Origin of the sequence: Nitrosomonas halophila, from assembly GCF_900107165.1 — a bacterium.
In the GTDB taxonomy this organism is placed as follows: Bacteria; Pseudomonadota; Gammaproteobacteria; order Burkholderiales; family Nitrosomonadaceae; genus Nitrosomonas; species Nitrosomonas halophila.
In genome coordinates this window covers 1-43,294 of the sequence record NZ_FNOY01000022.1, presented here as the reverse complement: position 1 = coordinate 43,294, position 43,294 = coordinate 1, and the positions used below count along the sequence as shown (strand labels likewise).

General features: G+C 51.9%; 34 protein-coding genes. 25 read left to right on the top strand and 9 right to left on the bottom strand.

Annotated features, from left to right (window positions below):
- From BLV85_RS07095 to BLV85_RS07065, 7 genes are all read left to right on the top strand, one after another.
- The coding region (locus BLV85_RS07095; RefSeq protein ID WP_176973882.1) for a transposase at positions 1 to 150 on the top strand (150 nt) is incomplete at its 5' end.
- Between the two features lie 442 nt (positions 151 to 592).
- Complete coding sequence (locus tag BLV85_RS07090) at positions 593 to 1,120, top strand: GspH/FimT family pseudopilin (RefSeq protein WP_245725120.1); 528 nt, start codon at positions 593 to 595, stop codon at positions 1,118 to 1,120.
- Positions 1,114 to 1,557, top strand: coding sequence for a type IV pilus modification protein PilV (pilV, locus tag BLV85_RS07085; RefSeq protein ID WP_090413695.1), 444 nt, complete (start codon positions 1,114 to 1,116; stop codon positions 1,555 to 1,557). The genes BLV85_RS07090 and pilV overlap by 7 nt, the downstream gene beginning before the upstream one ends.
- Before the next feature lie 7 nt (positions 1,558 to 1,564).
- Positions 1,565 to 2,605, top strand: coding sequence for a PilW family protein (locus BLV85_RS07080; RefSeq protein ID WP_090413693.1), 1,041 nt, complete (start codon positions 1,565 to 1,567; stop codon positions 2,603 to 2,605).
- A gap of 59 nt (positions 2,606 to 2,664) precedes the next feature.
- Positions 2,665 to 3,225, top strand: coding sequence for a pilus assembly PilX family protein (locus BLV85_RS07075; RefSeq protein WP_090413691.1), 561 nt, complete (start codon positions 2,665 to 2,667; stop codon positions 3,223 to 3,225).
- Positions 3,226 to 3,250: 25 nt separating this feature from the next.
- Positions 3,251 to 6,640 (top strand): pilus assembly protein, encoded by a 3,390-nt coding sequence (locus BLV85_RS07070; RefSeq protein WP_090413689.1) that lies wholly within the window; start codon positions 3,251 to 3,253, stop codon positions 6,638 to 6,640.
- Between the two features lie 303 nt (positions 6,641 to 6,943).
- Positions 6,944 to 7,393: a type IV pilin protein gene (locus tag BLV85_RS07065; RefSeq protein WP_090413687.1), complete on the top strand. Its 450-nt coding sequence runs from the start codon at positions 6,944 to 6,946 to the stop codon at positions 7,391 to 7,393.
- Between the two features lie 606 nt (positions 7,394 to 7,999).
- Here the strand turns inward: BLV85_RS07065 and ppx are convergent.
- The 3 genes from ppx to rpiA all read right to left on the bottom strand — a co-directional run bounded on the left by ppx (position 8,000) and on the right by rpiA (position 11,071).
- A complete protein-coding gene (ppx, locus tag BLV85_RS07060; protein WP_090413685.1) occupies positions 8,000 to 9,520 on the bottom strand; it encodes an exopolyphosphatase in 1,521 nt (506 codons plus the stop codon).
- 31 nt (positions 9,521 to 9,551) lie between these two features.
- Complete coding sequence (phoU, locus tag BLV85_RS07055) at positions 9,552 to 10,259, bottom strand: phosphate signaling complex protein PhoU (RefSeq protein WP_090413683.1); 708 nt, start codon at positions 10,257 to 10,259, stop codon at positions 9,552 to 9,554.
- A gap of 152 nt (positions 10,260 to 10,411) precedes the next feature.
- Entirely contained in the window at positions 10,412 to 11,071 is a 660-nt protein-coding gene (gene rpiA, locus BLV85_RS07050) for a ribose-5-phosphate isomerase RpiA (RefSeq protein WP_176973964.1), read from the bottom strand.
- Between the two features lie 614 nt (positions 11,072 to 11,685).
- On the opposite strand from rpiA, the gene mutL reads away from it, so the two are divergent.
- The 3 genes from mutL to BLV85_RS07035 all read left to right on the top strand — a co-directional run bounded on the left by mutL (position 11,686) and on the right by BLV85_RS07035 (position 17,036).
- The gene (gene mutL, locus BLV85_RS07045) at positions 11,686 to 13,479 is read left to right on the top strand and encodes a DNA mismatch repair endonuclease MutL (protein WP_090413678.1); all 1,794 of its coding nucleotides are present in this window, start codon (positions 11,686 to 11,688) and stop codon (positions 13,477 to 13,479) included.
- A gap of 225 nt (positions 13,480 to 13,704) precedes the next feature.
- Positions 13,705 to 14,151, top strand: a complete 447-nt coding sequence (locus BLV85_RS07040) for a universal stress protein (RefSeq protein ID WP_090413676.1) — start codon at positions 13,705 to 13,707, stop codon at positions 14,149 to 14,151.
- A 152-nt stretch (positions 14,152 to 14,303) separates the two neighbouring features.
- A complete protein-coding gene (locus BLV85_RS07035) occupies positions 14,304 to 17,036 on the top strand; it encodes a cation-transporting P-type ATPase (protein ID WP_090413711.1) in 2,733 nt (910 codons plus the stop codon).
- Positions 17,037 to 17,257: 221 nt separating this feature from the next.
- On the opposite strand, the gene BLV85_RS07030 is transcribed toward BLV85_RS07035, so the two are convergent.
- Positions 17,258 to 18,862, bottom strand: a complete 1,605-nt coding sequence (locus BLV85_RS07030; RefSeq protein ID WP_090413674.1) for a sodium:solute symporter — start codon at positions 18,860 to 18,862, stop codon at positions 17,258 to 17,260.
- A gap of 63 nt (positions 18,863 to 18,925) precedes the next feature.
- Here BLV85_RS07030 and BLV85_RS15795 point away from each other — a divergent pair, with 63 nt between their 5' ends.
- The 5 genes from BLV85_RS15795 (at position 18,926) to dksA (ending at position 23,272) form a co-directional block, all read left to right on the top strand.
- A complete protein-coding gene (locus tag BLV85_RS15795; RefSeq protein WP_281245728.1) occupies positions 18,926 to 19,057 on the top strand; it encodes a hypothetical protein in 132 nt (43 codons plus the stop codon).
- A 72-nt stretch (positions 19,058 to 19,129) separates the two neighbouring features.
- Positions 19,130 to 19,717, top strand: coding sequence for a nicotinamidase (locus tag BLV85_RS07020; protein WP_090413670.1), 588 nt, complete (start codon positions 19,130 to 19,132; stop codon positions 19,715 to 19,717).
- Positions 19,714 to 21,048 (top strand): nicotinate phosphoribosyltransferase, encoded by a 1,335-nt coding sequence (locus BLV85_RS07015; protein ID WP_090413667.1) that lies wholly within the window; start codon positions 19,714 to 19,716, stop codon positions 21,046 to 21,048. Before BLV85_RS07020 ends, BLV85_RS07015 begins: the two co-directional genes overlap by 4 nt.
- A gap of 187 nt (positions 21,049 to 21,235) precedes the next feature.
- Entirely contained in the window at positions 21,236 to 22,570 is a 1,335-nt protein-coding gene (gene rimO / locus BLV85_RS07010) for a 30S ribosomal protein S12 methylthiotransferase RimO (RefSeq protein WP_090413665.1), read from the top strand.
- Between the two features lie 273 nt (positions 22,571 to 22,843).
- Positions 22,844 to 23,272 (top strand): RNA polymerase-binding protein DksA, encoded by a 429-nt coding sequence (gene dksA, locus BLV85_RS07005; RefSeq protein WP_176973963.1) that lies wholly within the window; start codon positions 22,844 to 22,846, stop codon positions 23,270 to 23,272.
- A 490-nt stretch (positions 23,273 to 23,762) separates the two neighbouring features.
- Here the strand turns inward: dksA and BLV85_RS07000 are convergent, their stop codons facing one another.
- From BLV85_RS07000 to BLV85_RS15625, 3 genes are all read right to left on the bottom strand, one after another.
- Positions 23,763 to 26,039, bottom strand: coding sequence for a polysaccharide biosynthesis tyrosine autokinase (locus BLV85_RS07000; RefSeq protein WP_090413707.1), 2,277 nt, complete (start codon positions 26,037 to 26,039; stop codon positions 23,763 to 23,765).
- Positions 26,040 to 26,114: 75 nt separating this feature from the next.
- Positions 26,115 to 27,335, bottom strand: a complete 1,221-nt coding sequence (locus BLV85_RS06995; protein ID WP_090413663.1) for a polysaccharide export protein — start codon at positions 27,333 to 27,335, stop codon at positions 26,115 to 26,117.
- 91 nt (positions 27,336 to 27,426) lie between these two features.
- Positions 27,427 to 28,146 carry a low molecular weight protein-tyrosine-phosphatase gene (locus tag BLV85_RS15625; protein WP_245725119.1) on the bottom strand — a complete coding sequence of 240 codons (720 nt, stop codon included), beginning with the start codon at positions 28,144 to 28,146 and terminating at the stop codon, positions 27,427 to 27,429.
- A 280-nt stretch (positions 28,147 to 28,426) separates the two neighbouring features.
- On the opposite strand from BLV85_RS15625, the gene BLV85_RS06985 reads away from it, so the two are divergent.
- The 6 genes from BLV85_RS06985 (at position 28,427) to BLV85_RS06960 (ending at position 35,106) form a co-directional block, all read left to right on the top strand.
- Complete coding sequence (locus BLV85_RS06985; protein WP_090413661.1) at positions 28,427 to 29,842, top strand: lipopolysaccharide biosynthesis protein; 1,416 nt, start codon at positions 28,427 to 28,429, stop codon at positions 29,840 to 29,842.
- Positions 29,839 to 30,963 (top strand): glycosyltransferase, encoded by a 1,125-nt coding sequence (locus BLV85_RS06980; RefSeq protein WP_090413658.1) that lies wholly within the window; start codon positions 29,839 to 29,841, stop codon positions 30,961 to 30,963. Before BLV85_RS06985 ends, BLV85_RS06980 begins: the two co-directional genes overlap by 4 nt.
- 44 nt (positions 30,964 to 31,007) lie before the next feature.
- The gene (locus tag BLV85_RS06975) at positions 31,008 to 31,934 is read left to right on the top strand and encodes a hypothetical protein (RefSeq protein WP_090413656.1); all 927 of its coding nucleotides are present in this window, start codon (positions 31,008 to 31,010) and stop codon (positions 31,932 to 31,934) included.
- Between the two features lie 373 nt (positions 31,935 to 32,307).
- Positions 32,308 to 33,450, top strand: coding sequence for a glycosyltransferase family 4 protein (locus BLV85_RS06970; RefSeq protein WP_090413654.1), 1,143 nt, complete (start codon positions 32,308 to 32,310; stop codon positions 33,448 to 33,450).
- Between the two features lie 234 nt (positions 33,451 to 33,684).
- The gene (locus BLV85_RS06965; protein ID WP_090413652.1) at positions 33,685 to 33,942 is read left to right on the top strand and encodes a polysaccharide deacetylase family protein; all 258 of its coding nucleotides are present in this window, start codon (positions 33,685 to 33,687) and stop codon (positions 33,940 to 33,942) included.
- A gap of 30 nt (positions 33,943 to 33,972) precedes the next feature.
- Positions 33,973 to 35,106, top strand: a complete 1,134-nt coding sequence (locus BLV85_RS06960; RefSeq protein WP_090413650.1) for a glycosyltransferase family 4 protein — start codon at positions 33,973 to 33,975, stop codon at positions 35,104 to 35,106.
- 334 nt (positions 35,107 to 35,440) lie between these two features.
- On the opposite strand, the gene BLV85_RS06955 is transcribed toward BLV85_RS06960, so the two are convergent.
- Entirely contained in the window at positions 35,441 to 36,820 is a 1,380-nt protein-coding gene (locus BLV85_RS06955) for a surface carbohydrate biosynthesis protein (RefSeq protein WP_176973962.1), read from the bottom strand.
- A gap of 41 nt (positions 36,821 to 36,861) precedes the next feature.
- Positions 36,862 to 37,389, bottom strand: coding sequence for a protein tyrosine phosphatase family protein (locus tag BLV85_RS06950; protein ID WP_090413703.1), 528 nt, complete (start codon positions 37,387 to 37,389; stop codon positions 36,862 to 36,864).
- Between the two features lie 311 nt (positions 37,390 to 37,700).
- Between BLV85_RS06950 and ribD the strand changes: the two genes are divergently transcribed.
- The 4 genes from ribD to BLV85_RS06930 all read left to right on the top strand — a co-directional run bounded on the left by ribD (position 37,701) and on the right by BLV85_RS06930 (position 43,033).
- On the top strand, positions 37,701 to 38,792 hold the full coding sequence (gene ribD / locus BLV85_RS06945; RefSeq protein ID WP_342707061.1) for a bifunctional diaminohydroxyphosphoribosylaminopyrimidine deaminase/5-amino-6-(5-phosphoribosylamino)uracil reductase RibD: 1,092 nt from the start codon (positions 37,701 to 37,703) through the stop codon (positions 38,790 to 38,792).
- A gap of 240 nt (positions 38,793 to 39,032) precedes the next feature.
- Positions 39,033 to 40,247: a TIGR04063 family PEP-CTERM/XrtA system glycosyltransferase gene (locus BLV85_RS06940; RefSeq protein WP_090413646.1), complete on the top strand. Its 1,215-nt coding sequence runs from the start codon at positions 39,033 to 39,035 to the stop codon at positions 40,245 to 40,247.
- Positions 40,248 to 40,256: 9 nt separating this feature from the next.
- The gene (locus BLV85_RS06935; RefSeq protein ID WP_245725118.1) at positions 40,257 to 41,426 is read left to right on the top strand and encodes a glycosyltransferase family 4 protein; all 1,170 of its coding nucleotides are present in this window, start codon (positions 40,257 to 40,259) and stop codon (positions 41,424 to 41,426) included.
- Between the two features lie 221 nt (positions 41,427 to 41,647).
- A complete protein-coding gene (locus BLV85_RS06930) occupies positions 41,648 to 43,033 on the top strand; it encodes a phenylacetate--CoA ligase family protein (RefSeq protein ID WP_090413644.1) in 1,386 nt (461 codons plus the stop codon).
- Positions 43,034 to 43,294: the final 261 nt, after the last annotated feature.

Sequence of the window (43,294 nt, the reverse complement as noted above, 5' to 3'; positions counted from 1 at the left end):
GACTTAAAAAAACGCTACTGGGGGCGCCATTTTTGGGCGCGAGGATACTTTTGTGTAACATCAGGAGAACTGACAGAAGAAATGATTCAAAACTATTTGGAGCATCATTTTGAACCTAAAGGTGATGATAATTTCAGAACCGAAAGCTAAACGGGTCTTAAGACCCGTATCCTGACTTTAGTCATTGTCACTAACCCACCAGCTTTAGCTGGTGGTTGTTTAGTTGCAATTTCCAGTAGCTGGATACTGCTGTGTATCTGGCTTGAAAAATATCCAAAAAACAGAAAAGAATTCATGCGGAATTATTGGAAGAGAATCTTCCAAACCATGTCATCGACAGAAAATTCATTGACTTTAGTCAAAATTGAAGTCACTGAGGGTGGCCTGGTCTCCCCGAACAGCAAGCGTTCAGCCCTGGATTTATCGCGCTGCAAAAAGCTAAAGAATCCAAAAATATGAGTCGTTAGCGCAATATGCGTATTCGGAGGAGAGCGGTAGGAATATGGTCACTATCGAGATGGATTCGGCTGGTCGCATACAGCTAGCGTCCTATAGAAACAGTTTTTTCACGCACAGATAGGGCCTATTGAGCGTGAGAGCCAAATCGATTCCCAAAGGCTTCACCCTGCTGGAGCTAATGATTGTTCTCAGCCTGGCCGCTGTTCTGGTTTCCATCGCCATGCCGGGTTATCAAACCTTGATGGCGCGGACGCAATTGTCTGCGCGGGCCAATGAGTTACTGGCCTCACTTCATTACACCCGCTCCGAGGCGGTGAAGCGGGGTATGAGGGTCACCATCTGTAAAAGCGCGGATGGCGGCAGCTGTGTCGACACGGGCGACTGGCAGGCTGGGTGGCTGATTTTCAGCGATGGAGGCAAGGCCGGCACGATTGATGGCGGTGACCAGGTGCTGAGGGTCTTTACGGGACTGCATGGCATGACACTCAAGGCCGATAACCAGTTCAAAAACTGGATCTCATTCCTGCCAAACGGGCGTAGCCGCGGCAGTGGAAATTTGCCGAACGGCTCGTTCTATCTTTGTCATGCCGAGCAAGGGCGAAGAATCATCATCAATCATTCAGGCCGGCCAAGAGTGGATGTCGCGGCGTTCTCATGCTGAAAATAAAACAGCACACCCATCAGGCGTTGCAGGCAGGCTTCAGTTTGCTGGAAATCCTGGTGACAGTCATCATTCTGGGCATCGGTCTGCTTGGATTGGCTGGCCTGCAATCGATAGGGCTGACTTACAGCCAAAGCGCGAGTTTCCGTTCTATGGCTTCCATGCTGGCCTACAGCATGCTGGACAGTATGCGGGCCAATCGGGGCGAAGCCGGCCAGGGTAACTATAACTTTGCGATTGGCGCAGCCAAGCCTGCTGGCAGTACGATTCCCGAACAGGATTTGATCCAGTGGCTGAATGAGTTGGCATTAAGCCTGCCTGCCGGAACTGGTGCGATCGATGTGGACGCCAGCAATAAAGTGACCATCACCATTCAATGGGATGACAGCCGTGGTGCCTTGCCTGTCCAGCAACTGGTCGTGACAACCCGGTTATGAGAACGTCATGAACCGGCGTGCTGGTGCTCGAACATATATCCACAAGGAACGGGGGCTGACGTTGGTCGAAATGATGGTGGCACTGACGATCGGACTGGTGCTGCTGGAGGGGCTGGGTACGATGTTATTTTCCAGTCAGCGCACTTATCGCGTCAACGAGGCACTGGCAAGAATTCAGGAAAATGCGCGTTATGCATTTCAGATTCTATCCAGGGATATACGCATGGCAGGTTATCAAGGGTGTGGAGGAAGTGATGTAGGACTCAACAACACCTTGAATAATGCCACGGATTTTTTCTGGAACTTTGGTGTGCCGTTGGAAGGATTTGAAGCCATTGGGTCGAGCGCCTGGATGCCTGCATTGCCATCTCCAGCCGGCACGATACCAAGTCCCCTGGGCGGGCGGGATATTATTGTCGTGCGTGGCGTCGATGGGGATGAAAACCGAGTCCTGTCGCATCCGGAGAGCAGCCCGCCCGGTGCTGCCGATCTTGGGGTATCGGCAGGTAGTGGACTGGAACTCGGCGACATTGTACTGGTGGCTGATTGTGTTGCTGCCGCTGTTTTTCAGGTGACACATAGGCATATGTCAGCGGGGCAGGATATTCTGGCGCATGATACCGGAACGGGTACACCCGGTAACCGGACCCGGGCTTTGGGCAAGGTATACGTCGATGGTGAGGTGATGCGCATGCTGACGCGTACTTACTATATTCGAAACAACCCCAACAAAATTCCAGCCCTGTATTGGAAAAGGGGAACGATGGCCGCTGAGGAGCTGATAGAAGGGGTGGAGAATATGCAAATTCAATATGGGGAGGATCTGGATGGGAATCGGTCGGCAGATGTTTACCGGTCTGCTGATCAGGTTGTGGACTGGGGTGCTGTGGTCAGCGTGCGCATCAGCCTGCTGCTACAGTCAGTGGAAGACGGGATTGTCAGCCATCCTCAAACCTATCGCTTCAACGGTATGACGACCACAGCCACGGATCGACGGCTCAGGCGGACATTCTCAACCGTGATCGCGCTGCGTAACCGGACTTCCTGATTCATCAACAAGATGAACATGAAATCGACAATTTGTACTTTTGATAAAATATATGGGGTATGCGAATTGCGACTGATCGCGTTGGCAAGGTCGGATCAATGATTGTGGATAAAATGGCAACTTTTCCTTGCGCACAACGTGGCATCGTACTGCTGACAGGCCTTATTTTTCTGGTTGTCCTGACCTTGCTGGGAACGAGTGCCCTGCAGGGAACGCTGCTGGAAGAAAGAATGGCCGGTAATCTGCGCGATGAAACAATGGCCTTCCAGGCAGCGGAAGCCGCATTGCGTTCGGCAGAAGCATTCTTGCAACAAGCCGCACTGCCAGCTTTTGATGGGTCCGGTGGACTTTATCATCATGTATTTGCGCCGGTGCCTGATCCTGTTGGCTGGCCTGAATGGGAAACCCATGGCAGACTGGTTGAAGGCATTATCGATGATGTAGCTAGCCAACCCAGATATGTGATCGAGCAATTGGTAAGTGTGCCTGCCATGGGATCAGGTGGCAGTGCGCAGCAATCCGGTAATTCAGCGCATGCAAACCTGTTTCGCATCATTTCCCGAGGGGTGGGCGGGACCCGGTCGGCCGTGGTGTTATTACAGAGCACTTATCAACGATAGGCCGATGCTGCCAACCAGGAATAATATGCCAGCTACAGCCGGATACTTTCTGACCGGGGGATGGTTGCTATGGATGCCATTGCAGGCAGTGGCTGTGCTGCCTCTGGTCGACGTGCCGTTGTCCTTGATGCCAGCTATTGATCCGAACATCATTGTTACGTTAGACGATTCGGGTTCGATGCAGTCGGAAATTGTGCCTGAAGGGCTGATTGTGGAGGACGCACGTTTTGTTTATCCGAGAGCGGTTGGCGTTTATGGCGGAGATGACCATGCCAACCGGGTGGTCGATTTTGATCTGGACAATTGGCGCGCAGCCATGCTGCGTACCAGCAGTATCAACAAGATCTACTATGATCCTGCAGTGCGCTATCTTCCCTGGAGCCAGGCAGATGGTACGTTGATGCGTGATGCCGACAAGGCCTGTGCGGCGCATAATCCATTCAATACAGGTGCAGGCTGCCGGGATTTGCGTGCGGACAATACCCAGCATGCCGACTGGCTCGACAGTGGCAGCAGCTGGCAGGCAGAGAGCCGCACTTTCTTTCCTGCAGTCTATTTTCAGTACCACGGTGGGGCTATCAATTCTGCTGACAGTTATTCCCGGATTGAAATCAAACCCGCTCGACCGTATTACGATGGTGGACCGGGTAGAACTGATTGTGCCATGGCGCCTGTTTGCAGCTATGCGGAAGAAATTCAGAATTTCGCGAACTGGTATACCTATTACCGCTCGCGTATTTTGCTGGTACGGGCGGTAGTGGGGCGGATGTTCGCCGCTCAAGGCGGCAATATGCGAGTGGGGTTCGCTGCCATCAACCAGGGCGGCAGCAATGTGGACGGACTGACAACGGAAACGCTGGTCGCTGGTGTCAGGCAATTTTCCGGTGCGCATCGAGACGCTTTCTACGATATGCTCTACGAGCACACTATCTCGACACTGAATTCGCCTTTGCGTCAAGCGATGAGTAACGTCGGCCGGTATTTGATGCGTACCGATGACCAAGGTCCGTGGAGCGACACACCTGGCCAGAGTGGTGGTATCCAGGCGGCATGCCGGCAGAATTATCATATCCTGGTGACCGATGGTGGTTGGAATGGTGCGGCACCTGCCGGGATAGGCAATGCGGACAATACGGCTGGCCCGAGTCATATTCATCATCGCTCCCATGCTGCGCCAGCGACTTGCCGGTATGAACCCGCCTTGCCTTATGCGGACGATTACAGTGATACGCTCGCCGATATAGCGATGCATTACTGGAAAAATGATCTGCGGCCGGATCTCGAGAACAAGGTGCCGGTCAATGCCAGGAATCCGGCCTTCTGGCAGCATATGGTGAATTTCATGATTGGGGTGGATGCCCACGGGACGCGCACCGGCTTGCCGAGCGGGCCGGAGAGCTGGCCTGATCCAGTGCCCGATGACCATTATGCTGAGAAAATCGATGATCTTTGGCATGCCGCAGTCAACAGTCGAGGTAGGTTTTTTAGTGCTCTTGATCTCATCTCGTCTATTGACAGATTGCACGACGCTCTCATTCCAGGGGTTGCCGGTCTGGATTCGGGGACTGCGGTCACGACCAATTCCAGCCGCGTTGCCGGTGATGCGCAAGTCTATCAGGCCAAATTCAACAGTTCGGATTGGAGCGGTCGGCTTTATGCATTCACTCTGGCGCCTGACGCATCGCCCGGCGCCATGCGCTGGGAAGCCTCTGCGCAATTGCCAGGGCATGCCAGCCGTTCGATCTACACGCACAATGGCGCGCAGGGCCTGGCATTTACCGCTGCCAATTTTTCCCGGCTATCGGTTCAGCAGCAGCTGGCACTGAATACAAATATGGCAGGGGACAACGATGGACTGGGCGCATCACGCCTAAATTGGTTGCGCGGTGACCAAACTGCTGAAGTGAATCGGGGTGGCATGTTGCGTCAGCGTGACAATGGCGTGCTGGGTGCAATCGTCAATTCTGATTTATTGTATGTGCAGGCCCTGGATTTCGGTTATGGTGCTTTCCCTGCGGACATGCCCGGTCGGGCCGCTTATCCTGCTTACGTCCATATGAATACCAGTCGTACGCCGGTCATCTATGCCGGTGCCAACGATGGCATGCTGCACGCTTTCCATGCCGAAACCGGCAGAGAATTGTTCGCTTACGTTCCCGAATCGGTTTATGCAAATCTGAGCCGGCTCACTTCACCCGATTATGCATACCGCCCTTATGTCGATGGCGACGCTTACGCTGGCGATGCCTATATTGGTGCTCCGAGTGGCTGGAAGACGATTCTGCTGGGAACATTGGGCGGTGGTGGAAAAAGTGTATTTGCGCTGGATATTACCACCCCAGAAAGTTTTTCTGCAGCATCCGTGCTCTGGGAGTTTTCCGATCCCGATTTGGGGTATGTTCATGGCCAGGCAAAGATTGCGCTGTTGAATAATGGTGACTGGGCCGCGATTATCGGCAATGGCTATCACAGCGACAGTGGCCGGTCCTATTTATTGATCGTCAATCTGCAGACAGGTGAACTGATCAAGAAAATTGCCACCGATGCCAGTATCCATAACGGCCTTTCCAGCCCGGCATTGGTCGATAGCAATGGCGACAGGCGCATCGATATCGTCTATGCCGGGGATCTGCAAGGCAATATTTGGAAGTTCGATCTATCGCACAGCGATCCAGCCCGATGGGGTGTGGCGTATCAGTCCGGCAGCAGTAACCACCCATTGTTTACTGCTAGAAATGCGGACAACCAGGTGCAACCCATCACATCCCCGCTGGAGATTGGCCACCATCCCGAAGGCGGGTATGCCATCTTTTTTGGCACCGGCCAATTTATGACTGCAGGAGACCGTAGTGACACCCGGGTGCAGAGTGTTTACGGAATCTGGGACAACGGCAGCAGAATTCCAGAAACAGACCGCAGCGTGTTGCAGGCACAAACAATTGTGAGTGAAACGGGGGCATCTTTTGCCAAACGAAGCGTGTCGAATGAGAGCGTTGATTGGCAGACCAAGCGGGGTTGGTATATCGATTTGCTGGCACCCTCAACGGCATCGCCGGACGGGGAGCGTGCCGTCATGATGCCAAGGTTGAATCACGGACGGATTGTGTTTGCGACGCTGATTCCTTCCCGTGATCCATGCGAAGCGGGTGGCCGACATTGGGTTATGCTGTTGGACGCTGAAACGGGTGGCATGCTGACCACGCCCCAATTCGACACCAATGCCGATGGCCGATTCGACAGCGATGACGACAGGGTGGCCGGCATGGGTTCAGAGGGAATACGCGGGCAATCGGTCATGATGGACGCGGGCGGTTCCATTCATATCCTGGCTGCGACCACTTCGGATGGATTGGAAAATATCCTCATCCGCAATCCTGCCCCTTGGCCGCGCCGATCCTGGAAACAGATACAGTAACAGATTGTTAGGGCTCGTTAATGAATAACTTGGGCATACGTTGTTACGTCTTCGGGAAAGATGCAAGGCGCGAGGCGAAGCCGAATGGTCGTTCCATTCGCAAGCCTCGCAACGCCGCAGATGCCCGAATACGCAACAACCCTTCGGGCTGGGGTTGCTTTTGGCGCATACCGGCGTTGCAAGCCACTTGTTGTGAATGACACAACGGCGTGTCTTGCGCCTTGGTATGCGCCAAAAGCGACCCCAGCGTATGCCCAAGTTATTCATTAACGAGCCCTTACATCATCACATGGAGGGTGCGAAATGGTATTTGACCGGATGCAAGCCAGAAATGGCGGATTTACCTTGATTGAACTTCTGATTGTGGTGGCAGTGACCGGTATCCTTGCCTCGCTCGCCTATCCTGCCTATCAGGAACATGTCCGGCGTGTGCACCGGTCGGAAGCCAAGATCATTCTGCTGGAGATGGCGCAAGCATTGGAACGAAATTTTACTGAGGTAAATCGTTACGACCGGAATAGTGCGGGTGATATATTCGTGCTGACGGTGACACAGGCGCCTAGAGTGGGTGTGGCCAAATACAGGATTCAGTTTGCATCGGCCATGCCGACTCACAACGCTTACACTCTGGAGGCGATTCCGGTTGGCAGCATGGCTGATGATATGTGCGGCATGCTGACGCTGACACACACGGGTGCAAGAGGCGCTGACGCAAGCGCGGCGGTGACGGCTGCAGAATGCTGGCAGCGCTAGCACTCCGTTCCGCCAAACCGCTTACATGAAATCGTGCCTTCGCCTGTCATGCGTTGTTGCAAATCCTCGCCATAGCTACGGCTATGACTGCGGTTTGCGCCTAGCCTGGCAGGCGAATCCATCGATTTCATTTGTAAGCTAATTGACGGAACGGAGTGCTAGGAGGCTGTCCGAGAATAGACTGATCTACTGCGGACGATTCTGGCTGGCTGGATTTTCCGATCCTTTTCGTTAAATAGAACCACTATTCACCTCTTAGGGCTCGTTAATGAATAACTTGGGCATACGTTGTTACGTATTCGGGAAAGATGCAAGGCGCGAGGCGAAGCCGAATGGTTATTCCATTCGCAAGCCTCGCAACGCCGCAGATGCCCGAATACGCAACAACCCTTCGGGCTGGGGTCGCTTTTGGCGCATACCGGCGTTGCAAGCCACTTGTTGTGAATGACACAACGGCGTGCCTTGCGCCTTGGTCTGCGCCAAAAGCGACCCCAGCGTATGCTCAAGTTATTCATTAACGAGCCCTAATGATCGAAAAATCCCGCTCAACCAGCCTCGCCCTTGCTACGATCGCTATTCTCGGACAGCCTCCTAGCTTTTGTGGGATCAGGCAGGTTCCCTGCCGGAAGGATCCTCAATGCGGAAATCGATGTCGACCTTGGACCATGCCTCGGTTTCGTTGCTCAGCAGGGTCTCGGTCAATGGGTTGCATTCCAGCCATGATTGTGGAATGCATAGCCGGCAGCATGGGTTGTCAATCGATAATGACATTTCAGGCAGGTCAATATGTGTGCGGCTGCGGTGGAATATGGCCGCTAATCGCAAGGCGATCGAGCGGGAGAGATCAATGGGATCAGAGAGAAAATCCCTGACTTTGGTCAGTGAGCCCTGGTGTGAAAGTACCAGCTGGCTAAGCTGTCTTTGTTCCATCCTGGAAAAGCCGGGGATATCAGCATTGTCAAGAATATAGGCCGAATGTTTGTGATAGCTGGTATGCGCGACTGAAATGCCGATTTCATGCAGTCGAGCTGCCCAGGCAAGCAGTTTCAGGGCATCTTCCGCTTCTTCTTGGTCGGTATGATGGGCCAACAGCTGCTTGCCGAAAAAGATCGCCAGCGATTCGATGCGGGCAGCCTGAACCGGATCGATCCGATAGCGTTGCATAAATTCCTGCACGGATACTTCCCGCATGTCTTCCTTGTGGAAGCGGCCCAGCATGTCGTAGAGCACACCCAGGCGGAGCGCGCCGGTCGTGACTGCCATGCGCTCGATGCGCAGTTCGGTGAAGGCTGCTGACAGGATGGCAAATCCACCCGCAATCACTTGTTTGCGCCTGGGATTCAATCCGTTGAGGCTGAGCTTCCTGGCATCACCGATTTTGATCAGCGTTTCGCGCAGCCTTTCCAGTCCAGCGGGTGTAATGGATTCGTCGTCGGCATTTTCTTGATAGTTGTTCAGCATGAGAATGCGGGCGATCGCGCGGGCGGTACCGGATGCGCCATAGGCCTCCTGCCAGTGGGTGGAAGAGAATTCGGCTGAGACCGCTTGCAGTTCTGTCCGTGCAGCGAGCTCCGCGCGCTTCATCGCGCCTTTGGTGATTTTTCCATCAGGAAAGAATCGCTGGCTATGATTGATACAGCCGAAATAAAGGCTTTCCAGTTTTCTGGATTCCAGTCGGTTGCCGACAATGAGTTCGGTCGAGCCTCCGCCGATATCGATGACAAACCGGTTGTTATCGGCGGCCGGCAGGCTATGCGCCACACCCAGGTAAATGAGGCGCGCTTCCTCATGACCGGCGATGATTTCAATTGGAAAGCCCAGTGCCTGCTCAGCTTTGTCGAGAAAGCTGGCTGCATTTCTGGCAACGCGCAGCGAATTTGTCCCGACCACCCGAACCGCATGTAGCGGAAAACCGCGCAAGCGCTCCCCAAAGCGTTCAAGGCAGACAATTGCACGACTCTGGGACGCTTCATCGAGCATTTCGTCGGCGGAGAGGCCAGCCGCAAGCTGTACCATTTCTTTCAGACTGTCCAGTGGGTAAAGCTGCTTGTCCACGACCCGTGCCACTTGCAAGTGAAAGCTGTTGGAACCTAGATCAACTGCGGCAAGCGTTGAGTATTCATGCATGGCTGTCGGCTTGTGATCTGTAAAGGAGGTTTTATTTTCTTATTTCATGTTCGAGTTCATCTGCTGTGACATGGCGTACATCCTTGCCTTTTACCATGTAAACCACGTATTCAGACATGTTCTTTGCATGATCGCCGATCCGTTCGATTGCCTTGGCCGCAAAAAGAATTTCGATCGCGGTAGAGATCTTGCGGGGATCTTCCATCATGAAAGTGATCAGTTGGCGAATAATCGAGCGGAATTCTTCATCCACCTGTTCATCCTGACGCACAATTTCTGCCGACGCATTCGGATCCAGCCGGGCGAAAGCGTCGAGCGCCTTGTGCAACATGTTGATAGCGATGTTGGCGATATGCTTGATTTCAACAAAGCGCGGGACGTACATGCGGTCGGCAGAATAAATCAGCTTCGCCATACGCGCGATTTTTGCGGCTTCATCCCCCATTCGTTCCAGGTCGGTGATGGTATTGATCACGGTCATGATCATGCGCAGATCACCGGCAGCAGGTTGTCTGCGTGCGATGATTTGGCAACAGAGCTCATCGATTTTGACTTCCATGGCGTTGACACGATGATCGTTGTCGATCACCTGTTCGATCATGTGTTCATTACCTTCAGTCAATGCCTCGACGGCGCGCTCGATCTGTTCTTCAACCAGCCCTCCCATTTGTAATACACGTGTGCGAACATCTTCTAGGTCGGCGTCGAATTTTTTTGAAATATGCTCTTTGTGGTTCATTTTGGGATCCTGCAGAGAAGCGATTATGCGATTTTATGTCTGAATGATGATACTTTTATTGCAAAGGGCGCTGTAACAGGAAGATGCGTGTGGATCAGGACAGCGAAGCGTGCAATCTGCTCGTTTCGCTGCCATGCATGTTCAACAGCCGGTCAGACCGTGATGGTTTCCACGCCGTGATCGGTGCCCAGCAGCAATAGATTGGCACCTCTTCTGGCAAACAATCCATTGGTTACAACGCCCGTCAGTTGGTTGAGCGTGGTTTCCAGCTCGACGGGGTTCATGATATGCAGATTATGCACATCCAGGATGACGTTTCCGTTATCGGTTTTGAATCCTTGGCGCAATGCCGGCTGTCCGCCCAGTAATGCAATTTCACGTGCGACATAACTGCGCGCCATCGGTATGACCTCAACAGGCAGGGGGAATTTTCCCAATATGTCGACCAGTTTGGTTTGATCGGCAATACAAATGAACTTTCTGGCAACCGCGGCTACAATTTTCTCGCGCGTCAAGGCGCCACCGCCTCCTTTGATCATATGCAAGTGACGGGTGATTTCATCTGCGCCGTCCACATAGACCGGCAAATCCGTGACGGAGTTGAGGTCCAGGACTTCGATCCCGTGCTTTCTGAGACGCTCAGTAGTCGCTTCGGAGCTGGCTACCGCGCCTTCGATTTTATGCTTGATCTTGGCCAGCTCGTCAATAAAAAGATTGGCTGTTGAACCAGTGCCGACGCCGATCACGCTGCCAACCGGCACATGTTGTATGGCGGCCTGAGCAACCGCCAGTTTTTGTTCGTCTTGTGTCATGATAATTTTATGGCTAATTCCGGAAACCCGGCATCAAATAGAGGCATGATGCCGGCGCATTGAGGAATTTGCCGGATTGGGGGTGAATGGATCAGCTTTTTGGCTCTGGCTTTGGTTTCGGTAGCGCGATGATTGTTGCCTCTGGCAACCTAAAGCATGGCTTTTTTCACTTGCTGATCAGCATCTCCTTTGTCCGGCTTACTCCCGGCTAGGAAGCTGTCCGAGAATAGCGATCGTAGCGAGGGCGAAGCTGGCTGAGCGGGATTTTTCGTTCATTTGAGGCGAATAGTGGTTCTATTCAACGAAAAGGATCGAAAAATCCCGCCTGGCAGGTTCGTCCGCAGTAGATCAGTCTATTATTCTCGAGCAGTCTCCTAGGTAACATACCCTTGGCTTTAAGCGTACCATAACTTCAGGCGAGTATAATCATTGAATCAATCAAAGCTGATGGCAATCGTACTGGTTGCGGTTCGATTTCAGCATGAACAGGCAGGATGCGCATCTTGGTCATTACAGGCGTAACCGGGCGGGCGATGCAGGATTTTATGTTGAAATAGGGAAAGGTTGATTTTGATATTTCCAAGGCATGAACGGATGGTTGAACGGAGGTGGAGATGAGCGCAATCAAACTGCTTCCAGATGGTCTGATCAATCAAATTGCAGCTGGGGAGGTGATCGAGCGTCCAGCTTCTGTGCTGAAAGAGCTCCTGGAGAATGCCATCGATGCCGGTGCAACCGATATTGCGGTAACGATTGCACAAGGGGGACTCAAGCAGATTCGCGTCAGTGACAATGGCGTGGGAATTCCCAGCGACGAGCTGTCGCTGGCTCTCATGCGTCACGCAACCAGCAAGATCAGCAATCAGGCGGATTTGCAGAAAATTACCAGCCTGGGTTTTCGGGGAGAAGGTCTGGCCAGTATCGCCTCCGTTTCATATTTGCAGCTCATCAGTCAGCGATCGGGTGCACAACATGCCTGGCAGATCCAGGCAGAAGGCGGGCAGATTTCTCAGCCTGAGCCGGCTTCTCATCCGGCTGGTACGACTCTGGAAATTCGCGATCTTTTCTTTAACTTGCCAGCACGTCGCAAATTTCTCAAAACCGAGGCGACCGAATTTGCGCATTGTGAAGAAGTATTCCGGCGCATGGCATTGTCTCATGCTGGCATTGCTTTCACCCTGCGGCATAACGGCAAATTGCGCAGTCACTGGCAAGCGATGGCGGTCGAACGGCGTGTGCGTGAGGTGTTGAGCGAAGAATTTGCGCAAGCCGCGACCTGGGTGAGTGAATGTTCGGCAGGCATTGGCTTGCAGGGCATGCTTGCGTTGCCGGCCTACTCACGCGCCACGCGCGATATGCAATACTTTTTTGTCAACGGCCGCTTTGTCAGGGATAAGCTGATTGCCCACGCCCTGCGGGAAGCTTACCGTGATGTGCTGCATTTGGATCGCCATCCGGCGTTTGTCCTGCATCTCGATGTCGATCCAGAGTCGGTCGATGTCAATGTCCATCCGACCAAAACCGAGGTGCGTTTTCGTGATGGGCGCGCAGTGCACCAGTTTATCTATCATGGTGTGAGCAAGGCTTTGGCCTCCCCACGCAGTGCGATCAAGGCACAGCAAACCGCTTCACCCGAGCCGTCTTCTGCCGCAATCCGGCCGCCAGATCATCAGGGTCATGCCGGTGCGGGTTATCTCCGGCAGTCGAATCTGCCGTCCAATGCGCTTGCGCAGCCTTCCTCCTTTTATCAGGTTCTGTTTGGTGATGAAGCCCGCAGGCCATCTGACCCTGGCCAGCCCGCGCCGGGGGAATCCTCGGCAAATCTTCCGCCATTGGGTTTTGCCTTGGGGCAGCTGCATGGCATATATATCCTGGCTCAAAATGCGCGGGGCCTGGTCATTGTCGACATGCATGCCGCCCATGAAAGAATTGTCTATGAAGCGCTTAAATCGAAAATGGACCAGCAGGCGCTGCCCACACAGAGGTTGTTGATACCGGTCACATTTCATGCAGATAGCCTGGATATTGCCACGGTTGAGGAGAACCAGGCGGCCTTGCAGAAACTGGGGCTGGAATTAGCTGCGCTCTCGGCAACGACGCTGGTCGTGCGTGCAGTCCCGGCTATATTGCAGCATGCGGATATCGAAAAACTGGTGCGTGAGATACTGAATGAAATCAGGGACGGGAACCCGGATCAGTTGCTTTCGGCCCGCCGTAACGAGCTGTTGGCCACCATGGCCTGCCATGGTGCCGTACGCGCCAATCGAGCCATGACAATCACCGAAATGAATGAACTGCTCCGTAAAATGGAGGCGACCGAGCGTTCCGATCAATGCAATCACGGCCGGCCAACCTGGTTTGAAATCAGTCTTGCCGAACTGGATAAGATGTTCATGCGCGGGAAATAAATTGGCCGCTTTATAGTTATTGTTTTCGGGTACGCTTGCGCACCTTCCGGTTGTGGTCGAGAAGCTGTTTGATCATGTCATAAAAGCGAGGCAGTTCATGTGCGCAGCAGCAATGATAAGGAGCCGTGAAGGAATGAGTGTTACAGTTATTTATGAGCGACTCCTAAGATTAGAATGAACATGCAAAACGGATAGATATTCAATTAAAAAATTTCAGGAGATGTTATGTACCAAAAAATCCTGGTTCCAGTTGACGGTAGTCCAACTTCAAACCGTGCTGTGCAAGAAGCGGTCAAATTGGCGCAACTGCTAGGTTCCCAACTGGAACTCGTGCATGTTTATGAGGACATCGTTTATCTAATTAGCAAAGACTATATCAGTTACGAAGAATTGCAGAGAACAGTTCGTAGCTGTGGGGAAAAGATACTCACCGAAGCCGAAATGCTCGTCAAAGAAGTTGGCCTGGAGGCTGAAACCAGGATAATTCAGGCGAGCAAGGAGCGCGTTGCGCAACTGCTGGTAGCCGAAGCCGAGCGCTGGCAGGCTGATTTGATCGTTATCGGCACACATGGTCATACAGGCTTTAGCCGGTTGTTGCTTGGCAGTGTGGCAGAAGGTTTGGTGCGGATTGCACCGATTCCCGTCTTGCTGATTCGTGGCCAGGAGCATTGATGCTTGTTGACAGGATGGCAGAAATTAGAACGTAATAAGACTATTGATCTGGGCAGGGGCGCGATAGAAACTGAATATCTTGGTTGATCGAGACCAGCCAGAATTTCGTGCCGACATTGATTAACAATTCCAAGCCAAATCAGGACTTTTCCATGACACAAAACCAGAAAAAGATATCTGCTCAACCATGGCACGCCCATGCGACAAACGAGGTGCTGGAACACTTTAAAAGTGACCCTCGGGGACTCACTCAGGAAGAGGCTGCGCACCGGCTCGAAGCATATGGCCGGAATCGCTTGAAACCCGCGCAGCGCCGGGGACCGTTTAAACGTTTTCTGATGCAGTTTCACAACGTTTTGATCTATGTGCTGCTGGCGGCGGCGGCAGTCACGGCGATGCTCGGCCATCTGGTGGATACCGGCGTTATTCTCGGTGTGGTACTGGTAAATTCAGTCATCGGTTTTATCCAGGAAGGCAAAGCGGAGCGTGCGCTGGATGCAATCCGAAAAATGTTGTCGCCGCATGCAGTCGTGCGCCGAGAAGGCCAGACCCACGAAATTCCAGCCGAGGAGGTGGTGCCTGGCGATATTGTGCTGCTGGTGTCAGGTGACAAAGTGCCTGCCGATCTGCGCTTGTTCGAGGTGCGTACACTGAAAGTGGATGAAGCTGTGTTGACAGGTGAATCCGAGCCAGTGGAAAAGCATGTGAATCCGGTCGAGGAGGAAGCAGGGATCGGAGACCGTCTCTCCATGGCGTATTCCGGTACGCTGGTCACTTATGGTCAGGCAGCTGGCGTTGTCATTGCCACCGGTGAGGCAACTGAAATCGGCCGGATCAGTGCGATGATCGCGAAGGTGGAAGAAATTTCAACGCCGTTGACACGCAAGATGGGCAAGTTCGCCCATTGGTTGACGGGTGCGATTCTGGTTTTTGCCACACTCACGTTCACATTCGGCATTTATTTGCGTGACTATACGGCGGCAGATATGTTTCTGGCTGCAGTCAGCCTCGCGGTTGCCGCCATCCCGGAAGGTCTCCCGGCCATTATGACAATCACGCTGGCAATTGGCGTGCAGCGCATGGCAGGGCGACATGCCATCATTCGGCGGTTGCCTGCGGTGGAAACTCTGGGTTCGGTGACAGTCATCTGCTCCGATAAAACAGGTACGCTTACCCGTAACGAGATGACGGTGCAAAATGTGGTGTGTGGTGATCGGCAATTTTCGGTCACTGGCGTAGGTTACGCCCCCCATGGGGATTTCCTGTTGGCTGATGCCGAGACCGGTCCCGATCAACATGGCGACCTGATAGAGTTGGCACGGGCCGGTTTGCTGTGTAACGATGCTCGGTTGCGGCATAATCAAGATGTTTGGGAACTGGAAGGTGATCCGACCGAGGGTGCGTTGATCACGCTGGCATTGAAGGCGCGCCTCGATCCTGCATCCGAGCAAGAAACGCGGCCGCGCACCGATGTGATTCCATTCGAGTCTGAACACCGTTTCATGGCGACTTTGCATCATGACCATGATGGCCATGTGTTTGCCTACGTCAAGGGTGCCCCGGAGCGGGTGTTGCTGATGTGTGGCAAGGAACGCCACAATGGCCGTGATCGGGAACTGAATCGCGAACACTGGGAATCGCTGATCAATCATCTTGCTTCACAGGGTGAGCGCGTTTTGGCGATCGCCACCAAATGCTTCGATAATGATAAACATGCCCTACAGTTCGGGGATGTGGAAGACAACCTGACTTTACTCGGCTTGGTCGGCATTATCGACCCGCCGCGGGACGAGGCGATTGTCGCGGTTGAAACCTGTCGGGAGGCCGGCATCCGTGTAAAAATGATTACCGGCGATCATTTGATCACTGCGCGTGCGATTGGCAAACAGCTGGGCATTGGTGACGGCATCAAGGCGGTTGAAGGTAAGGATATCGAGTCGCTGGATGATGCCAGTCTGCGCAAACTGGTTGCTGAAGTTGACGTGTTTGCGCGTTCGAGTCCGGAGCACAAGCTGCGACTGGTGGAGGCTCTCCAGGCAAATGATGAAGTGGTGGCGATGACCGGTGATGGCGTGAATGACGCCCCCGCCCTGAAGCGGGCGGATGTCGGTGTGGCGATGGGTGTGAAAGGGACCGAGGCGGCGAAGGAGGCAGCAGAAATGGTGCTGGCCGACGATAACTTTGCTTCGATTGAGCGCGCGATTGAAGAAGGCCGTACTGTCTACGACAATCTCAAGAAATCAATTACCTTTCTGTTGCCGATCAATGGGGGCGAATCGGGTGCGCTGATTGCTGCAATTATCATGGGCGCCACACTGCCGATTACGCCGGTACAGATTTTATGGGTGAATATGGTAAGTTCAGTTGCACTGGCGCTTGCATTGGCATTTGAGCCGACTGAGCCGAATGTGATGCGGCGCGCACCCAGACCGGTGTCTGAACCCATTCTGTCCGGATTCCTAATCTGGCGTATTGCACTGGTTTCAACACTTTTTCTGATCGGTATTTTCGGCATGTTTGAACTGGCGCTTATGCGTGGGGCAGCGCTGGAAGAGGCGCGCACGATTGCAGTCAATACATTGGTCTCGATGGAAGTGTTTTATCTATTCAGTGTGCGTTACTTGCGTGCCCCTTCGTTTACCATGACAGGTATCAAGGGAACGAAGCCGGTTTTGATGGCGGTTGCCACGGTACTCGTATTGCAGCTGATGTTCACGTATGCACCCTTCATGGAAGTGTTCTTCGGCACCCGGCCGCTGGCTGTTATGCAGGGAATAGAGATCGTGCTTGCCGGCGTGGCATTGTTGGTGATACTAGAGTCCGAGAAATGGCTGCGTGGCCTATTGGGATTTACGGCAGAATCGTCGCCTGCGCGTCCACGTTAGCATTCTGGTGGCTTACCACGAATGGACACGAATACACACGAATGATTAGGTGGCAATGCACACATGGATTGAGTTTTGTCATGCAGCAGGACAAATACGTGATAACTGGCCAAATGATGGTCGAAGCACAATCTTTGCATTATTCGTGTTAATTCATGTCCATTCGTGGTTGATTCAAACCGTGCCGGTAAAAACCTGGCCACGGCTATGGGGGCCGCTGGTCACCAGAAACCAATCAGAAGCAGGAGTGTGATTGCAAGTATGATGGCTGACTGTATCCTGTAGTTTTGATACCATGCTTTATCCATCAGCGCTTTGCTTTCCTGCTTGTACGTATTCGCTTTCCAGAGCAAACCTTCGATGGATGTGCGATCGTGTTCGCTGATCTTGATCAGGGAAATAACCATGATCAGAAGGCTGCTGAATACAAACAGGATCGGCGCCACATAGAGGAAATGGATATCGATGACGCCGAATATCATATTGGCCACGAACAGCAATGTGGACAGCAGGTGCCCGCCTATCAGCCCCCAGAAAGCCGCTTGCCTGTGGGCCCCGCCCCAGAATATGCCCAGCAGCAGTGCCGCGACAAAGGGTGGGCTCTGATAGGCCAGTATCGACTGTAAATAGACCCAGAGCGAGGGGAAATCGGCAATGATGGGTGCCCAGATGGCGGCAATCAGCATGAAGATGAAGGTCGTAATCCGGCCCGCCAATAATAGCTGCTGTTCGTTCCATGCCGGTTTCAGCAGTTTGGTGAAATCCATCGTGACCAGTGTGGAGGCCGCGTTCAGGGTGGAGTCGATAGAAGACATGATTGCAGCGATCAACGCAACCAGTATCAATCCTCTCAATCCGCTGGGCAGTAAATCGAAGAGCAATACCGGGAATACGATATCCGGCGTGAAGGCATCCAGGGAAGGCAAATCGGGATACAAGAACAGGGCGAAGATGCCTGGCATGACCATGATGAAGAGCATGGGCAGCTTCAAGAATCCTGCCAGTAACGCCCCCCAGCGCCCGTGATCGAGGTTTCTGGCACCCAGTACACGTTGTACCATGAATTGATTGGTGCACCAGAAATAGAAGCCGAGCAGCGGGACGCCAAACAACAGGCCGGGCCAGGGCAGAAAAGGGTCATCAATCGGTTGAATGAGGCGCAACATGCTCGCGTCGACATTGTTTGCGACAGTCTGCCAGGAGTAGTCCAGTCGGCCGAATGCCAGGGCAGAAATCAGGAGGGCGCCAAGCAACAGCAGGATTGCCTGAATCGTATCGGTATAAACGACCGCCTTCAGCCCACCTAGAATGGTATAGACACCGGCCAGTATGGCAAGAATGATGACCGAAAGCGCAAAAGGTATTTCAGGGTAAAGCAGAAAAATGACCAGCGCGCCTGCGTAGAGTGCGCCAGCTGTATCGATGAAAATATTTCCCAGGATGGTAAAAGCGGAAAAATAGAAGCGGGCGCGTCTGTCATAGCGCCGTTCCAGAAATTCCGGCATGGTGTAGACGCGGCTGTTTAACAACAGTGGCAGTAAAAACAGGGTGAAGAAGATCAGTACGATTGCTGCCATCCATTCATAGTTGAACACCGAGATGCCGATGCTGTAGGCGCTGCCGGCCATGCCGATGAGGCTGGTCGATGACATGTTGGAAGCGAGGAGGGATAAACCGATCAGTGGCCAGCTCAATGAGCGGCTGGCAAGAAAATAATCCTCGGTATCATGGGTATTCCTGGATACCCGCAATCCGATCCAGAGAATCACGATTACATAGCCGGCAATGACCATGTAATCGTAGGTGTGAAGTGTAAAATCAGGCATGTCGGCACACGAAAAATGGGAGCAGCATAGTGGATTGGCGCTGATCCGCTGCATTGTCTGGGCATGTCTCGGTGGTCATTCGAACATATTCTGTTGCACGCGCATTTCGGGTTGCTTGTCAATAATGGTAGCGGACAATGGCAGGCTCGTCAGCAACGTAATCCACCTGCTGCACGCAAGCGCCCAGTATTTTGATATTCTGGTCGAAGCTGTTTTTATGGAATCATTTGCCGTGATTAATATACTAATCCTGAGCGGGTACTGCTGATGGAACCTGTCACGCTCGAGCATGATGATGCCTTGATCATAGCCGATATGCAGCATGACTTCCTGCCAGGCGGAAGCTTGGCTGTGCCAGAGGGGGACGTCATCATTCCCCTGCTCAACCAATATATGGCCCGGTTTGAGGCAGGCAATTTGCCTGTATTCGCGACGCGCGACTGGCATCCGGCAAATCATTGCTCTTTTGTTCAACAGGGAGGTATCTGGCCGCCACATTGCATCGCCCATACGCCTGGCGCGGATTTTCATCCGGCGCTCAACTGGCCACCTGGAACGCATGTCATATCCAAGGCAACTGCCCAGGAAAAAGAGGCTTATTCTGGTTTCGAGGATACAGCGCTGGATAGCTTGCTTAGCGCCCTTGGTGTGCGCCGATTGTTCATCGCTGGCATTGCAACCGAATATTGTGTTTTACAAACGGTCAAAGATGCTTTACGTAAAGGGTATCGTGTATTTGTGTTGGAAGATGGGGTGCGTGCAATCAATCTGCAGCCGGATGACGGTGCGCAGGCAATTCAGGAAATGCGCCAGTCAGGTGCGCATTTGATTGACTATGGGAGACTACAGCCATGAACCCGATATCCAGTCCGCTATTGGCCGATCTCTACCAATTCACGATGCTGCAAAGCTATCTTGAGCAAGGTATGCACGATACGGCCGTGTTCGAGTTGTTTATGCGCAAGCTTCCGCCAGAGCGTAATTTCATGGTGGCGGCTGGCTTGGAGCAGGTGGCCGATTTTCTTGAGCAGATGCGATTCACGGCAGAGGAACTGGCGTGGCTGGCAGAACGGTTCCCAACACCGGTTATTGACTATCTTGAACATTTCAGTTTCAGCGGTGATGTGCATGCCATGCCGGAGGGGACCCTCTTTTTTCAGAATGAGCCCATTCTGCGCGTGACGGCCCCTCTGCCACAAGCGCAGCTGGTCGAATCACGCATCATTAATTTGCTGCATTTCCAGAGTCTGATCGCTTCGAAGGCTGCCCGTTCGGTTTTGGCCGCCCCCGGAAAACTGCTGGTGGATTTCGGTATGCGGCGCGCCCATGGTGCGGAAGCTGCATTGCTGGCGGCGCGCGCCAGCTATCTGGCAGGATTTTCCGGCAGCGCAACCGTGCTGGCGGGTGCTTTATATGACGTGCCGCTCTATGGCACGATGGCGCATTCGTTTATACAGGCACATGCCGATGAGGCGACTGCCTTTGAACATTTTGCACGTTCACACCCGGATAATGCGATTTTGCTGATCGATACCTATGATACTGAAGCGGCTGCTTCCAAAGTGGTTCGTCTTGCCCATAAACTGGCAACAGAACCGATCCACATCAAGGGTGTGCGTCTGGACAGTGGCGATTTGGCTATGCATGCTTTTGAGGTAAGGCAGATATTGGATAGAGGCGGGTTGCAGCAAGCGCAGATTTTCGCCAGTGGTAATCTGGATGAATACCGGTTAAGCGATATGTTAGCCTCGGGCGCGCCGATCGATGGTTTCGGAATCGGCACGGCACTGGATATTTCCATCGATGTCCCGGCTTTTGATTGTGTCTATAAGCTCCAGGAATACGCCGGTGTGCCGCGCCGCAAACGCTCCGAGGGTAAGGCCACCTGGCCGGGCAGAAAACAGGTCTACCGCCGATTCGATGAGCATGGCGGGATGCTGGCAGACATCGTCGCACTCGAAGAGAATGACCCCCAACCGGGTCAGCCGCTGCTGCAGCCTGTCATGCGGCAAGGTGTGCGTATCCAAGCCTCTCCGGATTTGCAAGCCATGCGTCAGCAAACTTTGCAAAATTACACTGTTTTGCCAGCTGGCTTGCGCGGCTTGAAAAAAAGCGCGGCATATCCGGTTACAATTTCGAACGCATTGCAGGCACTGGCGAGTGAACTCGATACCCGGATCGTTTGATCTGGAAATCCCGATTGATCGATATTCTAGCTAATCTATTGTTATGAAAGAATGAATTGTTGTGTTTATATTCGCCCGGTTGATCATTCCGTGGCGTTTTATCTTGTTCTGTGACCTATAAATGGGGTTTTTCAGCCCATCCAACTGGAAATTCAAGCTTTAATATAATTTTAATACTGGAATCTGAATGACATTTGCTTCAAGCTTGCAACCCAAAATTCCACGGGTTGGTTTTATATCGCTGGGATGCCCCAAAGCGACCGTTGATTCTGAGCGTATTCTGACTCACCTGCGTGCAGAAGGCTATTTGATTTCATCGAGTTATGCCGATTCCGATTTGGTTGTGGTCAATACCTGTGGTTTTATCGATAGCGCCATTGCGGAGTCGCTGGAAACGATCGGTGAAGCCTTGGCCGAAAATGGGAAAGTGGTGGTTACCGGGTGTCTTGGCGCCAAGGGCGACATTATCCGGCAAATACATCCCAAAGTGCTGGCCGTGACCGGGCCGCAAGCGACCGAGGAAGTGATGGAAGCCATTCATCATCATCTGCCCAAGCCACATGATCCCTACCTTGATCTGGTGCCCCCTCAGGGCATCAGGCTGACTCCCAAGCATTATGCCTATCTCAAGATTTCCGAGGGCTGTAATCACCGCTGCACATTTTGCATTATTCCCAGTATGCGCGGGAATCTGGTCAGCCGGCCAGTCGGCGAGGTGTTGCAGGAGGCGCAGAACTTGGCCGATGCCGGTGTCAAAGAACTGCTGGTCATTTCTCAGGATACCAGCGCCTATGGCGTGGATATCAAATACCGGACCGGATTCTGGCAAGGCAGGCCGGTCCGGACGAGAATAACCGAGCTGGCCCAGGTGCTTGGGGAATTGGGGATTTGGATACGCCTGCATTATGTCTATCCCTATCCGCATGTCGATGAATTGATTCCCCTGATGGCTGAAGGCAGGCTTCTGCCCTATCTGGATATTCCTTTTCAGCATGCCAATGCGCGCATCTTGAAGTCGATGAAGCGTCCGGCTAATAGCGAGAATGTGCTGGCGCGGATAAAGCACTGGCGGGCTATTTGTCCCGAGATAACGTTGCGCAGTACGTTCATCGTCGGTTTCCCGGGCGAAACCGAGCAGGCATTCGAAGAGCTGCTTGCTTTTCTTGAGCAGGCGCAACTCGACCGGGTGGGGGCTTTCACCTACTCTCCGGTCGAAGGGGCCGCTGCCAATGCCTTGCCTGACCCGATTCCTCCCGAATTGCAGCAGGAACGGTTGGCGCGCCTGATGCAATTGCAGGAGGAGATTAGCCGGGAGCGGCTGGCTGGTAAGTTAGGCCAGACACTTCGTGTGCTGGTGGATGCTGTCGATGAGAATGGCGCAATAGGCCGCAGTTCTGCCGATGCGCCGGAAATCGATGGGTTGGTTTATATCGATAGTGACTTGCCACTCAAAGCAGGAGACTGGGTCGATGTGCGCATTACCCGAACCGATACCCATGATTTGTGGGCCACGCTTGTTTGACATGGTGCAAGTTTTGCGGTGTGTCGACATGCCAGCAGGTTTCCAGCCGCAGCACAAGCATTGTATATTGTACGCAAGACGCGCTCGCGCACCATAACACTGGCGAGGGATTATCATGCACTTCATACATCCAGCTGAACATATGCGATTGCTGCGCCATAGACGAGTGGAATGTAATATGTTTCGCGCCACTTGATAATAATGGGGTTTTCTGGTATTGATGAGCGGTTCTATTTTTCCCCTATAATATAATAATCAGGAGTGTTGCAGAGCATGAACATGCAATTGGAGTCACATAAATCGATAGCTCCTTATGAACCAAAAAAGGGTGAGGAGTATATGAGTCCCGAGCAGCTGTTGCATTTTCGAAAAATACTGGAGGCCCAGAGAGCTGAATTGTGCAGGGAAATAGACCGTGCAGTCCATGTGATGCAGGAAGGGACGACGATCTTTGCCGATCCCAACGACCGAGCCAGTCAGGAATCCGATATGGCCTTGGAATTACGTAACCGTGATCGAGAACGTAAGCTGATAAAAAAAATCGATGAGACCTTTCATAAGATTGACTCGGGTGATTATGGTTACTGCGAGAAATGCGGCGTCGAGATTGGTTTGAAACGATTGGAAGCCAGACCGACTGCCTCGCTCTGCATCGATTGTAAAACGCTGGATGAAATCCGCGAAAAGCAGATGGCTAAATAATTGTTTATGGTGCCACCGACTTCAGCCTCTATTACATGCTTAAGAGACTGTTTGGTAATTTCTGTATTGGTCTGCTCCGTCAACGTTATGGTTATTGTGTCGAGATAGGGTTGGCGGAGACCATCTGGATGGGCGTGGTCCGTTGGGCCTAGCCAAGGACGACGGTAATTTTTACTGTTCGTGACGAGCGCAGCGAAGTCATCCAGCCACAAGGGTGCGCTTGCGCACCATCCGGCCGATGTTAAATTACGGTAGTCGGGGCAAGTCTGGTGCCGAAATTTTTAGCTTCGTGAATGATGAACATTTGCCTCGGCCATCCAGCCCAACGTCAACCTGACCTGAATGCTGGGTGCCATGCCAAGCAGGTAACAGGGGAGGTTGCCGATAGCTTTTAGAAAAAGTAGTATGTATCGACACGTACCATGCTGCTGCATGATTATTCTCGGACAGCCGGGCGAAGTCAAATAATTGATCACATCCCGTTATCGATTTATTTTTGGCTTTGGTAATGGTATTGATAGACGTATCTGCCATAACTATGGCGTGATGAAGTTTCGGGAATATCATTGAAAATAATGCCTTTCAGATTGACGCCAGCCTGAACGAGTTTTCGGGTACTCTGTTCAAGTTCTCGTATCGGATGCGCGCCAGCCTTGGCCACCATCAGTGTTGCACTCGCCAGGCGACCGATAATTGCCGCATCGGTAGCTGCCAGAATGGGTGGTGAGTCGATAATCACCAAATCATATCGTGTGCTGACGGTATCCAGCAGTTGCCTGAGATGTTCATGCAACAACAGTTCCGAAGGATTCGGAGGGATGGCTCCGGTGGGAATGAAATCGATGTTTGCCAATGGGATGGATCTGATGGCTTCTTCTATCCCGATGGAATGCGTAATGAGATCAGACAGGCCGTTTGCTCTTTCCTGAAATAAGTGTTTATTGGCTACGCCCCTGCGCAAATCTCCATCGATTAGCAATACTTTCTTGCCGGCATCCGCCATGACTACGGCAAGATTGACAGCAACGAAGGTTTTGCCAATTCCGGGGCTGGGGCCGGTAATCATGATGATGTTGTTACGTGCTTCCAGGAAGGCAAAGTGCAGGGTGGTACGCAGGCTGCGCAGACTTTCCATCGCAAGATCTTCCTTGTATTGCAGGGACAAGAGCAGAGGCGTGGAATTGCTGGCTGGGGAGGGTGCATGTTTCAGTCTTTTATCAATTGTTTTTTGATTCTTGCTGTGCTGGATGGTCGCATAAACGGGTATATGCAGGATTTTTTCGATTAAATCGGGATCCTTGACTCCTCGATTAAGTGATCGGAGAATGAATGCAGCCACTATGCCCAGCATTAATCCCGCAGCCAATGCGATGGCTATGATCAGCAGTTTCTTGGGTCTAACCGGTTCGTCGGGTGGCAGGGCATAATCGATAATCCTGACATTGCCAACGGTGCCTGCTTTGGCCACGCGTATGGTTTGGGCATGATTGAGCAAGGTAGTATAGAGTTCCGTGCTGACTTTCAAATCGCGCGATAGCCTCAATATGACTTGCTGGGTTTCTGGTAGCAACCCGATTTTTTTCTCGTAAGCGCTAATTTGCGTTTGCAGACGGCTGATCTGCTTGTCTATCGCCACGACATTCGGGTGGGATTCGGTGAATCTCTGGCGTAATTCATCCCGTTTTTGTTGCAATAAGGTGAGCTGAGTATTCAACTCAACTGTACCGCGCAGGATATTCTGGGTTTCCAGGTCCAGATCGATGGAACCCTTATGGGTTCTGTAATCATTCAGAGTGGAGGTGGCCGTTTCTAGTTGTTCTTTGAGTTCGGGCAATTGCTTCTCCAGAAACGCCAGGGTTTTCTGTGATTCGGCAGATTTCTGTTCGACGTTTTGCTGCAGGTAGGTATTCGCAATTTCATTGATGATGCGTACGGCTGCTGCCGGGCTACTCGACTCGATCGCCAGTTCGAGAATGCCAGTACCTTTACCTTTCTCGCTGATGGAAATGCTTTCTTTCAAACGACGGATTGCTTCGCCCTCTGAGCGTTGTACCAAGGCGAAGCGTGTGTGCGGGCGCGCCTGCAAGCGTGCAACGAATATTCTCACTGGTTGCTCAAGATTGACTTGCTGGGTATGAGCCAGTTTTCCAACTTCACCTTCGAGAATTATTTCATCCTGAAAAATGAGCTTAAATCGGTCATTTGCCGTGGCTTGTAAAACAATTTCTTCATCTTTCCAGTTATCCGGCATTTCCAGTGTGTCAACCTGAATGACTTCTCCTCCCCAAGCAAAATGGTCAAGTCCGAACAGCGGATCGGAGAGAATATCGCCATCGTTGCGTTTCTGGTGCCAACGGGCAATGGCTTTTCCAATCAATGGGAAATATTTGGGTTCTGCAATAATGTCGAGATGGAGATTTTTGATGGTTTTGCCCAATATCATTCTCGATTTGATCAATTCAATTTCAGCCTGCACAGGTGTTTTGGTCTCAAGGAAGCCCGTCAGTGAATCTAGCCCGGCCATAGATTGCGTATTTTCCTTGACCTGCAGCAGACTGTCCGCCTTATATACCGGCTGATCCAGCAAAGACTTGGCGATACCGAAGAAGAGCGCAACTAACGTGATTGCTACAATCAACCCTTTATTATCCGCCAGGGTGCCTAGCAGTTCGCCAAGATCAATTTCGTCGCTATTCTGGTTGATGGAATAATCAGGACTGGCTTTGGGCAAGGTGGGTGGTTGGGCTTCGGGTATCGAGTATGTCATGTTTGCGTCCGGTTCATAAAATTGCATTGAACTAACTTCATTTGAATGGCTATGTTTTCTATTCAGGATCAGTAATTACTGTTTCAGGAAGGGCTGGACTCTAAGTGCGCCATCGAAAGCATTCAACAGATTGATCGTAGGCTGTATTTGTCCAATAATCTGATTCCAGCGTATGCCTTCGGCCCGGTCAACGTAGATGACATCTCGCGGTTGGAGCGGGAAACGGTCTGCCAGCAGCAGGGCGTCAGGCGATTTTGCGTCCAGGTGATAGATCTCCGGTTTGCCCAGTCCTCCGCGGAAAACAAAGATTCTGGCTGCATCGGAAGTTTCCTGGTCAAGCCCACCTGCCTCGCTGAGCGCTTCGGTCAGAGTCATGCGCGCCTTGTGCATGACGAGGCTGCGTGAACGGCCCATTCCCGCGCCGCCCAGGACCCGGAAGTTGGTTTCGCCCAACACGAACACCTTATTCAACGCGCTATCGGGCACATTCAGCACATCCCCATGTTGAAGCAATACATTCTGGGTGATATCGCCACCTTCATAGAGGTTAAGCAAATTGATACTGTAGGTTTTCTTGTCGCGAGTCAGTGTGATATTACGCAAATCGGCCTCATGATTCACGCCGCCGGCATTGTTGATCGCTTCCAGTACGGTCAGCGGAATATCTTTGACCAGTTGAATGCCGGGTTGTGTGACTTCCCCCACCACATACACCCGCTGGCTGCGATAGGCGGCCACCCTGACATCCAGCTGTACAAACTCTATGTATTTCGATAGTCGCCGGGTCAATTCTTCGCGAATTTCTTCGACTGTGCGGCCTGCTGCCTGGACGATACCGACATAGGGGTAGAAAAACGTGCCGTCCTCACCGACAACATTGCCTGCCGCCTCGGCTGAACGGAACTGGCCAGCCGGGATGGTCAGTTCAGGATGATCCCATACAGTAATGTTGAGAATATCCCGTGGGCCGACTCGATATTGTGTGTAAGGTTCATCCTCAGTAGGCACCCCCTTGACGGTTTTCGAACCGATTCGGTAATCGAAATAGTGGTTGGCAACATTGTCGGGGGCAAGACTGAAATTACTGTGGTTCTTTTCGAGCTCGATGATCAGCTCGGCATTGATGGTCTGGATGTTGAGTTTCTTGAGAATGACCTCATCATTTTCCTTGGTCGGCATTTTCACGCTGGATTGCCTGGCGAATTGCCTTACATGCTGCCCAGGCACGATCGTGCAGGCAGCCGCCTGGCATAAGGCCAGGATGCAAAGATAGGTTCTTGCTTGCCGTAAATTCATACTGGATAGAAGAGAGGCTCTTTATGACAAATCATTTAATGGCAGTTTGAGCAGACCGATGGAATTGAATGCAAATTGCACTGTCCAGGGGTTACAATTTCTCGACCCATTGCGTTACACCCTGTTCGATAAGTGTCATCGACTGAATGAAAACCGATAATTCTTTCTGGTAGGGGTCGTTAATATCAAATTTTCCCCATTTCCCCAGGCGAAACACTTTACCCTTCGCGCTGAGTGCGCGAGTTTCAATCGCAGTTTTTTGCCATGCTTCCATTACCAGAATGAGATCGGCGCTGTGTATCATGTCACTCGATATTTGACGGGCGCGGTGGGCGGAAATATCTATTCCTTTTTGCAGCAAGAGCTGACAGGCATTTGGATCAGCGGGCTGTTCCGTCAACGCACCCAATCCAGCAGAGTCGACGAAATAGCCGGTTTTGCCTTTTTCATCCAAAGCATGTTTCAGGATTCCCTCAGCCATCGGACTTCTGCAGATATTGCCGACACAAACCATTAGTATTTTGCTGAACAATCTCGATTTTCCGTAATTGCAATCAAAGCGGGATACATCTGCCCAAAAAATATGCAGAATCACAGTGTGAATAGTCAACCTGTATCTGGTTATTATGGAAGGGCTTGTGTGTGGATGGCGGTATATTTTGCATGCTGGATTTCTCAGTTGTGTGGAATGGAATGCTCGGTTTTTGCAGGTGCCGGGCAAACTGCAAACTGCACCGAAGCCAATGTATTCAAAGATTGAAGTTTGCTTTAAGAAAATATTCAGTAGCTGATGATGCTCATTTTCCAGCAAGTACCCAACTGAGGAAGTCAGGATCATCTCTGCGCCATACCTTGCACGCCCTTCAAGATATATGGTGCAACAAATACAGGGTTTTACAAGCGGTGAATAGTAGGGCAAAAACAGCTATCTTCACCGGAATGTTCCGAACCGGAAATGGCTATAGTCGAATCGTCAGCATTTGCAATCAGGATCTGTTGCGTGTTCGACTACTTGTTACATGGCTGGTGACGGATGGCTGATACTAACCGCACTGCTTATCCAGATAAATCTCATTACGACCTAGACGCCAATGCTGTTGAGACATAGTATCGCCTATCTGCTGGCACGCGGTGGCCCGGGTCTGGTGAATTTTGCCGCACTTGCAATTTACACGCGCCTGCTCAATCCCGATGAATACGGGCGCTATGCATTAGTCATTGCTGGAATAAGCTTTTTCAATGTCGTTTTCTTCCAGTGGCTCAGATCCTCATTGCTTCGATTTCTGCCGTCGCACCTCACCAATCCGAATCCAGTGCTGGGCACTCTTTTGTGTGCTTTTGCTGGCATAGTTTTTCTTACTGGTTTATTGGGCGCCACCATTGTTTTGCTGTCGGCAGAGACCACCTGGAAAAACCTGATTGCGCTTGCCATCCCGCTACTCTGGATGCATGCATGGATCGAGCTCAATCTGGAGCTAGCCCGTAGCTCGCTGCAACCCAGGCGTTACGGTACGGTGGCAACGACAAAGGCCGTAAGCGCGCTGGTGTTGGGTGTTTGCTTCGTTATGTGGGGGCTTGGTGAATTTGGCCCCTTGCTTGGCATGCTTGCCGCTTTGCTCATCGTCGGTCTGATATGGGGGTGGAAACCATGGACCAAGGCATTCACCCAGCCATCTAACCAGTTGTTTATGAGTTTCCTGAAGTATGGCATGCCGCTTACTGCCACATTCGCGCTTGGATACATCATCAGCACTTCGGATCGCTTTCTGGTTGTATATTTTTTGGATGAAGCTGCTGCCGGGCTATATTCAGCGGCATACGATCTTGGTAGCCATACGCTGATAATTTTATTGAGCACGATCAATCTGGCGGCATATCCGCTGGCAGTGCGTGCTCTCGAGCAGCATGGGGTGGCAGCAGCACAGGCGCAGCTGCGCCGAAACGCAATTTTATTGTTGAGTATTGGCTTGCCATCCATCGCAGGATTCATGCTGCTTTCGAGTCATATCGCGGATATTGTTCTGGGTGCGGATTTCCGTGAACAAGCAGCATCCCTCCTTCCATGGGTGGCAATATCGGTGCTTTTTGCCGGTTTCCGGGCCTATTATTTTGATCTTGCTTTTCAGCTAGGTCGAAGGACCATCATCCAGACTTGGATTGTTGCTGCAGCGGCGGGTACCAATCTCGTGCTCAATATCCTGCTCATCCCCGAATTTGGTGTATTAGGCGCGGCCTATGCGACAGCCATTGCCTATGGCCTGGCGTTATTGCTGAGCGGCTTGATTTCACTAAAGTATTTTCAGTTGCCATTACCTTGGCAGGATGCATTAAAGATACTTCTTTCCACCATTCTCATGGTCCTGGTTCTGTCACCGACACTCGCTTATTCAGGTCTGCTTGTGCTATTGGGACAGGTTGTCCTGGGTGTGGTGACTTTTGGCTGTGCTGTGCTCGCGATCGATGCCGGGGGGTATCGTAGCGAAGTCTTACGGAGATATTTCTCATGACTAAACATATTGCCATTTTCCTCCCCTCTTTGAGGGGAGGGGGTGCGGAGCGCGTTATGGTCACGCTGGCAAATGGGTTTGCAGCACGAGGGTTCAGGACAGATCTTGTCCTTGCGCAAGCAGTGGGGCCGTATCTCGAGGAAGTGGCAGCTAACGTTCGGGTAGTCGATCTAGGTTCAAGTCGAGTGGCATTGAGTTTGCTGCCATTGATGCGATATCTTCGCCAATCTCGGCCGATGGCCATGTTATCGGCACTCGGGCATGCAAACGTGATCGCTGCAGTTGCCAAGCAGCTGAGCGGCGTCGGGACGCGTCTGGTCGTATCGGAACGCAGCACCCTGAGTGACGAAGTAATTAGAAATCGCACGGGACGCTCCCGTTTGCTCCCCTTTATGATGACAAAAACATATCGGTTTGCAGATTCCATTGTTGCCGTTTCGGAGGGATCGGCTCACGCACTTTCGGAGCGTATTGGAGTGTCGCAAAATGCTGTACGCGTTATCTACAACCCAATTGACTGTGAACGCATTCGAGGACTTAGTCTGGAACCACCTGAGCACCCATGGTTCCGGGAGGATGGCTTGCCTATCGTGCTTGCGGCTGGCAGGCTCACAGCCGCCAAGGACCACAAGACATTGATTCGCGCATTTGCGCGAGTCAGGCAAAAACAAGCTGCCAGACTGGTGATTCTTGGTGAAGGGGAATGCCGCAATGAACTAGAGGCGCTGGTCAAGACGCTTGGTCTTGATGATTGTGTATCCATGCCCGGCTTTGCAAACAATCCCTTTCAGTATATGAGGCGTGCGCAGTTATTTGTATTGTCATCGGCATGGGAAGGTCTGCCTGGCGTATTGCTTCAGGCGATGGCATGCGGAACAAGAGTTGTCAGTACCAATTGTAAAAGTGGCCCGAGTGAGATTCTTGAGCATGGTAAATGGGGGGATCTGGTCCAGGTTGGAGATGCTGAGGCACTTGCCGGTTCAATTGTCAGGAATCTCGATGCACCGAAATTAATCAACTTCGATGATCGCTTGGAGGAATTCTCGCCGTCCAAAATATTGGATGCCTATGAGGATGAATTATTTAAGGGTGGCCTTAACAACAACACAGTCTGTTGCTGAGCCTGCCGATGAGAGTGAATAGGACATGTCTGCAGTATGCATGCATGCTGATATTCGTCGCAGCCATGCTGTCCGTTCCATGGGAGGCGCTGCGGGGCGAGGCATTCCGAGATAAACAAGTCTACTATGAGTATTTCCTGTATGGAAAATTGATTCTGGAATTCCGTGAATTCGAAAGTGTGATCGATTATTTCATCCACGAATTTCTCTGGCATTTCTCAGTGCACTTCCTGGTGCATGAGCTGGAAATACCTTTGGATTATATATTTCTCGCGATCTCGGCCTTCCTGCTCACGGTCTTTTCACTTTACCTAGTGAAACAGCATGGCACATTATCTTTGTTGTTGTTGATCAACCCGCTCGTGATTGATCTTGCTTTTTCCCAGTTTCGATCGGCACTTGCGATTGCTTGCCTCGGGGCGGCGTTTCTTGTACGCCGATCTTCGCTGGCATACGCTTTCGCTGGCATCGCTTTGTTATTTCATACTGCGGCATCGATATTCATTGTGATCAATGCATGTGTGCATTTTGGTCAACGATATATGGCCAGGCATGGCAAAAGTGGGCTGGGTGCGATAGGGTTTTTTGTTGGCTTGGGCGTTTTTGTTTCCCTGCTGATTGGTCCTCTCCGGGAAATTATTCTGGCGCTTCTAGGGGACCGCAGAGTCCATTATCCGGATCAATCGAGTACTTTTTTGTATATTTCATTTTGGTCTGGATTACTGATTGCGCTCATTTTGCACGCAAAAAAACATGCGTTGAGCAAAGCACAGTCAATTTCCGCAGTCATTCTTTCACTGGTTACGACAAATCTTTTTACCGGTGGCTACTCAACCCGCTTCCTCGCAACCATGTTCCCTTTTCTCGTTTCGAGCGTATTGACAATAGATCGTGGGATTAAGCCATTGATACTGACAGCTTTTGTGGCATATACCGCTCTTCAGTGGTTGTTTTGGTTAAATGTCATTTAGCCAGAGAGGAAATTATTGAAATATTCTTTATAAATAATCACGTATTTCAATGAGGGTGTTTTTTGTTTTCTAACAACGATTGCAGGGGCAAGCCCAGAATCTCCCAAGCCAAAAAATAGTCAATTAGAGCGTGCTCAGAAAGTATAAATTGTTGTTTCTGAATTGAAATATCGTATAAATCAATGTTTAAGTGCAAGGTTTTTGAACAAATTATGCGGAAACCCTTGCACTTGATTTGAACGCAAGCTCACCCATGCTCAATTAATCATATTAAACCGCGTATTGTTAGAAATAATATTCTTTATAAAACAATTGGCTGTTAATTTTAAATCACAAACGATCGTAAGAAATATTTTTTGAGTAAGCCCCAATTATGAATATTCCAACACTTCATATCATTACTACCCTCGGCAATGGCGGTGCAGAATCTGTGCTGTATCGGTTGTGTATTCAAAACCCAGAGCAGTATGAAGTGATCTGCCTCACAGATTCCGGAAAATACGGTCCATTGCTATCGGCTGCTGGCGTGCGGGTCCATACGCTTGACATGCCAAGAGGAAAGGTTACGCTAGCTGGTTTTTTACGATTGTGGAAGCTGATCCGTCAGGCACGGCCGGCTGTGATCCAGACATGGATGTATCACGCTGATCTTCTGGGTGGCATGATCGGCCGCTTGGCAGGGAACCAGGCAATTCTTTGGAATATCCGCCATACGGATCTGGTGCCTGATAAATCCCGGCGCAGTACGATCATGGTGGCAAAAATCTGTGCGCATTTATCACGCTGGATGCCACACAAAATTATCTGCTGTGCTGAACGGGCCACGGAAACTCATGCAGCCATGGGTTACGATTCCTCGCGGATGGTGGTGATCGGCAATGGCTGCGATCTGTCACACTTTACACCGGATGTGGTTGGCGGCAAGAAAATTCGGGATGAGTTAGGTGTTCCTGAGGATGTACCGCTTCTGGGGTATGTCGCGCGTTGTCATCCACTCAAGGACCACAATACGCTGTTGGCGGCGTTTGCCTTGATTCGCCGGACTTGGGCCGGTGCACGCCTACTGCTTGTTGGGCCGGGCATGACCGCAGAAAATGCCGAATTGAAAGCCATGATCATGCAATACAGCCTGGGTGAGGCGGTGTTGCTTGCCGGGCCGCGAACCGATATTCCTGCTGTCATGAGCGCACTGGATCTGCATGTGATGTCGAGTGTGAGTGAAGGTTTTCCCAATGTGCTGGCGGAAGCCATGGCTTGTGGTACACCCTGTGTGACGACGGATGTGGGTGATGCTGCGCTGATCGTTGGAGATACTGGTTGGGTGGTTCCCGCCAACACACCCAGTGCTTTAGCTGCAGCCATTTCATCAGCGCTTGTTGAACGAAATAACAGTGATGCTTGGAATTTACGGAAACGTGCAGCAAGAATGCGAATCGAAGAACGTTTCTCGCTTGCGTCAATGGTTTCGGCATACCAAGCTGTTTGGCAGACTGCAAATGCTAACAAACCAGAATAGATGGTTTGATGAAATCCTTGAGTAGTTTACGACTGCTGTGTCTGGACCGAAGCGGATAAGTTCTTTTATCAATCTAGGGGGATTGCATGAAAGATGATTGCTGGGTGACCTGGAGTTTTTCTGATTTCCATCGGCTCGCATACGCATAACCATCCCGATCTGATCAAATTTCCTGATCAGAAAATAGCCGATGAAATGACACATGCAGCCAAGCGTTTCTAGACCGAGCTGGGTATGATTCCAACAGATTTTGCCTATCCTCGCGGACTGTGGAGCGAACGGGTCCGGCAGGTGGTTTCTGCCTATTGTGAGACGGCAACCATTGTCGGTGGTGAAGTTGCTACGGTCACCAACACTTCCCGCTATGCGGTGCCACGGATACCTATCCGCCGGAGCGATGGCTGGCGCTGGTTTGAACCACGAATAATAGGCAAATTGGCAGGAGAAGAAAAAGTGATCAGGCTTGTCAAGAAAGTGATGAGCAGGGCATGAGGTTGCCGATTGTGAAGTGAGGAATAAACTTTGAAGATCATTCTATTTGCAAACACTGACTGGTATCTCTACAACTTTCGCTATTCATTGGCGCAGACCTTGCGTGACAGCGGACACGAGGTACTTCTGGTGTCCCCGGCAGGCTCTTATGGCGAACGTTTGCGGTCACTTGGATTTCGCTGGATTCCTGCACCAATGGAGCGGCGCAGCCTGAATCCATTGCGTGAAGTGGCATTGATACTCTGGCTCCGGCGTTTGATAGCGAATGAGCATGTGGACTTGGTGCACGGGTTCACGATCAAATGCGCAATCTACGGATCTTTGGCTGCGCGTCTGTCGGGTGTGTCGGCACGGGTGAACGCAGTGGCGGGTATGGGCTATGTATTCACCAGCAATGATCTGAAGGCGCGTTTTCTGCGGCCGCTTGTGCAAGGCATGATGCGGCTGGCGCTGGATGGCGCCGATGCCCGCCTGATTCTGCAAAATCCAGACGATGCCTTGCTTTTCAAGCAAGCACGCTTGGTAAGTCCCGCACGTGTTCGTTTGATTCCTGGTTCCGGAGTCAATTGCCAGCGCTTTGAGCGCGTGAGCGGGGTGCGCAACAATAAACGTTTGCGTGTGCTTTTGCCAGCGAGACTGCTCTGGGACAAGGGGATTGCCGAATATGTCGAGGCTGCCGGATTGCTGCAAGCAGCCGGCCGCGAGGTCGACTGCTTGTTGGCGGGTGATCCTGATCCCGGCAATCCGGCGGCTGTTCCTGAAACAACCCTGAGAAACTGGGTTGATAACGGCCTGATACAGTGGCTTGGCCATGTTGATGATATGCCTGCGCTTTATCAGTCAGTGGATATAGTGGTATTACCCAGTTATCGCGAGGGCCTTCCCAAGGGATTAATCGAAGCAGCAGCTTGCGCGCTGCCTCTGGTGACGACCGACGTGCCGGGCTGCCGCGAGGTCGTGACAGATGGTATAGATGGTTTGCTGATTCCGGTGCGCGACGCGCTAGCATTGGCGAACGCAATTGCTCGCTTACAGGACGATAGCGAGTTCGCATCGCGTATAGGACTGGCTGCCAGGGAAAAGGTTTTGCGGGAATTCGATGAGCGCATCGTGATCAAGCGAACACTCGAGGTTTACCGCGAACTGCTGCCGGAATTGTGTTGACCTGCCGCAGGAGGCTGTCCGAGAATAGACTGATCTACGGCGGACGAACCTGCCAGGCTGGATTTTTCGATCCTTTTCGTTGAATAGAACAACTATTCGCCTCAAATGATCGAAAAATCCCGCTCAGCCAGCTTCGCCCTCGCTACGATCGCTATTCTCGGACAGCCTCCTAGTATATGACAAGCTCTATAGGTTTACAGCCTGCATGGGGATCATGCTGTTTTCCCGAAACCGGGAAAACACTTAAGGGAAATTGGCTGACTGCGCGAGGCATCACATCACAAACGATTCCGTCGGAAGGGGAGTGCTTCACAGATGCCTAAACCGTTATTTGTCATTGCTTGGATAGGGCGAAAATACAATCTCCTAGATCGTCGACTTGCAAGTCATGGAAACGATTCAGCAACGTGCTGAAACGTTGAAGATAGGTTTCCACCTGAGATTGTGACACGGCAGGAAAAATATGCTGTTGATAGCCTGTGCTGTCAGTGGTGGTGCGCCGAACAAGCTGGGTGCGCTTGAATAGGCGGCGAGATTCCGCTGCGGTCCAGCCGATTATCTGATCCACGAGAGGCGGTTTCTTGCGATCCAGCAGCAGAGACTTAGTGGGTTCCAGGCTATCCAGAATACGCTCGCAAGCACTTTTACCGTCAAAGGATGCAATGTGCTGGCAGGCATGTGCATGGCATTTTTTCAATAGTGTTTCCTGTCCGGAAGTGTTTCCTTGCAGTAAATTATCGATATGCATATACAATGTATTCAGGTCGGAAACACGTAGGCTGAGTGTGTTCGGCAGTTGTGAATCGTAGTCTTCTGAAACGACCGGTTGATATGCGATTGCCGGCCGTTCGAGCAGGAAACTTTCGACACCGGTAGTGCAGCCATTATGGATGAGAGCACGGGTTGCCAATAGCCATGCGGCGACATTCCCTGAATAAATGATTGCAACATTGGAATGGCCGGCCATGATTCCACGCCAGGTATCCAGGTTTTCCGAGGGATGAGGACGAATGATCAATTTATGCCAGGGAAATCGTTGCGCAACGGCCTGAGCCATCTCGATGAAATGCTGAAATAACTTGACCTTATGCAAAGCCAGACCGTTGATGCTGCCATATTGGCTGATGGGTTGTTTCTTTGCCTGCAACATTTGCCGGTACAAACTCTTGCCAGGTAGAAAGTGGTTTACCAGTGAGAAGTTGGTATTGATCAGGATGAAATCACCATGATGCCTGCGCAGGGAGCGAGCTTCGTCAGCAAAGTAGTCGCGTAGTTCAGGGCGAAGTAGATCGGCGCGGGGGTTGCCGGTGATGCTGATCGGTGTGCCGTTGAAAGCCGGATGATTGCGCCAGGCTGTGGCATTGGCCTCGCCCCAGGCAAACAATTTTTCCGGAATCGTCAAGGTAGTGGCGCCGACTTTGGTTGTACGGTAAATTTCCGGTGATGCGAAAACCAGCCCTTCTTCATCCCATGCCGTGACGATATGCCCCAGGCGTTTGCCGATATCGAGGATGAAGCGGTTACGCCGGGTGATGCTTTTGCTGATATATAAACCTCTGGGCAGGCGCGCGATCCGCTGATCAATTGCCTTCTTGGCACCCACGACCCCACGCCAGCCCCGTTCCGCTGCATGACAGGCCAGTAACAGCTTGGCTTCGAATTCCCGGTTCCGGGTTTCACAGGGAAGATATAAACTGGGTTTGTTTGGATTCACCCGATTTCCGCGCATTGCAAAAAGTTACTGACATATTTGGTTCAGCAGCTTGCTGGCTCTGTGCACCATTTTTGCTTGATTTTTTGTTCAAAGCCAAGATTCATGCCGGAAGCACGGCCTTCTTTCAGGGCGATGCCTGGCGAGATGCCTTCGCTCAAGCGATAGCTGGCCCACATGGCGCCGGCTTTGTTACCGGTGGCGCAATGCAGCAAAATGGGGGGAGAGGCTTGGGCAATTGCCTGCTTGAAGGCAGCCAGCTGCGCATCATCGATGCCGTCGTTCGTAACCGGGATATTGACGTAAAGCATATTTTCCGCTTCGACTGCCAGTTTTTCCTTTTGTGTGTTTTCCACTTCTGGGCGCAAGTCAATCACAGTGCGGAAGCTGTGTTTGGCCAGTTCCTTGATGGAATCATTGGTCAATGCACCCGAGGTGGCGATTTCCGGGGTAACACGCTGGTAACGCATCAGGTCATTGACTTGGGTTGCATAGGGCACTTTATCTTTAGCGTTTGCCGTGCCGGCCAATACCATGAGCAGCACGATGGCAGATTGCCGCAAGGTAATCATTTTAACCTCCAGTGATGTTGCAAAGTCCGCCAATCGTAACATAAATACGGAATGGGTAGAAACCAGGGTGAGCTTCATAAGTGGCCATAATCGTTGAATAAAACAGTGCCTTGGGGTGCGGCCGAACACCGGGTGCGGCCATGTCCTCCCTTTATAGGGAACCGGCCTGTTGAATGGTGGTAGAGTAGGTTCGCGCGGAGGGTAAGATGGTATTTTTAGACCGTAATGCTGAATCAGTCAGATCAAGCTTTTCTTATTTGGAAAATTGGAAGGAGAATCAGTCAGTGTTTTCCCAGTCGGACTATATACATATGTCACATGCCCTGAGATTGGCTGAGAAGGGGCTTTATACTACGACTCCGAATCCACGCGTGGGATGTGTGATCGTTAATAATGATCAGGTTGTCGGTACGGGTTGGCATGCGCGCGCGGGAGAGTCTCATGCAGAAATCCATGCCCTGCAAATGGCGGGAAAACTGGCCCAAGGCGCCAGTGTTTATGTCACGCTGGAACCATGCAGTCATCATGGCCGTACCCCGCCCTGTGTAGAGGCTCTAATACGGGCAGGCGTGGCCAGGGTTGTTGTTGCCATGCGGGATCCCAATCCTAGAGTCAACGGGCAGGGTCGGGAATTGCTGCGACAGGCTGGCATCAGCGTGCAAGTCGGGCTGTTGGCCGCCGAATCCGAGGCGCTGAATATTGGGTTTGTCAGCCGCATGCGGCGCAATCGTCCCTGGGTCCGAGTGAAAATTGCAGCGAGTCTCGATGGTCGAACTGCGCTGAAGAACGGTGATAGCCAGTGGATTACCGGCGAGGCGGCCCGCCGGGACGGCCATAAGTGGCGCGCGCGTTCCTGTGCCGTGTTGACTGGAATCGGATCGGTCAAGAGTGACGATCCGCAACTGACGGTACGGCATGTTGATAGTGACAGGCAGCCCGTGCGTGTGCTGGTTGACTCACGGCTGGAAATACCTTTGCAGGCAAAATTATTACAAACTGCTGGAGCAACCTGGATTTTTACGGCAACGGCTGATGAAGAGAAAATACAATTAGTGGAAAATGCCGGCGCGCGGGTTTTTAATTTGCCGGATAACACAGGAAAGGTTGATCTTGGCCGCATGCTGACACAACTTGCCAGGCTCGAGATCAATGAATTGCTTATCGAGGCGGGACCGGCACTGAGTGGCGCAATGGTATTGGCCGGATGGGTTGATGAATTGATATGCTATCTGGCCCCCAGCCTGTTGGGAAACCCGGCACAAGGGATGCTCGAATTTCCTGAATTCACGAGCCTGTCCGAGAAATTGAATTTGCAGCTGCAGGATGTCCGGAAGATAGGGCAGGATATGCGTTTGCTGGCCAGAATCGTAGGGCGCGCTTGCGCACCATCCGGCAGATGCTAAATTCTGGTTGCTGGAATAGTCTGACTTCACGATTTCCAGCTTCGTGATTTTCTAATAATTGACAGTTCCGGGCGAATGCTTCCATAGACACAGAATAAGCCTTTTGTTTTGAATATACGCTTGCCACTTGGTTCGTATATCATGCTTTCGACAAGACGGCGCTGCGTGACGAGGTATTCTTCCGGGAAGTCATCAATATGTTCACGCTTGGGTCAATTATCTATTAAGGAATCTGGGGTTATGCGTATTTTGCACATTCTGGACCATTCCATACCGCTGCATAGCGGGTACACGTTCCGGACTCTGGCCATACTCAAGGCGCAGCGTGCCATGGGTTGGGAGACTTTCCATGTAACAAGTGCCAAGCACAAGCATGCCGGTGTGCTGGAAGAAAATATTGACGACTGGCATTTCTACCGGACGCCTGAACATACCCACTCCATCAGTAAATTACCGGTATTGAATCAGGTTGCCGTCATCAACAGCTTGAGCCGGCGCCTGATGGATATCGTGCAGGCCATCAAACCAGATATCTTGCATGCCCATTCTCCTGCACTGAATGCCATTCCAGCCTTGCGAGCTGCACGGAAATTGCATATTCCGGTTGTTTACGAGGTGCGCGCATTCTGGGAGGATGCGGCAGTAGACCATGGCACCAGCAAGGAGGGAGGGGTGCGCTATCGCCTGACGCGTGGTCTGGAAAATCATGCTTTGCAGCGCGTGGATGCGATCACCACCATCTGTGAAGGCTTGCGTAACGATATGATTGGGCGTGGTATCGCCGCCGAGAAAATCACCACCATCCCCAATGCAGTCGATATTGATAAATTTGCCTTAAGTCATGCCCCGGATGAAGCGCTTAAGCAAAAACTGGGATTGCTGGATAAACGCACCATTGGTTTTATTGGCTCGTTTTATGCCTACGAAGGGCTGGATATATTGCTGCGGGCGCTGCCGCTCATGTTGGCGCATCACCCCGATTTGCATGTCCTACTGGTCGGTGGCGGGCCGCAGGAGGGCTATCTTCGGCAACTCACCAAGACGCTGGCTATCGAAGATAAAGTGGTTTTTACTGGCCGCGTGCCGCATGATCAGGTGCAGCGCTATTATGATCTGATCGATGTGCTGGTTTATCCAAGACTTTCCATGCGCTTGACTGATTTGGTGACGCCTTTGAAGCCGCTGGAAGCCATGGCACAGGGGCGAGTGCTGGCTGCTTCAAATGTGGGTGGGCATCTGGAATTGATCCGGGATGGCCATAACGGTATCTTGTTCCAATCAGGCGATCCGCATTCATTGGCGGAAAAAGTGGGTGCGTTGTTGAAGACGCCCCAGCAATGGGCAGCGTTGCGCCGTGCTGGGCGGGATTTTGTCGAGACGGAACGTAATTGGGCGGCCAGTGTGGCAAAATATCAACCGATTTATCATGGCCTGGTGGCGGAACGCAAGAAATAGGCCGAATCGGTGAATAAATTTCATTCTTCTCTGGCGCTCGGGTCTCGGGTGGTTCGCGGTGAGCATTTTGAGGAATCCGAGCGCTCGTGGCAGGAGATTTCAGGATTGCGGATAGGCCTGGTTGGCCCTTTGCCGCCGCCTGCTGGCGGCATGGCCAATCAAACCCGGCAGCTGGCTGGACTGCTGCAACAGGCAGGGGCGCAGGTTACGCTGTTGCAAGTCAACGCACCTTATCAACCTGCCTGGATTGGCAGGATAAAAGGCGTGCGCGCGATCTTTCGTTTGCTTCCTTACTTGCTATGCCTGTGGACCTCGGCCAGAAAGGTCGAATTGTTCCATGTGATGTCCAATTCTGGATGGTCGTGGCATCTTTTCACTGTACCGGCTATCTGGATTGCTCGCTTGCGGCATAAACCCGTCGTCATTAATTACCGGGGCGGTGAGGCTGAAGCATTCTTTGCCCGGTCTTTTTTTTGGATCAAGCCAAGTTTGAAACATGTCCAGGCAGTCATTGTGCCATCCGCTTTCCTGAAAAGTGTTTTCGAGAAATACGGCATCAAGGCCATCATCGTACCCAATATCATCGATCTTGAGCGTTTTTCCATGCCTGCCGGCACAGAACGCAGGCTGGAAGCGCCGCATATCATTGTCACGCGCAACCTGGAGCCAATTTACGATATTGCGACGGCAATCCACGCGTTTGCGCGTGTCAAAACGGTGATGCCTGCAGCCAGATTGACGATAGCGGGTTCCGGCCCGGAACGTTCTTCGCTGGAGTGCTTAGTGACCGAGTTGAAAATGGCAGATAGCGTGCAATTCACCGGCCGTCTCGAGAATGAGGCCATCGCGACGCTTTATCAGCAAGCGGATCTGATGGTGAACCCAAGTTTGGTCGACAATATGCCGAACTCGATTCTGGAAGCACTGGCAAGCGGTGTGCCGGTGGTGAGCACTAACGTCGGTGGTGTGCCTTTTTTGGTAACACATAACCGGGATGCGCTCCTGGTGCCGCCTGGCGAACCGGTGGCGATGGCAGAGGCCATGCTGGCGGTATTGGGCGATAGAACAATGGCAATGCGGTTGGTTGAGAAAGGGCTGGAATCAGTGCGACAGTACACATGGCCCAGGGTACGTAACCGGTTGCTGGCGGTTTATCGGCAAGTTTTGGCGGGTCATTAACGAGCTCTTAAGCCTGGAAATCCCGGTTGATCGCTATTTTAATTTGACTGACAGATGATGAGGCTGAGAATAAGTTGTTGTTTGCAAACTTGTGCAATGGATGGCAATGCTATGCACTGGGGGCTGCATGGTTTTTAGCTACATTCCTGTGGCTTGGGCGATGTGCGTTTCATTTTGTCTGGCTGAGATTTCCAGGTTAATAACGAAGCAGGAGTGGCTGGATGGTTGATTCTCCGAGAAGACGATCTGATTATTATACTGCCTGGGTAAGCGGGATGCTTTTCCCCTTGCATGAGCGTTTCAAGGGGCATGCCAGTGTCAAGCTGCGCAAGAGCATGGAGCGCTCACAATGGCTGTCGCCAGAGCAAATTGTGCAAGGCCAGCTTGATGGACTTCGTCAGCTGTTGTCGCATGCGCAGGCACATGTTTCCTACTATCGGAAATTGTTCGGCGCAGTCGGTTTGGCACCGAACGATATTCGCTCTTTGCAGGATCTGCAGGGCTTGCCTTTGCTCGATAAGGAAAAGATACGGGCCAATCTCGATACGCTGCGTGCCGATAATGCGCACGGCCTGGCACGTTTCAACACCGGCGGATCAAGTGGCGAGCCATTGGTTTTTTATATCGGAAAGGAACGAGTCAGCCACGATATCGCTGCCAAGTGGCGTGCCACCCGTTGGTGGGGCGTGGATATCGGGGATCCCGAAATTGTGCTTTGGGGATCTCCAATTGAACTCGGGGCGCAAGATCGGTTGCGTAGCCTGCGCGACTATCTTTTGCGCAGCAAGCTGTTGCCAGCTTTCGAAATGTCGGACCAGAAGCTGGAGCATTTTCTGGCCACCATTCGGAGATTCCGCCCGAAAATGTTGTTCGGTTACCCTTCAGCTTTGTCGCATATTGCGCAGTATGCTGATCGAAAAGGGATGGAAATGAATGACATAGGGATTCAGGTTGCATTTGTGACCTCGGAGCGCCTATATGATGATCAGCGCCGGCAAATCGGCGCCACTTTCGGGTGCCCAGTGGCCAACGGCTATGGTGGCCGCGATGCGGGTTTTATTGCGCATGAATGTCCGGCCGGTGGCATGCACATTACCGCTGAGGATATTATCGTGGAAATTATCGATGCAGGAGGGCGTGTTCTGCCCCATGGTGAGGCTGGAGAAATCGTTGTGACGCATCTGGCAAGCGGCGATTTTCCCTTCATACGCTACCGGACAGGGGATATCGGCGTGCTGGATGATAAAAGCTGCACCTGTGGCCGAGGGTTGCCATTGTTGCGCGAGATACAGGGGCGCAGCACCGATTTTGTCGTGGCGCAGGATGGAACCATCATGCATGGTTTGGCCTTGATTTATATTTTGCGTGATATGCCGCAGATCAGGGCATTCAAAATTATCCAGGAAACTCTGGATTTCACGCGTATCCTGATCGTTACAGCATCCAGTTTGAATCAGGCAGATGCGAGTCACATTGTTGCCGCCTTTCAATCCAGACTGGGTAAACAGGTCGTCGTCAAGGTCGAGCAAGTGAGTGAGATGCCTGCCGAGAAATCTGGCAAGTTTCGGTATGTGATCAGCAAGGTGGCAGTGCCCGCCGAGCAGTGAATCGAATGCAAACGGGTTGTGCCCGGTTCCCAAGTTACCGTGTAGCCATGGGCCTTCTGAATACGCTGACTGTCAGTCATGGCGGCCAACTGGGTAATCCGGGTTTGATCATCAGTCGCCTGATCCTGAAGAACCTTCATGAGGAAATGTTTAGCCTATGCCATGGGTAACTATTCAGCGAAAAAAATGCAAAAAGTGCTTGACAGGGTTTTTGTGTAAAAAAGCAAGATTACCGATACATTTGGAGTTGCCCGTCAGGGC

Excerpts from the sequence above, each read along its gene's own strand:
- phoU (WP_090413683.1), bottom strand. The coding sequence starts at position 10,259 with ATGAACCACAAAGAGCATATTTCAAAAAAATTCGACGCCGACCTAGAA.
- BLV85_RS06930 (WP_090413644.1), top strand. The coding sequence starts at position 41,648 with ATGGTTGATTCTCCGAGAAGACGATCTGATTATTATACTGCCTGGGTA.
- dksA (WP_176973963.1), top strand. The coding sequence starts at position 22,844 with ATGAACATGCAATTGGAGTCACATAAATCGATAGCTCCTTATGAACCA.
- BLV85_RS07030 (WP_090413674.1), bottom strand. The coding sequence starts at position 18,862 with ATGCCTGATTTTACACTTCACACCTACGATTACATGGTCATTGCCGGC.
- rpiA (WP_176973964.1), bottom strand. The coding sequence starts at position 11,071 with ATGACACAAGACGAACAAAAACTGGCGGTTGCTCAGGCCGCCATACAA.
- BLV85_RS06965 (WP_090413652.1), top strand. The coding sequence starts at position 33,685 with ATGATTCCAACAGATTTTGCCTATCCTCGCGGACTGTGGAGCGAACGG.
- rimO (WP_090413665.1), top strand. The coding sequence starts at position 21,236 with ATGACATTTGCTTCAAGCTTGCAACCCAAAATTCCACGGGTTGGTTTT.
- BLV85_RS07040 (WP_090413676.1), top strand. The coding sequence starts at position 13,705 with ATGTACCAAAAAATCCTGGTTCCAGTTGACGGTAGTCCAACTTCAAAC.
- BLV85_RS07080 (WP_090413693.1), top strand. The coding sequence starts at position 1,565 with ATGAACCGGCGTGCTGGTGCTCGAACATATATCCACAAGGAACGGGGG.
- BLV85_RS06985 (WP_090413661.1), top strand. The coding sequence starts at position 28,427 with ATGCTGTTGAGACATAGTATCGCCTATCTGCTGGCACGCGGTGGCCCG.
- BLV85_RS07075 (WP_090413691.1), top strand. The coding sequence starts at position 2,665 with ATGCGAATTGCGACTGATCGCGTTGGCAAGGTCGGATCAATGATTGTG.
- BLV85_RS07015 (WP_090413667.1), top strand. The coding sequence starts at position 19,714 with ATGAACCCGATATCCAGTCCGCTATTGGCCGATCTCTACCAATTCACG.
- BLV85_RS15795 (WP_281245728.1), top strand. The coding sequence starts at position 18,926 with ATGTCTCGGTGGTCATTCGAACATATTCTGTTGCACGCGCATTTCGGG.
- BLV85_RS06975 (WP_090413656.1), top strand. The coding sequence starts at position 31,008 with ATGCTGATATTCGTCGCAGCCATGCTGTCCGTTCCATGGGAGGCGCTG.
- mutL (WP_090413678.1), top strand. The coding sequence starts at position 11,686 with ATGAGCGCAATCAAACTGCTTCCAGATGGTCTGATCAATCAAATTGCA.
- BLV85_RS06995 (WP_090413663.1), bottom strand. The coding sequence starts at position 27,335 with ATGAATTTACGGCAAGCAAGAACCTATCTTTGCATCCTGGCCTTATGC.
- BLV85_RS06980 (WP_090413658.1), top strand. The coding sequence starts at position 29,839 with ATGACTAAACATATTGCCATTTTCCTCCCCTCTTTGAGGGGAGGGGGT.
- BLV85_RS07000 (WP_090413707.1), bottom strand. The coding sequence starts at position 26,039 with ATGACATACTCGATACCCGAAGCCCAACCACCCACCTTGCCCAAAGCC.
- BLV85_RS07035 (WP_090413711.1), top strand. The coding sequence starts at position 14,304 with ATGACACAAAACCAGAAAAAGATATCTGCTCAACCATGGCACGCCCAT.
- BLV85_RS07065 (WP_090413687.1), top strand. The coding sequence starts at position 6,944 with ATGGTATTTGACCGGATGCAAGCCAGAAATGGCGGATTTACCTTGATT.
- BLV85_RS07020 (WP_090413670.1), top strand. The coding sequence starts at position 19,130 with ATGGAACCTGTCACGCTCGAGCATGATGATGCCTTGATCATAGCCGAT.
- BLV85_RS06970 (WP_090413654.1), top strand. The coding sequence starts at position 32,308 with ATGAATATTCCAACACTTCATATCATTACTACCCTCGGCAATGGCGGT.
- ppx (WP_090413685.1), bottom strand. The coding sequence starts at position 9,520 with ATGCATGAATACTCAACGCTTGCCGCAGTTGATCTAGGTTCCAACAGC.
- BLV85_RS06940 (WP_090413646.1), top strand. The coding sequence starts at position 39,033 with ATGCGTATTTTGCACATTCTGGACCATTCCATACCGCTGCATAGCGGG.
- BLV85_RS07070 (WP_090413689.1), top strand. The coding sequence starts at position 3,251 with ATGCCAGCTACAGCCGGATACTTTCTGACCGGGGGATGGTTGCTATGG.
- BLV85_RS06950 (WP_090413703.1), bottom strand. The coding sequence starts at position 37,389 with ATGATTACCTTGCGGCAATCTGCCATCGTGCTGCTCATGGTATTGGCC.
- ribD (WP_342707061.1), top strand. The coding sequence starts at position 37,701 with ATGTCACATGCCCTGAGATTGGCTGAGAAGGGGCTTTATACTACGACT.
- pilV (WP_090413695.1), top strand. The coding sequence starts at position 1,114 with ATGCTGAAAATAAAACAGCACACCCATCAGGCGTTGCAGGCAGGCTTC.